This window comes from Nocardia amamiensis NBRC 102102 (assembly GCF_001612745.1).
GTDB lineage: Bacteria > Actinomycetota > Actinomycetes > Mycobacteriales > Mycobacteriaceae > Nocardia > Nocardia amamiensis.
Window position 1 is genome coordinate 1 of the sequence record NZ_BDBA01000031.1, and the last position, 56,404, is coordinate 56,404.

Sequence of the window (56,404 nt, forward strand, 5' to 3'; positions counted from 1 at the left end):
CGGCGGCATGGGCCGCAGCGGGTGCCGCCGTGCGGATGCTGCACGACGGGCCGCTGCCGCCGTGGCCCGGTCGCAGCCTCGACGAGATCGCGGTGGAGCTCGACGGCGAATGCGCGTGGCTCGTCACGAACGACGTTCTTCCCACCGACGTGGTCACGCGCAACCGCCGGGTTGCCGAGGCAGCGCTCCGGCAGTGGACACCGGTGTTCACGCACGGCGACCTGCAGGTCGCCCACGTGTTCGTCTCTGGTGAGGAGATCACCGGCGTGGTCGACTGGTCCGAGGCAGGCCAAGGCGATGCCCTGTTCGACCTCGCCACCTTGACGCTCGGACACGACGAGCACCTCGGCGACGTCGTGGCCGGATACGGCACCGACGTCGACCTCGACGTGATCCGCGCATGGTGGTCGTTGCGAAGCCTGCTGGGGGTCCGCTGGCTGGTCGAGCATGGTTTCGACCCGACCTCGCCAGGCTGCGAGGTCGATGTGCTGAGAACGCAGGCTATGCGCGACTAGTTGCCGCCGGAGTCTCGCTATCCCTTCGGGCGAGACAGCGCGCTAGCAATAGTCGAGCCACCACCAACCGCCCGCCAGCTCCATCGTGGGGCAGACAGGTTCGCCGAACCCGTCGTACGGTCCAGGCTCGCGTGTTCCGACGAAGTACCCGTAGCCGAGAGCATCGTCGGGGTCGGCGTTGCCGGGGTTGGCCAGGTAGGTGCTCACCCAGCTCGCCTGGTGGACCCGTCACCTCCGCGTCGCCGAGCCTTATCAGGATTGATGTAGAGCCGAACACCCTTATATACCACTGTGTTCGGCACATCGTCGTTGTCCGGGTCGCCGGAGTCCGCAGGATCCGGCAGTTCCGCGATCTCCTCGATGACGATCTGTGCTCGTGCCGCACCGGGATCAAACATCTCCTGAAACGGCCCGACGAATGACCCCCCGAGGCCGCGGTGCTTCGCCCGAATAGCCGCCCACCCGAACAGTGCCAACGGCCCGATGGTGGCGATCAGCAGTAACAAGTCCCCGCCCATGCCCACGAGCGTACCGATGAGATCCTTCGCTCGACTTAGGAGAGAGGGGGCCGGCTTTCCGTTAGTCACCGAACCACATGGCCTCCGTGATGAAAGATGCCGGTTTCCGAATCATCGTTTCGACATGGCACGAACCAGTTAGAGGTGCCCCCAGTACCCCAGGGGTATGTGTTCGCCGAGCGGAACGCTTGACCGTAGGAAGGCACTACTGCCCTATCGGGCCAGTTCCTGCAGGCATCCCGCGAACGCACTACTTTGCCGCTGGGCGGGCGTTCACCGGAGCCCATCGGACGCTGTCGTTGTTCGTGAACAACACCTGTCGCCGACTGACGGTGCCGTCGAGATTCGTGAACAACCACGAACCAAACCTCCAGCACCAACCAAGAACGTTGGGAACCAAGCCAACCAGCAACATGGTCACGCTGGCGTGCTGGCGAACAGTTCCGGCGCAGCCTTGCGCACCTTCCGCAGAACTTTTGCGGTGCGCTCAGAAGACACCGCCGAGAGGACAGGCAGCGCGGGCCGCCATAGGGACACTGCGTCCTCATGCCGTTTGAGCCGCCACCGGATCAGTCCCGTTTCAGCGGCGGACAATGCATGAATCCTAGTGTGCGTCTCAGGATTCCACATCGAATGCGACAGATACAGGTAACGTTCGGCTTCAGCGAATTCACCCAAGGCTGCGAACGCCTTCGACGTCTGCCTTGCCACGCTCGCTTTGTTCGGACAATACAGCGCCACCCACCGCGGCAACTCGGTGGTTACCTCCGGGACTATCCCTGCTTCAGCCGCCCGCAGGGTATTCCGCGCTGCGCGGTGCAGGCCTGTTTCGGCGTAACAGCGCGCCTGAGCGACCAGGAACAATGCCATGGTGTCCGGGCTCACCTTGCCGCGTGCCGTCATTACCGCGCGTTCAGCAAGTTCGGCGGCGTGCTGCGGTTGGCGAACGTCAGTGGCGTGTAAGCCGAGAATGCGGAGACAGAAGCCGTCTTGACCCGGCACTCCGGATTCCTCCGCGAGCCGCAACGCGGACAGGAAATACCGTTGCCCGATGCCGTCTTGCCCGGCGTCGTGCGCTTTGAAACCAGCCAGGTACGCCAGTTCGGCGGCAGCGCTGAACGCGGCGGCCCGGACAGTGGAATCGGTGAACCGCGACCGCAGCAGCGAGGCGACATCGGTACTCAGGAACTCGGCGACAGCGGTTCGACCGATACCGCCGCCCTTCACCTCGTCCAACCGCAGGAAAGCGTCTGTGATCCCCTGCACGGCTCGAACTTCCGCCATGCCGACCCGCGCGGAATCGTCGACTCGGATCAACCGGGCCACGTCCGACAGCGATGCCAGTGCTGTCGCGGACAGCGCCGCACTGTAGACCGACGTGCGTAGGAACGACCGCCGGTCGACATCTGCTCTGCCCAACACGCTCACCAGTGTGACAGGATCGCATGTCACTTCGCCGCAGGCGCGCGTGTAAGCGGCGACCGCCTCGGCCGAGGCGGGGCGCGTACCGGTCTCGATATGGCCGAGGTAGCTGCGCGAAAACGGTATCCGCGCCGCCAACTCGGCTAGCGAGAGCCCTGCCGCCTGCCTGGTGGCTCGCAAACGTTCCCCGATGTCCGGCGGCAAGCCGCCGTCAGTCCCCATGCGTGGATGGTAGGCGGATCTGTAGACCCGCAGTAGCCGATTCTCCGGTCCCGGACGGAAATTTGCGAGCGACTCTTGGAGCCAGCACCCACCCGGCGGGTGCGTCCGCCGTTGCCTGTCGAATCGGACGCACCGCCAGCCGTGAGCGGTCCGCGGTGACCATCACCCCGCCGGGTGGCGTGCACCCAACGACAAGCGACGTAGCAGGGGTGAAATGTGATGGCGTTCAACTGGTGGAGGGAAGACGAGCCGGACGAAACATCGGCGCAAGCAATCATCGAGCGCGTCCAGGCCGAGTGGCGCGCTGGACGCCGACACGATGAGCAGCCCGATGCCGGACTGTGGCCAGCCGGGTGGCCGCACGAAGCACCCGACCATCCACTGAGTGTTTCCGAAGCGCACCAGATTATGCAGCGCCACAGGGGATGCCGCGCTGATCAGTGCCCACGCAAGGCGGCGGCTCGCCAAACGTTGATCGACGCCGGTCGAATGCGGCCGGATACCTCGCGAGAGCCGTACTGAGGTGGCCCCGGGCCGCTACCGCCGAACAGCCCGTAATCCGGTGCCCCACAGGGTTTTCGGCACGACGATCGACAAGAAATTTTGACATCGTCTGACGCGACACCGAGTGCTCAGGCGGGCCGGATCGGCGGCCACAGAGATCGAACTGTGGCCTCCGATTCCCGCGTTGCCGGACGGCTCAGCGCAGCTCCTGGATACGGACCAGGTTGCCCGCGGGATCGCGGAAGGCGCAGTCGCGTACTCCGTACGGCTGCTCGGTCGGCTCCTGGACCACCTCGGCGCTGGCGGAGGCCTGCACCCGCTCGAAGGCGCCGTCGAGGTCCTTGGTGGCCAGGAGGATGGCGGCGTAGGTGCCTTTGGCCATCATCTCGGTGATGGTGCGGCGCTCGTCGTCGGTGATGCCGGGGTCGGCGCCCGGCGGATGCAGGACGATGGACGTGCCGGGCTGGTCGACGGGGCCGACGGTGATCCATCGCAGCCCGCCGTAACCGACGTCTTTGCGGACCTCGAAGCCGAGGGTGTCGCGATAGAAGGCCAGCGCCGCGTCCGGGTCGTCCTGCGGGAGGAAGCTCGAGTGAATGGTGATGTCCATGGCAGTCACGCTAGACGGGGCTCGGAGACCTGCGCTTCTCGATTCCTGATCGGTCTGGTCACTTGTTTCGCCACGCATGACGGCATCCCCGCCGTCTCGTTCGCCGACTCACGCTGATAGACGCTGGGCGCCACGCCGACCAACTCGGTGAAGCGTGTACTGAACGTACCCAGTGACTGGCAGCCGACCGCGAAGCAGACCTCGGTGACGCTGAGGTCGCCGCGACGCAGCAGCGCCATCGCGCGCTCGATGCGCCGCGTCATCAGATAGGAATACGGCGACTCGCCGTAGGCGAGCCGAAACTGGCGGCTGAGGTGCCCGGCCGACATGTGGACGCCGCGGGCGAGCGCCTCGACGTCCAGCGGCTGCGCGTACTCGCGGTCGATCCGATCGCGAACGCGGCGCAGCAGCGCCAGGTCGCGCAGCCGCTGCGCCGGTTCGGCCTTCCGAGTCACATAGCGGATCCTACGTCGCTACGCCGTCGCCGAGGAACTCGTCTCGGTCTTCGCGAGGGCCTGGTCAGGCGCCGACGTAGGCCGCGAGGTGCTCGCCCGTGAGGGTGGAGCGGGCGCCGACGAGGTCGGCGGGTGTGCCTTCGAAGACGATCCGGCCGCCGTCGTGACCGGCGCCTGGGCCGAGGTCGATGATCCAGTCGGCGTGCGCCATCACGGCTTGGTGGTGCTCGATGACGATGACCGACTTGCCGGAGTCGACGAGCCGGTCGAGCAGGCCGAGCAACTGCTCGACGTCGGCGAGGTGCAGGCCTGCGGTCGGCTCGTCGAGGACGTAGACGCCGCCCTTCTCGGCCATGTGGGTGGCCAGCTTCAGTCGCTGCCGTTCGCCGCCGGACAGCGTCGTGAGCGGCTGGCCGAGGCTGAGGTAGCCGAGCCCCACGTCGGCGAGCCGATCGAGGATGGCGTGCGCGGCAGGCGTGCGCGCCTCGCCGGAGCCGAAGAATTCCTCGGCCTCGGTCACCGACATCGCGAGCACCTCGCTGATGTCGCGGCCGCCGAGGTGGTAGTCCAGCACCGATGCCTGGAATCGCTTGCCCTCGCACTCCTCACAGGTGGTCGTGACGCCGGCCATCATCGCCAGGTCGGTGTAGATGACACCGGCGCCGTTGCAGCTCGGACATGCACCCTCGGAATTGGCGCTGAACAGCGCCGGCTTCACGCCGTTGGCCTTGGCGAACGCTTTGCGGATCGGCTCGAGCAGACCGGTATAGGTGGCCGGGTTGCTCCGCCGCGAGCCGCGGATGGGCGACTGGTCGACCGACACCACGTCCGCCCAGGCCGGGACGGAGCCGTGGATCAGTGAACTCTTGCCCGAGCCAGCGACGCCGGTGACGACACAGAGCACCCCGAGCGGGATGTCGACGTCGACCTCCTGGAGGTTGTTGGTCGTCGCACCGCGGATCTCCAGCGTGCCGGTGGGCTCGCGCACCGCCTTCTTGACGGCGGCCCGGTCGTCGAAATGGTGGCCGGTGATGGTGCCGCTGGACCGGAGCCCATCGACGGTGCCCTCGAAGCACACGGTGCCGCCCGCCGCACCTGCGCCAGGGCCCAGGTCGACGACGTGGTCGGCGATCGCGATCGTCTCCGGCTTGTGCTCCACGACGAGCACCGTGTTGCCCTTGTCCCGCAGCCGCAGCAGCAGGTCGTTCATCCGCTGGATGTCATGGGGGTGCATGCCCGTGGTCGGCTCGTCGAAGACGTAGGTGACATCGGTGAGCGACGAGCCGAGGTGGCGGATCATCTTGACGCGCTGCGCTTCACCGCCCGACAGCGTGCCCGAGGATCGGTCGAGCGAGAGGTAGCCCAGCCCGATTTCCACGAACGAGTCGAGGGTATGCCGCAACGCGGAGAGCAGCGGCGCCACCGACGGCTCGTCGAGGCCGCCGACCCATTCGGCCAGGTCGCTGATCTGCATCGCGCAGGCGTCGGCGATGTTGATCCGCTTGATCTTCGATGACCTGGCCTCCGCGCTGAGCCGGGTGCCGTCGCACTCGGGGCAGGTCTGGAAGGTGACCGCCCGGTCGACGAACGCCCGGATGTGCGGCTGCATGGCCTCACGATCCTTGGCGAGGAACGACTTCTGGATCTTGGGGATCAGCCCCTCGTAGGTGAGGTTGATGCCCTCGACCTTGACCTTGGTCGGCTCACGGTAGAGGAAGTCGTGCATCTCCTTCTTGGTGTACTTGCGGATCGGCTTGTTCGGGTCGAGGAAGCCCGACTCGGCGTAGAGCCGCACCGTCCACCAGCTGTCGGATTTCCAGCCCGGGATGGTGAACGCGCCTTCCGCGATCGACTTGGAGTCGTCGTAGAGCTGGGTGAGGTCGATATCGGAGACCGTTCCGCGGCCCTCGCAGCGGGTGCACATGCCGCCGGTGCGGGTGAAGGTCGCTTTCTCGGCCTTGGTCTTACCACCGCGTTCGACCGTGATCGCACCGGCGGCTCGCACCGAGGGGACGTTGAAGGCGTAGGCGCTGGGCGGGCCGATGTGCGGCTTGCCCAGTCGGCTGAAGAGGATGCGCAGCATCGCGTTGGCGTCGGTGGCAGTGCCGACCGTGGAGCGCGGGTCGGCACCCATCCGCTGCTGGTCGACGATGATGGCGGTGGTCAGCCCGTCGAGGACGTCGACCTCCGGGCGCGCCAGCGTGGGCATGAAGCCCTGCACGAACGCGCTGTAGGTCTCGTTGATCAGTCGTTGCGACTCCGCCGCGATCGTGTCGAACACCAACGAACTCTTGCCCGAGCCGGAGACACCAGTGAACACGGTCAGCCTGCGCTTCGGAATCTCGATGCTGACGTCCTGGAGGTTGTTCACGCGCGCGCCGTGCACGCGGATCAAATCGTGGCTGTCGGCAAGGGGCAGTGCCGGGGACTGCGTGCCCGTCGTCGTGGCCGTGCTCATCGTGTCTCCATCCGTTGGGCGGGGTCGCCTTCGCTGTCTCGGTGGGCGGCGCCTGGCTCGATCTAACCAGCTTCGATCAGGACGTTCGGTTTCCTTCGTCGATGCGGCCGCGGCAAGTCCGCGGTCCAGCTGCTTCACCGTGCCCGCCCTGCGGGTGGACTGCTCCCACCGGGTTGGCGGCCACGACAGTCACGCTAGGTGCGGCTCCGGGCGGGCGCTTCTCGATTCCTGATCCGATCTCCGCAGGCTCTTCCCACATGGTGGACCATCAACTATCGTGTCGTTATCTAACGGCACGTTATACGACGGGAAAATGCCATGGAGAACGCAAAGAAGCGTCGCCCGGTACGTCGAGTGGTTGCCGCCACTCTCATCGGAGGCGCGTTGGTGACGCCCGCCCTCGTCTCGCCCGAACCGTTCGTTGCGGTCACCGCGGACAAGTACTCGCATGACCCCGGCGATCGGCGTGGCTCCGGCGTGGGAGAGCGCGCCAGGAGCAGCAATCACGGCGGGTACCGAGGGCGCAACGAACGGCCCTGCCAGTACACGCCCGAGGGGCACTGCACCGGGCGGCGCTGACTGCCGCGATCCCGCACCGGCGCGATCACCAACCCGAGCATGCAATGCCCGGAGACGCGATCCGATGGATAGTCGCCCCATGCCTTCGCCTACTCCGCGAGTCACGCGGTGTCGGCGGCAGATCGCCGATCGCCGATAGGAAGATCCGATCGCGCGCTCGATCTTGATCCGACCTTCGGGCGCGGGAGCGAGGTGCCTGCCATTGTGGCGATAAGCCTTATGCGCCAACTCTTTTAGTGGTCAATCGTCGCAGGGGTGGGATCCTTTGCAGACACGACCATTCGGGGTGACGATGAGCCGGTCCACAATGAATCCGGTTGCCGCCGCCCGCGACTTCGTGTCCGCCTGCCAGACGCTGACAAGCCTCATCGATCTCGCCGGACGCCCCGCGACGTCCCCACGGTTGCGGGTTGCGCTGGCCGAGCATTGCCGTGCTCATGGCACGTCCGACCCCGGATTGGCCGCAAGCCTGTCGTTCTGGAAGCGGCGCCGAGCTTCCTTGACCCCCGACGACCATGATGCGGTTCGCGCCATCCTCGACCGCGAGGGCGTAATCCTCGATGCGGTCCGCCGCTGACCCGTATTCGGGAGCACCTCTGATATCGACAGCGATCCAGCACCGCACCGGCGAAACTCGGTCTTCGACTGTGACGCAGAGACGCCGGGCGGCATTTACGATGTGGGGCAACCATTTCTATTGGCCGGACGGGCGAGACCTCATCCTCCGCAATGTGCCCGCGCCATCGGCGCAGTAGGGGCCCGGCCCGGCCGTCCTCGATGTGGAGCACAGTGTCCGGGCCGCCGTTGGCCGGTACCGCGTCGATCCACCGGCTCTGCGGCGTACCGCGGCCGGTGCCGGGACCGGAACTCCCGTGGGAGGTCGCGGTGCTGATCGACGGCAGCTCCCGCCTGGATATACCGAGGGTAACGATTACTTTGCTGATCTGGGGTTTTCGCGCTGGTTGGCATTGAAGCGCGCCTTCTTCTGACGATTCCCGCACGTGTTCATGTCACACCATTTGCGGGTGCGACTTTGGCTGGTGTCGAAGAAGGCGGCTCGGCAGGTTGGCGATACGCACAAGGCCAATTTTCCGTCTCGTTCGCCTGCGATGATGCTGATCGCGTCGGCGGCGATCACGCCTAGGGCATCTTCTACGCAGGAAGCCGAGCTGAGTCGCCATCGCCGATTGCCCTCGGGCGTCAGGATAGCCGCGGCCCGACCCCGAGTGCTGCAGTCATTGATGACTTGGACAGCAGACGCAGGGAGAGCGTCTTGGATCGCGGCCGCTGTCGCGGCGGCGTGAATCGATTCCCTCAGTTCCCGAGCGAGTTCCAGCTGGGCGGTGGTGCAGGACTCCACGGCGAGTCCATTCACTGCCAGCCAGTCGACGAGTCGCTGCGGTGTGGGAATGCGTTCCACAGCGTTGCCACGACGCTCCGTCAGAGTCGCCGTGAAGCTGGTCGCTAGCACGTTGCCCAGACGGAAGTCAGGGAACCGAGCACGCATGGAACCACCTTAGCAGGTTGCCTGTTGACATCGAGACATGCTAGAACCGTCTTAGCCGGTTCGCGACAGATACAAGCCGGTTCCGCGATGAACGGGAGGTCTCATGCCCACACATTGGTTCGTCACCGACGCTGCGGCCGGCATTGATCGTGACGTTGTCGCCACGGCAACTCACTTCGGCGACAACATCTCATGAACCGTCCAACCAGCGACGTGCAAGCATTCGAAGCCCACGCAACTGACGCTGACCTCGACGATCTGCGCGCGCGATTAGCCGCGGCGCGGCTGCCGGAAGCTGAGACGGTCTATCGCGCCGCGCCCGACCCTCGCCGATGGGACCAGGGCGTTCCTCTCGCCGACCTCGTCGATGTCGTGAACTACTGGCGCACCGGGTACGACTGGCGGTCGTTCGAAGCGCGCCTTGACCGGATCGGCCAGTTCCGCACGACCATTGATGATCTGGGAATCCACTTCCTGCACCGCCGATCCGCGCGCGCGGACGCCACTCCTCTGATCTTGACGCACGGCTGGCCGAGCAGCGTTGCTGAGTTCATCGATGTAGTAGACGAGCTGGCGGATCCGAAAGATGCAGACGCGCCGGCGTTCCACGTCGTGGCCCCGTCGCTACCAGGCTTTGGTTACAGCGACAAGCCGGCCACCACCGGGTGGGGAATCGGAAAGATCGCGGCCGCATGGGTGGAACTGATGGGAAGGCTCGGCTACAGCAAGTTCGCGGCCCACGGCGGCGACTGGGGAGGCGTGATCACCACGGTCCTCGGCGGCAGGTTCCCGGCGCACGTTCTCGGTATCCACACAGTGACCGCGCAGGCACCGCCCGGGTTGACAACGGACGGTCTGACGGCGGCCGAGCGCAAATGGACCGAGGAAGCCCACGATTTCTGGGGCGGCGCCCGCGCGGCGTACGCGAAGCAGCAGGCGACCCGACCGCAGACCATCGGCTACTCGCTCGTCGACTCACCGGTCGGGCTTCTCGCCTGGATCCTTGACAAGTTCGCTGAGTGGACAGATACCGAAGATGGCCCGTTCGAGACGATTTCCAGAGACAGAATTCTTGACGACGTCACCCTGTATTGGCTGACGCGGACCGGCGCATCGTCAGCCCGCATTTATTACGAAAGCCACGGCGGTGTCAACTCGCTCGACCCCGAACTTCGGGTCGACGTCCCGTCAGCAATCAGTGTGTATCCCCGCGACATCGAGAAGTGTCCGCGCCCCTGGGCACAGGAGCGGTACCGACAGATCGTCCGATGGAGGTCCTCTGAAACCGGGGGACATTTCCCGTCGCTGGAGGTTCCCGAGTACTTCGTCAAGGATCTGCAAGAAGGCCTCGCGGCAGTGCTGGCCGCTAGCCGGTGAACGCGGCTGGGTCCGAGTGCGACGATGCGCAGGCCGTCCGGTAACCGTCGTACAGGCCGACAGGGTGAACCGTCGAGAGGTGCTGTTAGCGACCTGCCTGTGTTCCAGGTGATTTCGGAATCCGCCCGATTTTCGGCGGATGCTACAGCGACCCCAACTGTCTATACGGAACCGTATACATGGGATAAGCTCCGATCTGTACGCTACCGTATATATTGTCTGGAGGGCTGCGATGGAGCAGCGGAGCGCGAGTCGGATGATCAAGTGGGCCGGTTGGCTCATCACGCTGTGCGGGACCGCGCACACAATCGGCGCTTTGACGGTGGAGAAAGCCGCGCGCCACGCGGGGACCTGGTTCAGCGGGGGCTTGTGGAGCGACGACCTCGCGGCGATGAGTCCGGCCAACAGCGCGTACTGGTTGAGTTTGGCCAGCTTCGGTGTGCCACTCGTCGTGGTCGGCCTGATGGTGCTGTGGCTGGAACGTCGCGGCATCGCGCCGCCGACGTTCGTCGCGTGGATACTCGGGGCCTGGACCGTGGTCGATGCTGCAGTCCTCATGTTCACGCCATGGCCGATCTTCCTGCTCGCCAGCGTCCTGCTGCTGATCGGATCACGCCGCGCCGCCGAGCGACCACCACTGGCCAGGTTTCGACGAGTGTGAACACAAGACGAGCGTGGAACACGGACCGCGCGATATCGCTCTGTTCTACGCACTGTCGAGGAGGCCGCTCACTTCCGTCGCCGCAGGGGCAGCCGGTTATGGCAGCGCAGGCCGCGCTGTGGTGCTGCCCCGCACCAGCTCGGCCACAGCGCCGACGGTTTCCTCGATCGGCACCTGCGATCGACTCGGTGCTGGTAGTAGCGGTCGATGTGGTCGACCCCGGGCCGGCGCAGCGAGACCTTCAGCTTTCTACATGAAGGTCAGCGGCGCGGACCTGGGGAAGACGACCGGCATCGACGTCATCGCCCGGTGGAACGGACCTGGACGCCAGACGAGCTGGTCCACCGGCACCGCGAGCTCCATCTCGGGGAGGGCGTCGAGCAGTTGATCGATGGCGTTCTGCACAGTGGGGTACGCAATCGATTTCGCCGGGCAAGCATGCGGCCCGGTGCTCCACGCCAGATGCGAGCGATTGCCGATACGGTTCCCGCCTGGCTCGTCGGTCCCGCGGATCTCGGGGTCGTTGTTGCACGCGGCGAGGCTGATGACGACCGGCTGGTCCGCCGACAGCCAGGCATCGTCGATCATGATGGGCTGCCGCGGGTAGGTGGTGCAGAAGTTTGCCATCGGCGGGTCGTTGAACAGCACCTCGTCGAGCGCGTGCTCGGTCGACAGGTTCCGTCCGAGAACATCGCTGCCGTACCGGAACCGGTCGTCGGTGATCATCAGCAGCAGAGTGTTGGTGATCAGATTGCGCTGGGCTTCGAAGCCAGCGCCGTAGAAGCTCATCAGCTGCGCGAAGATCTCCATTTCGTTGAGGTTGGCCGGGTGATGTGCCAGCCGCGAGGTTGCGTCGTCGCCGGGATGTTGCCGCTTGAGCTGAATCAGCTCCATCAGCGCCTCTTTGAGCATCTTCATGCCCTGGGCGGGATTGACCGTATCGAAGCGCGCGGCCATGCCGGTCGCGACGCGCTGCCCGATCTCGGCGGGGCAGCCGACCATCTGGTTGAGGATCTCGAGCACGAGGGGAAACGCGTACTGGGTCACCAAGTCGGCGGAACCGGCCTCGCAGAAGGTGTTGATCAGCGGGATGGCGATTCTCTCGACCGCGGGGCGCAGCCCATGCGTATCGATCCCGTCGATGCTCGCGACGGAGGCCTGCCGGTAGCGAGCATGCGTGGCTCCGGTGTTGTACCGCGCCGCCGGGTACCACTCCATCATCGGGCGGACGGGAGAATCCGCGGGAATGGTCTTTTGCCAGGTTCGTGGATCCGCCGGGAAGTGGTTGGGGTCGTTGAGGATTCGCACCGCCGTCCGGTAGCCGATCACCAAGGTGGCCGGCACGCCGGGTGCCAAATCGATGGGTACGAGCGAGCCGTACTGACGACGCATCTCACGGTAAGCGCGATGCGGGTCGGCGACGAACTCCGGAGTGTACAACGCAACTCGGCGGTCATCGGTATCGACAACCGGTCCGCGCTGGACGGGGCGCGTTCCGGTCGAAGCGGTGCGCGGCGCGGATGCTGGGGGCTGTGGTGTGGTCAAAGACGTGACTCCAGACGATGGGCAGGAATTCGACGAGAGTGATCAGAGAGCGCGGACACGTACTTCGATCACGTGTCGAGCGAGATCAGCGTGTGTCGGGTGCCAGGTCGAGCGCAGCGCCCCGCCGAACCGATCGACCACGACCGCCACGGCGCTCAGCAGTGTGATGGGTCAGAACCATGAAAACACCACGGCGGTCTCTTGATTCATCAGTCCTCTTGTCGTTGACGGGTTGAACCTACTACAGCCTTCCGCTACCTGCCGTCCGACAGCTGGCGCCTCGCACACGCTAGCAACATTGCGCCGGAGGTCAACTCTGGCGACCCGCAGCCGGTGGCACGAGCCGGAGTGCGGCGCTAGCCGTGCTGCCGGGTCTGGTCGGGTACTGATTCCGGCTCATCGGCCCACAGCAGATCGCCGGCGGCGGTGTAGGAGTGGTCCGGAGGAATGATATTGGGATTGAAGGATTCCCGGATATAGCAGAGCGGCCGATCGACAAGCACGATGACGTATGCTTTCGCCGCACAGAGGCGGCCATCCGGCCATCTCGTCAAGCCCGCCCGCAATATGTGACGACGCTGGGATACGCCCCGAGAAATCAAGCTGTAACCGATCGGCATCCGGACATCGTCGACTCCATACGCGGCCGCGGGGCCCGCGACGGTGACGACATGATTGACAGATATGGCCACGCTGTCGGAATTGATCAGGCAGGAGCGGCGGACGATAACGCGGTCGGCGCCGGACACCTGCAATGCATCGGTGACGGTGGTGGGTAGCCGGTCGGCCGCCATAACGTCCTGGCGGAGCACACGAACCTGGAGTTCCGTCCTGAGTATCGCCTCGAGTACCGGCATGGTGGAGCCGTCGCTGGCCAGCAGCATCCTGGTGAGTGGATGGCCGAACCGCCCGATTTCATCTCTGTTCATCCGGAAACCCGAACCACCGGCCGAGGCATCGCCCGGTGGTTCGGGGACGGATCGAGTGATCGTCACAATTGCAGGCTCCGCACAGTGATTTTCACTGGAAAGCCTGGGCTAAGCGGTGGTGACGTCCGCGCCCTTCGGTGGAATGTATGGTCGGACAATGGCCTCCATCTCCGCGGCGCTGCGGGGCTTACTGGTCAGGCCGAGTACCGGTTCGGTCGTAATTCGCACCTCGCCCATTGCGGAGTCCGCCCCGAGCGGATCGCGCCAGATATTCCACACCGGGGACATATCCAAGTGACCCATGTATTTGATGTTCACCTCGGCCGGCTCTTCGTTGAGGAGTTCGGCCTCGGTGACGATGGCGTCGGTATCGGTCCGCTCTTGTTCTCCCGACGATTCGTCCACATCGGTCAGTCCCGCGATGATCCTGGTGAACGACTCCTGCGGGGAGTCGCCCTCATGTGCCTCGGTGAGGCTGCTGGCATGCGTGAAATATTCCTCGGACCCGACGTACTGCTCGTACATTCGCGAAACCAGGATCAGGAATCGCCAGTACGCCCGCCGATAGGTGTAATCGAAAAAGCCCAGTGCCTCGGACTCGCTCATCTCGCCCCGCAAGGCGGTCGCAATGGCTGCCGATGCGGTGAGCGCCCCGTACGTCGCCAAATGCACGCCGGTGGACAACAACGGATCGAGGAAGCATGCGGCGTCACCGACAATGGCGTAGCCCGGACCGTAGAACCGATCGGCGACATAGGAGTAATCCTGCTCCGCCCGGACGCTGTCGACCTGCTGTGCTCCCTCGAGCAACTCGCTCAGATTGGCACTGCCGCGGATGACATCGAGGTAGTACGAGTCCAGCGATTCGTGCTCGCGACGCTTCTCGGCGAACTGGCGCTTGGAAATCACATAGCCGACGCTGAAGCGGCCGTCCGACAAGGGGATGTGCCAGATCCAGCCGCCTTCGGGGGTGGAAACGACGTTGATCGCGCCTTCCGGACTGTCCGGATGCAAGCGGGCGCCTGTCCAGTACGACCAGATCGCGGTGTTCCGGAAGGCCTTGTGCTGCCGCCGGATGTCGAAATGCCGCTTGGCCAACAAGCCCGCGCGTCCCGAAGCGTCGACGAGGAAATCGAACTCGGTGGTCCGGGTCTGGTCGTCATCGGGCCCGGTCCATTCGACGGCTGTCGGGCGATCGCCGTCGAACAGCACATTTGTCACGGTGGCCTGCTCGATTACCTCGGCACCCTGTTTGGCCGCGTTGCGGAGCAGGATATCGTCGAACGCCGCGCGGTCGACCTGCCATGACCAAGCGTCCGCGTCCACGAGCCTGGACCAGTCCAATAGCCAGGTATCCTTCTGCCACAGAAAAACCCCACCCCGTTTCACTTGGAAACCGTGCGCGGCAACCTCGTCATAGGCGCCGGACAGGCGTAGTGTCGACAAGCACGACGCCAGGAGGGACTCGCCGATGTGATATCGAGGAAATCTCTCCTTTTCCAGGAGGGTCACTCGAATGCCCGCTCGCGCGAGCAGAGCTGCCGTGGTCGAACCGGCTGGGCCGCCACCTATTACCAGAACATGCGGATTGTACCCCATAGCAAACTCCCTGGAACTGCTGATAACGGATAGTGCGCCCGCACCGGAAACCGGACCGACTCCGGGGGCCACGGCCGTAGGCAAACCCGGAGTGAGTGTTGCCGCTGGTTAGCTAGACCAGAACGGAACACGGTGCTCACTGTAGCAAAGGAAACCCTTCCATGCGGTATGTAACGTGAAATACGTTGCCTACCAGGCACATCACGCTGCATGGAGGTCGGAAACGGCGTTCGGGCAAGGCTACCGGGGTTTCGATGAGGTCCCCTGATCGCCCTGTTGGGTATCGGGGGCGCTATCTATCACGTTGCGCCGCAGTCTATTCCAGCAACACGAATGGTTGGGTAGTGTCGGTGTCGGCTATCGCGACGGTGGTCGCAGCGTTTTTCGAGATCAAGGGCGGTGATATGCCTGCGGCAGTTGCCGTCCGCGGTCGGCCAGCAGGCTGCGGAGCACATCGGGGCGGTTGGTGATGAGGCCGTCCACGCCCAGGTCGACAAGTGCTGTCATCGTGGCGCGGTCGTCTACCGTCCAGGGCACAACGCGCATCCCATAGCGGTGCGCAGCGCGTATGAGTTCGGCTGTGGTGAAAGGCCGATAGGCAGGGTCGGTGACGGTGCCGTTCTGGGGGGTGCCGTGCACCGGCGATACCGCCGCCGCGCCGATGGATGCCGCGGCCGCGACGAACCTTTCCTGCGGCGATCCCGGGAAATCGTCGATATCTATCCCGCCCAGCCATGGCGAGGCACCCGGCTCACCGGCCTGCAGATTCTGCTGGCCGCTGGTCAATGCGACGATCGGCAGGTCGGGCGCCACCTCCCGCATGCGCATGAGCGCACCCCAGTCGAAACTCTGTATGGTGACCTGCTGCCCCATTCCCGCCCGGTGCACCTCCGCCGCCACGATCTGCACGAACTGCTCCCGCGGCGCGGTCTGCTCCGGCGCGGCTGCCTCGACCTTGGTCTCGATGTTCAGCATCACCTGATCGGCCCGGTACACACGCACTAGATCGAACACCTCCGACAGCAACGGAATTCGCGCTCCGGGCGCGGTCCGCTGCTCGGGCTGATCGGCCAATCGCACAGAGCCGCAATCGATCGTCCGCACCTGCGCCAGCGTGAGATCCCGAATGTAGGTCGTCCCCGGCACATACGGAAACTTCGGATCGCCCGGAAAGACGGGTGCCGTATCCACGCACTTCGCCGGACTCGGATCCCGATCGTGGGTGACCACCGCATACCCGTCCGCGGTGATCTGCACGTCCAGCTCCAGCGTGCTCACACCGAGCTCCAGCGCATTCGCGAACGCGGGCAGGGTGTTCTCCACCACCAGCCCCAACCCTCCCCGATGCGCTTGGAGATCGAACCGTCCCGGACCATCCGCCGAGACCGGACCCGCTCCGGTCGTCAGAAGACCAGCCGACAGAAGCGTCACCACGGCACCCGCTGCCCATATCCGCTGCACTGTTCCATCCTGCCGCCCACCGACCGGACCCGGGTGAAGCATCGGTGAACATCGACGACGAGTGCACAACGCACGACCAGGCCGACGGCGGGACTTCGACGGGACGTGCGCACGCCTATAAGATCAGTTAGGTGGACCCGCTATCGGCGCAGCGGGAGTTCTCCGCATACGGGCCGTCACACTGGGTGGTGCTGGCGGTGTTCGCGGTCGGAGCGGCGTTGGTTGTTCGTGTTGGGCGAACACACCGTAGCCCCGATAGCGCACGCCGATTCGGGCGTGTCTCGGGCGCCGTGATATTCGCACTGTACCTGGCGATCTACCTCGCCACGATGGTGCCTCCAACGGTCGGCCGCTCGGTTCCGCTGCGACTGACCGATCTCGCGACATTGGCCGCCGCGTACGCGCTGTGGTCGCACCGGCACTGGGCGTATGCCCTGACCTACTACTGGTGCCTCACCTTGAGTACGCAGGCGCTCATATCACCCGCGCTGCACAGCCCGGACTTCCCGCACTACGAATTCCTGGCCTTCTGGGCGGTTCACCTGGTCGTGGTCTGGGCGGCGATCTACCTGACCTGGGGCATCGGCATGCACCCGGACTGGCGAAGCTACCGGATCGCCGTGACAGTCACCGTGGTGTGGACGGCGGTGACGTTTGTCTTCAACGCCATCGCCGACACCAACTACGGCTTCGTCAACGGGAAGCCCTCGACTCCCTCGCTGCTCGACGTGCTCGGCCCCTGGCCCTGGTACCTGGTTACCGTGGCCGTCCTCTTACTCGCCGTGTGGGCTTTGATGACCTGGCCTTGGAGGACTCGTCAGCCCCGCACGCTGCCGAGGTTGACCGGCACCGACAGCGGGCCGATCGTGAAGAAGGACGGCGAGTAGGGGATGTCCTTCGGCTCCATCGCGAGGGTGAGTTCCGGCAGCCGCCGGTACAGCGAGGCCAGCGCGAGCCTCCCCTCCAGGCGGGCCAGCCCGGCCCCGATGCAGTATCGCGGACCGTGGCCGAACCCGAGATGTCCGGCCCGCTGCTTGCGGGTGATGTCGAACTCGTTCGCGGTCTCGCCGTACTCGGCGGGGTCGATGCCACAGGCCTGGTAGGCCACGCCGACGGCGTTGCCCTTGGGGATGGTCACGCCCGCGACGGTGACGTCGGTCAGGGTGAACCGCCAACTGGTCATCATGACCGAATGGCGGTATCGCACGGTCTCTTCGACCACGTCGGCCCAGAGGTTGTCGGCCTTGGCCAGCGCGAGCTGATCGGGGTGCTGCGACAACGCCAGGATGGCGTAGCCGAGCAGGTGGACCGTGGTCTCATGGCCGGCGACGAGCATGATCCACAGGACGGCGACCAGCTCTTCGGAGGTGAGCTTGTCGTCCTGGTCGCGGGCCTGGACCAGACCTGTGGTGAGGTCGTCGCCGGGCTCGCGCTGCTTGCGTTCCGCCAGTTCGTACAAATACGCCATGAGCGCGTTCTGCGTCGCGAACGCCTCCTCGGGAGGAGTCGTGTGCGCCAGGAGCGTCGAGGTCCAACGCCGCAGCCGGTCCCGTTCCGGCTCCGGCACGCCGAACAGTTCGCAGATCACCGCCATCGGCAGCGCTTCGGTGAAGGTCGGTACCAGGTCGACACCGTCACCCGCGGCCACCACGTCGTCCAGCAATCGGTCGATGATCTGTTGAATCCGCGGCTCCAGCGCCTGCACCCGGCCAGGAGTGAACGCCTTGCTGATCAGGCCGCGGAGCCGCCGATGGTCGTCGCCGTCCTTGGTGGACAGGTGCTCGCCCTGGACGACGGCACGCAGGGGCCAGTCCTCCGGAATGGAACCGTCGTACAGGGCAGGCCAGTGCTTCGGTTCCCGGGCGAAGGTCTTGTTGTCCCCGGCGAGAATCTCGCGTACGGCGTCGTACGTCAAGGCGAGGTAGGCGGGCACGCCGCCGGGGAACTCCACTTCGACCACGGGCGCGATCTCCCGGAGCCGGATGCAGGTGTCGAGCAGGTCCTCGTTCGGGGCGGGGAATGCGGGCAGGCTCGTTGTCATGAGATTTCCCTTCTGCGCGTGACCCGCCAGGCCGTCGTGTGACGGGTCGTGCACGAGTATCACGGCGAGCCCGCCCAGGGGACGATCGCATCGACGAATCCTGCCGCCAACCAGAAGCCGAGCGTCACAAACCAAAAGGGCTCAACGGTGCCCAACGTTCGATCACGAATGCGCCGCCGTCGCGGTGCACCAGCGCGCCACCCGGGCCGAGCAGGTGAGCGGGCAGCCCGATCGGGGCTGGCCCACAGCATTGACCTACCCGCTGCTCGCCGCGGCGCTCAACCACATCCACACCGATCCGGCTCGGCGGTGGACAGTGCGCGACCTCGGTGCCGAGATCGGTTTGTCGAAACAGCTTTCGCGCACAAGTTCACCGCCGTGGTGGGACAGCCGCCCATGGCGTATCTGACATGGTGGCGGCTCAGCAGCGGGGCCCGGCTGCTGCGCGACACCGACGCGCCGCTCGCCGCCATTGCCACCCAGGTCGGCTACGCCTCGGAGTTCGGCTTCGCCAACGCCTTTCGTCGCGAATTCGGCGTAGCCCCGGCCGCTTCCGCCGCAACTCGCGTTCCGCCGGAAGCGAAGAACAGCAGGTTGCGGCGGTCAGTGTGGGATAAGCCGGTGAGCAGAGGAAACGAACGTGTTGCGCTGGTAGTGCATTCAGCGACATGCTGATTTCCACAATGTGGCAGGGTGTATCCAGTTACCCTGAGTCGATGCGATCCAGGTTCCATCGGTACGTCCTGGCCGCGCTCGCCGTCGCGGCGTCGACCCTACTGCTCTGCGCACATTCCCCGGCAATGCCACCGATACGGCCGGCCGCCACCCTGCCGCCGCTCGACGCGGGATTCCTCTGGGGTGTCGCGGCGTCCGGGTTCCAGTCCGAAGGCCATGCACCCGATAGCAATTGGACGCGTTACATCGCCGCGAACCCCGGGTACGACGAACTGCACGATTCGGTCGACTTCTACGACCGCTACGACTCGGACATCCGCCTGGCGGCCGACTTGGGCGTGCGGGTGTTCCGAATCGGGATCGAATGGGCCCGGCTGCAGCCCGCGCCCGGGGTCTGGGACGAGGGCGCGTTCCGTTTCTACGACGCGGTCATCGCCAGTATCGAGCGGGCCGGTATGCGGCCGATGATCACGCTGGACCATTGGGTCTACCCGGGCTGGGCCGTCGACCGCGGTGGCTGGCGCAATCCCGGCATGGTCGGCGACTGGTTGGCCAACATGCGTAGGGTCGTCGACCGCTACGCATCGCACGATCCACTGTGGGTCACCGTGAACGAGCCGGTCGCCTATATCGTGCACGAGATCCGCCGGGGTGCAGCCGATGCGGCCCAGATGGAGGAGCGGATCGCGCACGCGCACAACGCCATCTACGACTACATCCACCAGGCGCAGCCCGGCGCCCAGGTGACCAGCAACGTCGGCTATGTCGCGGGCTCGGAGGCCCAGATCAACGGCGCGGTCGTCGACCGCATCGCGGACCGTCTCGATTACGTGGGCGTCGACTACTACTTCGCCTACGATCCGGCGCAGGCGCTGCTCGATTCCATCGTGCGGGCCAGCGGGTCGGCGATGCCGAACCTGCCCGGGCCGCGCATTTGGGAGCTGCCGTTGCGAACAGAAGGCATCTACTATGCGCTGCAACACTATTCGCGCCGCTTTCCGAACAAGCCGATCTACATCGTCGAGAACGGAATGCCCACCGAGAACGGCCTTCCCCGCGCCGACGGCTACACCCGCAGCGATCATCTGCGCGATACCGTCTACTGGATCCAGCGCGCTGAGGCCGACGGCATCGACGTTATCGGCTACAACTATTGGAGTATCACCGACAACTACGAATGGGGCAGCTACACACCGCGGTTCGGCCTCTACACGGTCAACGTGCGCACTGACCCGTCGCTCACCCGGCATCCCACCGACGCGGTCGGCACCTACGCGCAGATCGTGGCCGCGGGCGGAGTCCCCGCTGACTACCGCCCCACCCGCTTCCCGGCTATCTGCTTCCTCGTCGATCCACCGGCCAGCTGCCTGAACCCTGTGGCGGGCCCGTAGCGTGTAGCCGTCCGGCCACTGATGAGCGTGCTCCGCGCCGCCGAGAGCGACTATCCGGGGTCAGTGTTCGCGCTTCACCCACACTCCACCATTGCCGGCGACGCCACCCGCGGATAATAGGCGAGACAGGCCGCCGACGCCCCGTCAGCGGCCAGGAAGATCACGGTGCGCGCAGTGTCGAGCTGGCCGGTATTCAGCGCGTTCAGGTAGGCGTGCACCGGGGCGGCGGTGTAGGGATCTCCGTTCGAGGAGTCGAAGCCGACGACCGACTGCGCCGGGATGGCGAGTGCATCCGCCAAGCGGGCACGGAACCCGAGGTCCGGTGCGGGGGCCAGCAGCACCGCGCTCCCCTCGCCGAAATCGCTGCCATCGATTCCTTCCTCGTCCAGACAGGGTTGTACGACCGCTGCGGCCAGATCGACCGGGTCGTCCGCGCCGGCACGGACGGAGATGACCGAACGCCCGTTGGCCCCGGCTTCGCCCAGCGCCACCCAGGCGATCGGCTCGTCCGAGCCGGCGGTGTGGCAGGTGTGAATCCGACCGAAACCGCCTGCGGTAGACGAGTTTCCGAGCAATAGCGCGGCACCGTCGGTGCCGTATGGGAAGTCATCGACGTGGCGCATGGTCGAAGGGTGGGCGTCGCCCGCGACGAGCAACGCGTATTCCACCGTGCCGGTGGCGAGGAAGGATTCGGCGGTCACGATGGCGTGCAGCAGGCCGGTGGCGCCCTGCATGAGGTCGAAAGAGAAAGTCGGCGCCCGCCCGGCCTCGTAGGCGAGGCCAAGGCCGATCCGCTTCTGAATGAGCGCCGCCACCGCGGGCTCGGAGATATTGCTGTCCCGGAAAACGCCCGCGTTGATGAGCATTCCGATTTCGTCGAGGCCGACGTTGGAGCGCTCCACGCAGGTGTGGGCAGCCCGGGCGGCCAGCTCGAAGTAGCTGCCGGTGTCGCGGTCGCAGTTCGTCGCGGCCGAGATGATCGTCGTTGGCATGCTCATGCCTCCAAACGGGAGATGGTCGCGGCGAGATATCCGGAGACGGTTCCCGACGCCGCCGGGATCATGAGAATCTTCGACCCGTTGGGGATTCTTTGCTGCCTCAGATGCTCGTGCAGCACCAGGAAATGCGAGGTCGAAGCGGTATTGCCGTAGTCGTGCAGCACGTTGAGAGCCTGCGGCATCGGCGTGCCGAAATGCCGTTCGGTCAGATCCGAGATGTATTCGATGGCGGGCGCGCTGAATTGATGATGGATCCAGTAGTCGTACTTCTCGCTCTCCCAGCTGCGCCCGTTCTCGGCGAGAAAATCGGCCATGCGGTCGATGGCCTGCTGGTAGCGGGCTTCGTTCTGCATGGCGCGGTTATCGGTGTACATCGCGATCCCGCTGCCACGGTCGCTGGGCATACCGATGCAGTGCTCGGCGCCCTCGGCCGCGGTCATGAGTTCGACGTAGTGGATCTCGTCGCAGTCGTCGCCGCGGTCGTCGAGCACGACCGCTACCGCGGCGTCCCCCACCGTCAACGATGCGAATTGCGGGTCGTAGGGCTGGCTGATCTCGCGCAGGGCCGTCTCGGCGATCGGCGAGATCTGCTCGCCGCTGACCACCATGCCGTTGCGCACCACACCGGCCTTGATCATGCGGTCCAGGACCATCACCCCGGTGATCATGCCAGCACAGGCGTTCGACACATCGAAATGCCGTGCCGCGTTCGCGCCGATCGCATTGCCCAGCAGCTGCGCGAAAGACGGTGCGTAACAGAAGATGTCCTTGCCGTGGGTACGCGTGATGGAGGCCGAGATGACGATGTCCAGTTCGTCGGCCGCGTAGTCGGAGTGCGCTAGACAGTCCTCGATCGCCCGCAACGCCAGCTCGAAGGACGACTCATACCCGTCCGGATCGCAGTTGTAGACCCGCCGATTCTTGATCCCGGTGATGCGCTCGATATCCAACGACCTCGGCACGGCCAGCGCGGCGATCAGATCCTCGGTGGAACGGACGGTACTCGGTGCGTACGAGCCGATCGACTCGAAACGAGTTCGAAGCATGGTCCCCTGCTTTCTGCTGCAGACGGCGACGAAGGTTGTGTGGTGCCCGGCGACAACGGTGTCGTGGACTGCGAGACTGCTGCCGCTACCCGGTCAGCCCGGCCAAGGCCGCGCTGACGTCGCACAGCTGCTGTCCGACCGCGGCATCCTGCGCCAGGCGCGACGGAGTCTTGACGCGGTTGTTCTGGAAGTAGTGGCCGCTCACCGCCGCGACTTCAGGATCGGCGGCCAGGTAGCTGAGTGCCCGGCCGCCCTCGGCGGCCGTGATCATGAACAAGCGCTTGGCGACCGCGACGAAGGGCTGCCCGAACCAAGGCATCGAGTCCCAGATTCCGGTCGCCACCGCACCCGGGTGGAACGCATTGACCGCCACCCCGGTGCCCTCCAGGCGCCGCGCCAGCGCGCGGGCGTAGAGCACATTCGCCAGCTTGGAGCGGCTGTAGGCCTTCTCTCCCGAATATCCCTGCCGGAAGCCGAGATCCGCGAAATCCATGGTGGCACCGAAATGCATGACCGACGCGGTGAACACAATGCGCGACGGGGCGCTGCGCACCATCAAATCGGTGAGCAGTTCGGTGAGCAGGAAACCCCCGAGATGATTGACCGCGAACGTGGCTTCGATGCCATCCTCGGTTTCGATTCGAGTCTTGTGGTAACCGCCGGCGTTGTTGGCCAGCACATCGAGCCGGTCATACGCGGCCAGAACCGCTTTCGCCAGCTGCCGGACCGACGACTGCGAGGCGAAATCGCACTCCAGCGTGTCGACGTCCGCTGCCCCCGCGGACCGGACCAGCTCCGCCGTATCGGCGAGTTTCTCCGGATTCCGTCCGACCAAGACAAGCCGGTTCCCGTCCGCGGCCAGTTGCTGAGCGGATTCGAGACCGATACCCGATGTTGCCCCCGTGATCAGGATTGTCTTCATAGGCGACCACCCTGCCATAGAAGTTTCCTGGCGGATTGCTGACACGAGTCGCTTGGACCAGAATTCCCGATCGCACCCGAACGCGAGGCATAGGAACATAATTGGACGGCCGCTCAGGTCGGCGAAATGCGGCGCGCATCCTCCGGGCCGGTTGCCGAGCCGCGCGGCGGCTGATTGCGCGGGCGGTTCAGCGGGCGGAGGCGCTTTTGCCTCCACGCCGGCCGCTACGAGATCCAGCCGTTCCCGATCCCACAATCCGATGACAGCGCGATGATGGAGTTGAACCGACTGACGAGCATCGGAAGGATCGACCATGGACGGTCCGAGGCGCTGTCTGGTCGCGGTCCTCGTCCTATTGGGTGCCGTCGCCGGATGCGGGAGCCCCGAAGATATGCCGCCGCAGGGCCGGGGCGAGCTTGTGTCGACCACTCCCCTGCTCGGTCTGCCCGCCGAACAGACCGCGGCGCTGTTGAGCGACGGAGGGATCAATACTCCCGTCCGTAACGGTGTCGACGCGTTTCGCGTCGAGTACGGAACGATCACCCCGCAAGGCGAACCGACCACTGCCAGCGGGTTGGTGGTGCTGCCCCGCAGCGATTCTCGTCGATTGCGGGTGGTCAGCTACGGGCACGGGACGATGGTGCTGAAGAGTGACGCACCGTCCGTCGATACCCGCAACCTGCCCGACCGGCTCCGTACGGTGATGTTCGCGGCCGCGGGCTACGCGGCGGTCGCACCGGATTACTTGGGACTGGGCATCGGCCCGGGACGGCATCCGTACACCCATGCGCCGTCCGAAGTCAGTGCCTCCGCCGACCTGTTGCACGCTGCTGCCGCACTGGCCGCGCGGCACGGTCGCGAGTTCGATCCGAACGTGCTGGTGACCGGCTTCTCCCAGGGCGGTCACGCCGCGATGGCGTTGGGCAAGGCACTCCAGGCAGGCGCGGTCCCGAGCTTCGGAGTCGCCGCATTGGCCCCGGTCAGCGGCCCATACGACCTGCGTCACGTGCAGACGCGCGCGGCGCTCGACGGGCAGGTCACCCCGGGCGCGGCGGTCCTGTTCCTGGCCTACTGGATCACATCGATGAATCGGATCCACCACCTCTACGGCAATCCCGCCGAGGTCTTCCAGCAGCCCTACGCCGACCGGGTCGATCAGCTCTTCGACGGCACCAAGAACGAGATCACCATCGTGACCTCGTTGGCGATCACCCCGCTGCGATTGCTGACCCCTCGCTTCCTGGAGTTGGCCGCAAACCCGACCGGCGCCGCCGCGAGCGCGCTCGAAGACAGCGATGGCACTTGTGACTGGACTCCGCACGTGCCCGTCCACCTCTACGCCGCCACCGGTGACCACGCCGTCCCCTACTCCAACGCCGAGCACTGCCTCCGTGCCCTGCGCAGCGACGACGTCACGCTGCACAACCTGGGCGACGTGGACCACTCCGGCACCGCCAGGGTCGCCATTCCAGAGATTCTCCGCTGGTTCCAACAGCAATTCGCGCCCAGCTGACCGGCGCCGCCGCCCCTGGGTGCGACTCGAGGTCTACAGCCCCGACTCAACCTGCGTGTGCCGGGGCCGCGCGGTGGCGTCGGTCGCCCCGCGTACCAGGCCGTGTCCGGGGCGATTCTTGATCCGACGAAGCGCACCGATGGCTTCTGTCGAGGGAATCGGGCTGCAAGAGATCCGGAGATTTGACCAACCGCAACTCGCGAGCGTCCGCCTCACTGGGACGCTCGCGAGCCGATGGATTCGGCGCGGGGGTTAACTCGATGGCCTCGAGGTGGCACTCGTGGTGGTCGGCGCCACCGGTTCGGTTGTCGTTGTAGTCGGCGCCGTGGTCGTAGTGGGCGGCGCGACCGAAGACGAAGCCGGTGAGGTTGTCACCGGAGCCACCGTCACGCTCGGCGTCTGGGACGACGGCACCGATGTCGTCGGGACCGCGCTGGTCGATGCGCCGCTGACCTCGGCCTTCGTAGGGGCAGCGCTGGTGGTCGGTGACGCGCTCGTGTTCTTGGTCGGTTGGCTCGTCGGCGCCGCCGAGGATGTCGGTGCCACCGAGGATGTCGGTGCCACCGAGGATGTCGCGACCGCCTTGTACGCCGCGGCGAGGTCGGCCGGTTCCGGCTCGGCTGTCGTGTCGACGGGCTCGCCCGCCTGCGCCCGCTGCGCCAGGTGGGTCAGCCAGGCCGCCGCGTACTCGGCGGAGGTGAGCGGCTTGCCGTTGGCGGGATCAGCGTCATGCCAGTAGTCGAAGTGGTGACCACTGTGGTTCGGGCCCAGCGTGAGCTTGTACGGGTCGCTCATGATCACGGGGATCGTGTTCTGGTTCGTCAGGATGAGGCCGATGATCTCGTTCAGCACCTTCTGCGGCAGGTAGGCCAGCGGCGACATCTCGTTGGTCGCGATCGACTCCGCCGTCGCCGGAGCCTTCGGCTGCTCGCCCGGCTTGTACGCCGGATCCGACACCCTCAGCAGGACTTGGAGAAACGTCTCGTCGCTCTGCATCCAGTTCGGCTGCGACTGAATGTCCGCGAACGCCGCGAGGGCGATACGGCTGAGAACAACAGCGACGTCCTGCCCGGTCGCCGGGGTGAGCCCGTCCTTTTCGAGTGCGTCGACATTCAACTGCCTGCCCACGTTGACCACCAACTGCAGCAGGGAAATGTTCTCCGGCGCCGAGCAGGTGAGATCGCCATCAGAGCAGAACGACGCGATCTTGCCGTTCAGCGCACCGAAGTCACCGCTGGTCCCCGGGAGCGCACCCTGACCGGGTACGGGCTTCGCGCCGTTCTGGTACTGCTGGTCGAAGCCGTCGGGATTGCCGAACGGGTCCTCTGCGCCGGGGAACGGCCCGTCCCCCGCCGATCGACCCGAGTCGGCGAGGATGACGACACCGACGACATCGGCCGGATCCACGATCCCGTATCCGCCGTCCTGGCCGGGCTCCTGATGTCCGATCTTCATCGCGACGCGCCGGACGACGTCGGCGCCCTCGCTGTATCCGACGATGGAGAATTTGGTGTCGGGGCATGCCTGCGCGATCTCGCGCATCACCTGTTCGGTATTCGCGACACCGGTGGTGACGGCGTCTTCGTAGCTGGCCATATTCGCCGGGTACGCGATGTAGACAGCAGCATACGAGCCAGGATCGACCGCGCCGGCCGGCGCGTTGACCACCGGATCGACCCACTCGCTGCTGTGGTCACCGGACAGCGCGGCGGGCAACGCGTTGCCGTTGGCGTCGACAAGCAGCTTCGTTGTCCCCGCGACCGGAGTGTCCCCGCGACCGGCCACCGAGATGGTCACCATGTCGTGGCACTCCGTGACGGATGCCTTGAGTTGCGTGTCCTCGGTGTGCGGCGTCGATGTCAGTGCCAACGAGGCGGCGACGACCGCTGCCACCCCCAACACGGCCGGCGCGACAACAGCCGAAGCGATGCGATGTCGCGCGAAGAATTCGCGGAAAGCCACGTCCTATCCCCATTCCATCATCAATCAGCAGACGGACAGGCCCCCCGACGAAGCCATGTGCCACCAAGGACGTCGTGGTTGGGCAGGCGGGCGTTACCAGGGCAGATTGTTGATCTCGACAGCACGAGCGAACAGACCTTTCTGTCCGAGGCTTGTAGTTCGCCCACCCATTGCTCGCGTACAAGTTGAATTCGAAGTCAAGTTCAAGTAACGTGCCGCGCACCGACCGTGACCAGCGTCACATCGGCTTCGTCCCGCCAACTTGGAGATTAAATATGACTCCGAACACGGATTCCGGCACACCGGATCAAAAGAAATTACGGCGCCTCATGGCCGCTGCCCTGGTGGGAAGTTCGATCGAATGGTACGACTTCTTCATCTACGGAACGGCTGCTGCCCTGGTGTTCGGCAAGCTGTTCTTTCCCAATGCGTCACCGCTGGTAGGCACGTTGCTGTCGTTCAGCACATTCTGGGCCGGCTTCATTGCCCGACCGCTGGGCGGCCTGCTGTTCGGGCACGTCGGCGACACGTACGGCCGCAAGCCGGCACTGGTCTCCTGCCTGATCCTGGTCGCGGCGGCCACCTGTGCGATCGGCATGCTGCCGACCGCGGGCTCGATCGGGGTGGCCGCGCCGATATTGCTCGTTGCCTTGCGGTTCCTTCAGGGCATCGCCGTGGGTGGCCAGTGGGGCGGGGTCACCCTGCTTCTGACCGAAACCACCAAGCCGAACCGAAGAGGCCAAGCGGGCACCTTCGGCCAGATGGGCGTGCCGTTCGGCCTGCTGCTCGGCACGGGCGCGTTCCTTCTGGTCGGCGCACTCGTCGAGAAGGCCGACTTCCTGGCCTGGGGTTGGCGCATCCCGTTCCTGGCCAGCGCCATCCTGTTCTTGGTGGTCTTGTTCATCCAACTCCGCATCGAGGACTCGCCTGAATTCCGCCGGCTCCAGAAGCGTGCCGACGATGCCTCGGACACGATCGCGCAGGCGCCGATTATCGAAGTGCTGAAGAAGCATTCGAAGAAGGTTCTGCTCGGCGCAGGCCTGCTGTTCGGAACGAACGCCGTCTTCTACATCAGCATCGCGGGTGTTCTCGACTACGGTGTCCGGGAACTCGGGCTGGGCCGAAACGGCTTGCTGGCGGTCTCCCTGTTCTCCTCCGCCGTCAGCGTGCCCGTCATCTATCTGTCCGGTTCGTGGTCCGACCGCGTGGGGCGCCGTCCCTTGATGCTCGCCGGCGCGGCGGTCATGGCACTCTGGGCATTCCCCTTCTTCTGGCTGGTGAACACCGGCTCACTCGCTGCGATTCTGATCGCGACCACGGTCGGTAGCGGCATCGGCTCCGGACTGGTGTACGGCCCGCTAGCGGCGTACCTCGGTGAACTATTCGAGCCCCGAATCCGCTATTCGGGCATAACGCTGGCCTACCAGCTGGCCGCGATCCTGGTCAGTGGTGGCACACCCTTCCTCATGGCCTCGCTGCTGGCGGCGACGGGATCGACCGCCTCGGTCTCCGCTTTCATGATGATCATGGCGCTGTGCACGCTCGGCAGCGCCTGGGTCCTACCGGAAACCGTTTCGCGCGAGCAGCCCGTGACGACCGGCGGGCATGCCTCCGCATCCGTCACATCCTGACCGATCTCGAACGAGCCGGCGATGTCCTGTGACATCGCCGGCTCCCTATGTTGTCGGTGTTCCGGCCAGATGCGCAGGCGCCGCGGCCACCGAACGCCACGCGCGCAGGTGAGAGACTATGCGAGTGACCGATGCCGAGGACCGCCCACGCGCGGACGAAACCCGTGCCCGACTACTCGAGGCCGCCGCGATCGCCTTCGCGCAACGAGGCTTCCACGGGTCGACGACGCGCGATATCACTTCGCTCGCAGGTTTGAGCACCGCGGCCATCTACGTGCACCACCGTTCCAAGGAAGAACTGCTCTATCAGATCTCGAAAACCGGTCATCAGGCCACGCTGGATCTCGTGCGTGCCGCCGTCGGCTCGGCCGACGACCCGATCGGTCAATTGATCGCGGTCATGTACGACTTCGCTGAACACCACGCCAAGGCCCATGTCATCGCCCGCGTCGTGAACTACGAGATCGCCGCCCTCGACGCGCCGCATCAGCAGGAGATCAAAGATCTGCGCCGCGACATCCACAGCGAGCTCCGTACCCTTATCGCACGTGGTACCGAGACCGGCGTCTTCGATACGGCGGATCCGCATATGGCCGCTACGGCCCTCTTGTCACTCGGCGTCGATATCGCTCGCTGGTATCACGAGGACGGCTCCTGGTCTCCCGAGAACATCGCGAACTTCTACGCAGACCTTGCCCTGCGCATCGTCGGCGCACGTCGACCGAGTGAGTCGACTTCCCCCTAGGAACGGGTCCTACCAAAACAACATCGCGGCGCAGAAGACGGGCTTGGCCCGCCATTCTGCACCGCGATGTCGTCAGTACGAACTCGCCCCACGGTCGGCCCGTGGGCGCCCTCGTCACAGAGCGAGTACGAGCTTTCCCGTGTTCGCTCCCGTGAACAGCATGTCGAGCGTCTCGGCGAACCGCGGGATCCCGCCCTCGACGATGTGCTCCATGCTCTTGATGCGGCCGTCGGCCAGCCACTCGGAAATCTCGCTGATCGCCTCACCGTATCGATCGGCATAGTCGAACACCACGAACCCTGTCATTGATGCCCGGAAGACCAGCAGCGACATGTACCGGGAAGGCCCTGGCGGCAGCTTGTCCGCGTTGTACGCCGATATCGCACCGCAGATCACCACCCGGGCGCCGCGCCGGAGATTGGCGAGCGCGGCATCGAGAATGTCCCCGCCGACATTGTCGAAGTACACGTCGATCCCCTCGGGGGCGACTTCGCGCAGCCGTCGCATGACGTCCTCGTTGCGGTAGTCGATCGCCGCGTCGAACCCGAGCTCTTCGGTCAGCACACGGCATTTCTCCGCGCCGCCCGCGATGCCGATCACCGTCGCACCCTTGGCCTTCGCGATCTGGCCCGCGACGCTGCCGACCGCACCGGCCGCCGCTGACACCACGACAGTGTCCCCGCTGCGCAGCTTGCCGACCTCGAGCAGGCCGAAATACGCGGTCATCCCAGGCATTCCGAGGGTGCTGAGCCAGGTCGGCCCCGCTGCGACGCCGAGATCCACCCGCTGCACATTCCGGCCGTCGCTGATCGCGTACTCGGTCACTCCGAACGTGCCGCTCACGGTGTCCCCGACCGCGAAGTCCGGATGCGCGGACTCGACAACGGTCGCGATGTCCAGTGATCGCATGACCTCTCCGATGCCCACCGGCGGCACATACGAACGCACATCGTTCAACCAGCCACGCATGGCCGGGTCGAGCGAGATGTAGTCGATCTTCACCAGAATCTGGCCGGCCGTGATGGCGGGCAGCTCCTCGGTCGTGAGACTCCAGGTGTCCGCGTCGATTTTCCCGGAGGGCCTTTTGGCGAGCCGCACCTGTTGGGTCTTTGTCACGTGTTTCCTCTCGTTGCCAGTGGTCACGCGCTCCGGCCCCAAGAGGGATCCCGGCGGCGCAATTCCATCTGTGCGATCGTGCGCTTGTGCACCTCGTCGGGGCCGTCGGCCAGACGCAAAGTCCGTTGGAGGGCATACATGTTCGCCAACGGGAAATCGTCGGAAACGCCACCGCCGCCGTGCACCTGTATCGCCCGGTCGATCACCTTCAGGGCGGCCTGAGGTGCCGCCACCTTGATCGCCGCAATCTCGATGCGCGCGTTGCGATTTCCCACCGTGTCCATGAGGTATGCCGCCTTCAGGGTCAGCAGGCGGGCCATTTCGATCTCGATGCGCGACTCGGCGATCCAGTCCTGGATATTGGCGCGGTTGGCCACCGGCTCGCCGAATGTCGTTCGCGCCTGCGCGCGATCGATCATCAGATCCAGCGCGCGTTCGGCCATTCCGATCGACCGCATGCAGTGGTGGATCCGGCCGGGTCCCAGCCGTGCCTGGCTGATCATGAACCCGTCACCCTCGCCGGCCAGCAGTGCCGTTCGCGGCACCCGGACATTCTCGAACAGGACCTCGGCGTGCCCTTCCCTGTCCTGGTAGCCGAATACCGGAAGGTTGCGCAGGACGGTGACCCCGGGCGTGTCGATCGGGACGACCATCATGCTCTGCTGGCGATGCGGTGGCGCCGCGGGATCGGTTTTGCCCATCACGATCAGCACCTTGCAGTTCTTGTGCAGGGCGTTGGAAGTCCACCATTTCCTGCCGTTGAGGACGTACTCGTCCCCGTCTCGCTCCATCCGCAACTGGATATTGGTGGCGTCGGAACTGGCGACGTCCGGCTCGGTCATCCCGAACGCCGACGCGATCGTGCCGTCCAGCAGCGGCTGGAGCCACGTCTCCTTGTGTTCGGCAGTGCCGAAAAGGGTGAGCACTTCCATGTTGCCGGTATCCGGGGCATTGCAGTTGGTGGCTTCGGGAGCCAGGTGCACGCTGCGGCCCATGATTTCGGCCAGCGGCGCGTATTCCAGGTTGGTCAGGCCCGGCCCCCACTCCGGATGTGGGTGAAACAGATTCCACAGACCGCGCTTCCTCGCCTCGGTCTTGAGCTCCTCCAGAATCGGCGGGTGGAAATGCGGATCACCGGATTCCTGCATCTGCGCTTCGTAGACCGGCTCGGCGGGGTAGACGTGCTCGTCCATGAAGGCGAGCAGGTCTTCCTGGTATTTGCGGCCTTTATCGGAAAGCTCGAACATCGGGCTCCTTCGCTCAATGATGGGTTGCGCACTGATGCGGCGGTGGCATTGCGGATGACCTCATTGCGATGCCTCCTCGCCGCAGGACTCGCCGGACAGGCTGATCACGGCTGCCTCGATGAGGTCGGGGTACCCGTACAGCACGTCGTCGGACAGGCGACGCCGATCATCCGAGCCCTCCCTCTTGGTCTAGCCGGTACTCGCACCATAATTGAAACTGGCGTCAACTTCAATTCTGGGACTTGTCCCCACTCATCGAAGCGGATCGGGCGTCACATCGTCGCGGACCGCGTGGTCGCTTGTCAGCGATAGTCCTCCGACAGATACGCGATTCCGGCCTGTAGGAGCGGTTCGACGGCATCTCCCAGGTGCTCGAAGCCAGGCCCCACGGTCTTGCCGTGGATGTGGCGGTAATGGATGCCCTCACTGATCACGGCGAGCTTGAACGCGGCAAGTCCGAGGTAGAACCCGATCCGGCTCAAGTCGCGGTGGCTTCGCTGCGCGTACCGCTCCAGCAACTCGGATTCACCAAGGAATCCCGGTGCCGACGCGACATCGGTGACCACGGGAATGCCCAGCTCGCCGGAACGCAAGTAGACCATGAGCAACGCGACATCGGTCAGCGGATCGCCGATGGTCGCCATCTCCCAGTCGATGACAGCGGCCACTCGGTCGCGTGAGTCGACGAGAATATTGTCGAGCCGGTAATCGCCGTGCACGATCCCGGTGGGCGATTGCTCCGGTTGGTTCCGGGCAAGCAGATCATGCAGTTTCGCCGCCGAGGGAAGGTCTCGGCTTCGTGACGCGTCCAACTGATTCTTCCAACGCCGGACCTGCCGTTCGAGGAAGCCCTCCGGGCGGCCGAAATCGCCGAGTCCGACGGCGGCGGGGTCGACCGCGTGGAGAGCGGCAAGGGTGTCGATCAGTCCGGTCGCGATCACCCGGGTCCGGTCCACGCCCAGGGCCGCCAGTTCGTCCGACGAGCGGTACGGCGTGCCGACGACGTGTTCCATGACGTAGAACGGCGCACCGATGACCTCTGCGTCCGCGCACAGGGCGTAGGTGATAGGGACCGGGACATCGGTGTCGGCCAGCGCGTTCATGACGCGGTATTCCCGCCCCATGTCGTGCGCGGTCGCCAGCACATGGCCGAGCGGCGGACGCCGCACGATCCAGTTCGATGTCCCGTCGGTGACCTCGTAGGTCAGATTCGATTTACCGCCTGCGATCAGTCGCCCGTCCAGCGGGCCCGCGACCAGGCCCGGGGAGGCGTCGGCGAGCCATGCTGCCAGGCGATGCAGGTCGAGACCGGGTAGGTCCGAAGAGTCCTGCTCCGTGGGCATCAGGGCACCAACACCGCGACGGAGTCGGCTACGCAGGCAGGCTTGTCCGAGCCTTCGATCTCGATCGTCACCCGGGAAACCGCCCGCCAGCCCGCAGCGCCCGCGGTCAACGAGAGCAACTCTACTCCGGCCCGGATCCGGGATCCGACCGGCACCGGTGCGGGGAAGCGCACCTTGTCGGTGCCGTAGTTGACGCCCATGGACATGCCTTGCACGGTGTAGACCTGGTGGGTCAGCATCGGCAGCAGCGACAGCGTGAGGAACCCGTGCGCGACGGTCGTGCCGAACGGTCCCGCGGCGGCCTTCTCCGGGTCCACGTGGATCCACTGGTGATCGCCTGTCGCTTCGGCGAACTGGTCGATCTGCTCTTGTGTGACCGTGTGCCAGCCGCTGAATCCGAGGTGGGTACCGACTGCGGCCTCCAGCTCGGTCAGGCCCTGGAATACTCGCATTGCTTCTGTTCCTTCCGTATCAGTTCCGCGGTCCGCCCGCGACGTAGATCACCTGGCCGGACACGAATCCCGCACCTTCGCTGACCAAGAACGAGACGGCGTGTGCGATGTCGTCAGGGGTGCCGGTCCGGGCGACCGGAGTCTGAGCCGCGATTGCCTTGGTGAACTCCTCGAAGGGGATTCCCATACGCTCCGCGGTCGCAACGGTCATCTCCGTTTCGATGAAACCGGGGGCAATGGCGTTCGCGGTGACCCCGTACTTGCCCAACTCGATCGCGAGGGTCTTGGTGAATCCCTGCAGCCCGGCCTTGGCCGCGGCGTAGTTCGCCTGACCGCGGTTGCCCAGCGCCGATGTGCTGGAGAGGTTGACGATACGTCCCCACTTCTGGCCGATCATGTGCGCTTGCGCGGCGCGGGCCAGCAGGAACGAACCGCGCAGGTGAACGTTCATGACCGCGTCCCAGTCCTCGACGCTCATCTTGAACAGCAGATTGTCGCGGGTGATCCCGGCGTTGTTGACCAGCACGGTGGGCGGGCCGAGTTCGGCGGCGACGCGCTCGACCGCCTGGGTCACCGCAGCTTCGTCGGCAACATCGACACCGACCGCGAGCGCGCGGCCATCCGCCGATTCGATCTGTTCGACGACTGTCTTGCAGGCGGTTTCGTCGAGATCGAGCACCGCCACTGCCATGCCGTCGCGCGCGAGGCGGCGGGCCACGGCGGCTCCGATACCTCGTGCCGCGCCGGTGACGATGGCGATCCGCTGAGTCTCATTGTTCATCGTGTGCTCCTCGAGGAGGGTGGTTCAGGTGGAAGCAGGCTTACGGGGTGTAGACGACGCGCCCGACGGTCTTGCCGTCGGCGAGTCGCTGGACTCCGTCGGCGATCTGGTCCAGTGGCAGTCGTTCGCTCACCAAGGGCCGGATCAGCCCCTCGGCGGCGAGCGTGGTCAGTGCCTGATGACATTCGGACACCGAAGCCGGGTCGTAGGTGTTGTACAGCCCCCAGTGCAGGCCGACGATCGAATAGTTCTTCACCAGCGCGTGGTTCAGTGCGGCGGTTTGAATGTCGCCGCCGGCGAATCCGACGACCACGATCCGGCCTTCGAAAGCGATGCATTTCGTGGAGCGCTGATACACCTCACCGCCGACCGGGTCGTAGATCACGTCGGCGCCGCGGCCGTTGGTGAGATCCTTCACGACCTCGACGAAATCGTCCCGGTGCCGGTCGATGACCACGTCGGCACCCAATTCTTCGGCATAGGAGGCCTTCTCAGCTCCACCGACGACACCGATCACGCGGGCACCCGCGGCCTTGCCCAGTTGAACGGCCGCGCTGCCGACGCCACCGGCGGCAGCATGTACCAGCAGGGTCTCTCCGGCCTTCAGTCCGGCGCGCCGATGCAAGCCGAACCACCCGGTCTGATAGCCGATGAACAGCGAAGCCGCCTCGGCATCGTCCAACGACAGCGGCGCCGGGAAGGTCTGGGCCGCATCCATGAGCGCGAATTCCGCGAAACCACCATGCGGCAGCACCGCACCCCCGAGTACGCGCTCACCGACGGCGATCTCGGCCACCTCGGCGCCGACCGCGACCACTTCGCCACACAATTCGACACCGGGCGTGAACGGCAGCGGTGGCTTCACCTGGTAGAGGCCACGACACATCAACACATCGGGAAAGTTCGCCGCCGCACCAACGACCCGCACGACAACCTGCCGCGGGCCGGGTTCCGGGCGCTGCACGTCTTCCAGCCGCAGCGCCGCGCTCGGCTCGCCCAGCTCATGTACCCGCCATGCCTTCATCGACGTCATGTCACACCCCACCGGTCAGGGTGATGCCACCATCGACGACCAGCAGCTGGCCGGTCAGCCAGCTCGCGTCCTCGGACAGCAGGAACGCGACCACACTGCCGATGTCCTCGGGCACGCCGAGCCGCTTCAGCGGATAGGCCGCGGCGATCTCGTCCTCCCTGCCTTCGTAGAGAGCGGTGGCGAACTTCGTCTTCACCACCGCCGGAGCCACGGCATTGACCCGCAGGTTCGGGCCGAGTTCGACCGCGAGTTCCTGGGTGATGTGCGTGAGCATCGCCTTGCTCGAACCGTAGAATCCGATACCCGGGGCGGGCTTGAGACCGGCGACCGACGATACGTTCACGACCGCGCCACCGTAGTCCTTCATCCACGCCCGGTAGGTCTGCTGCACCCACGACAGCGCGGCCAGGCAGTTGACCTCCACGATCTTGCGAGCGGCGTCGAGGTCCAGCTCGATCATCGGGCCGAAAGCCGGGTTGATACCGGTGTTGTTGACCAGGAGGTGGGCGCCGCCGAAGGTATCGATCGCACGCGCGACGGTCTCGGCCTGATGGGCGACGTCGTCCGCGCGGCCGGCCACCGCCAGCGCCCGCTCCGGGCCGCCGAGCGCCTCGACCGCTTCATCCAGGGCCTCCTGCTTGCGGGCGGTGATCACGACGTTCGCGCCTTCGTCGACCAGCCGCCGCGCGATGCCGAGACCTATGCCCCGGCTGGCGCCGGTGACAATCGCGGTCTTGCCTTCGAACCTCTTCATCGGTGAATCCTTTCGAGCGCCATGGCCATGCAATGGCTGCCACCTCCGCGCAACTTACTGAGCGCTTATTTAGCCACCGACACCATGCTGGATCGGCTACGTAGTGGTCAAGGCCACCACTGATTCGGTTCGTATGAGGTGAGTCACATCGCCGTGGAACGCCTACTTCGACGGCGCAGCCGTCATCGCGACAGCCGCCGCTGCCTATGCGCGGTGCAGGTAGGTCCGTGGTAGCAGCGGCCGCTCGGTACGCCGTCTCCGGCGAGTTCGGCACGGACAGTGCGGTCCCACCCGCAGGCTCAGGCGGCGGTCTCGTCGAGTTTCAGCGCATTCGCCCATAGCCGCGTGGCCGTTCGAACGAGCTCGTCGAGCGAGACTTCCTCTTCGAGGGCGAACGCGTAGTACGCCATCCGCCCGACCATGCCCGACAGTGCGCGTGCCGCGAAATACGGATCGAGCTCACGGTCGGCGAGGCCGCGTTCCTGCAGATCCCTGATCGAGCGAGCGTTGCGGTCGGCAAAGGCGCGCCCGCGCAGGCGGCGCATTTCGCGAAACTTCGGATCGATCGCGGCCACCTGATCAAGGATCAGCATCAACTTCGCGTTGCGCTTGTACGCCTCGAAGTAGGCGCGGTTGCTCGCCTCGATCACCGCCACCGGAGACGCCTCGTCGGCGTCCAGGCGCGGCATTCCCGGATGCAGCATGTCGTCCTGGGATGCTTCGAGCACCGCCTGGAGGATCTCTTCTTTGCTCGAGAAATACGTATAGAAGCTACCCGTGGAGCATTTCGCCTCGGCTGTGATATCCGACAGCCGCGCGTCGAGGTAGCCGTCGCGTTCGAATACCGCTCGGGCAGCCGCCACCAGCGCCGCCCGGGTTCGAAGACCGCGGGCAGTGAGCGGAGGTTCCCGGAGGACGGAGGTATCGACAAGCGAGGGGATCTCGCTCAATGTCGCTTCGTTGTCGACCGTCCTGGCCATCCATACCCTCCCTGTTTGCTCTGGATGCTCGGAGTGATCGTCGCACACGCGTCGTCGATCTGCATTCAGCTCCGAGACGCTGGCGACCACCGGGCCGAGACCACTTCCCGGCATGCTCGAACATGGGTTCGCAACCATATCGACGGTAGTCGAATATGACTCCAGCTTCAAATTTCGCGATCGCCCTGCCCGGCCGGAGTTGGAACCGGCCGGGCAGGACAATCGCCTCACCGAATCGACGACGTGCGACTCGGCATCACTTTGCCGGAGCCGGAGCCGGAGCCGGCATCGGCTGGTTGATCGTCGTGAAGTACTGGACAGCCGCCATGATCGCGACCGGAGCCGTGATGAGCAGCTGGCCCGCTACTGCCCCGAGCGGACCGACGGCCATGATGCCACCCAAGCATCCGATGGCGGCTGCCGGAATGAAGGCTCCGAACAAGCCGATGATCGCGGCGGAAGCGATGGTTGCCCCGGCGATGCCACCCAGCACGCAGCCGACCGCCGCGCCGCCGATGCCACCAACAGCGGTGCCGATCGTCGCGCCCATGAGGATCGTGGAGGACAAGCGCGCCCAGGCGGCTTGTTCCCGGTCGTACTGGGTCCTCCAGGGAGCCTGGTCCTCGTAGGGCAGCGCCACCGGCTTGTAGGCCGCGTGCTCGAGATCGAACTGCGGCGTCAAGGTAGCAGAGCGGCCCTGGACATCGGCGGCGATCGGGAAGACGAAATCGTCCACCCGGAAGGACAGTTCCGAACCGGCCAGGACCATTCCGCCGAGCGCTTTGATCTTCAATGCGCCATCTTCGACGGCGAGCGAGCCGGCCTCGAGATCGATCACCGTCGATCGCTCTCCGACAGATACCTTGTACCCCACGGCACCAGCCTGGTCCGGTGCGGCCGATGCCGTCCCGGCTGTCACGCCGAGCGCGGAGACGAGCAGCGTCGCTGCTGCAATCGATTTCCTCATCTCTTTCCTTCTTCTAGGTGCCTCGAACCTCACGTTCGAGAGATTTCGGATACGCGACCGAGGAACTTCACGAGCGCGTCGTTGACCACCTCGGGTCGCTCCTGCTGAATCCAATGCCCGGCGCCCGCCACCACGATGTGCCCTCGCAGGTCTGTGAGCAGCGATTCCAAGGCGTCAGTCGGCATGAATCGGCGAACCGGATCGTCGGAGCCGGTCACAAAGAGTGCGGGCTGGGTGATGACGTGGCCGTCGAACGGAGCCGTGAGGGCCCAATTCCGGTCGATATTCCGGTAGTAATTGAGTCCTCCGCTGAAGCCTGTTCGCTCGAACGCGTCGATGAACACCTGTAGTTCGTCCTCCGGCAACCACGGGCGGCTCGGTAGCTCTCCGCTGGGCCGCTGTGCCATGGACTCCGGCGAGAGCGCTTCGTCATTCAAGAGAGTCCATCGCACGTCCTGCGCAAGCACGGAGTCGGCGACACCTGGCTTCTGAAACCAGGACATGTAAAACGAATCTCCCAACCGAGAACGGAGAATGGTCAGTGGTGGTACCGGTGCGCGCGGTGCCGGCGGAACGCTCAGGCCGGCTACGGCCCGCACCCGGTCGGGATGTGCCAGTGCCATTTGCCAGACCACCGCGGCACCCCAGTCGTGTCCGACAAATACCGCATCGTCTACTTCGAGGGCGTTCAGCAATCCGACCAGATCGCCGCAGATGGTCAGCACGTCGTAGTCCTCGATCGCGGAAGGTCGCGAGCTACCTCCGTAACCGCGCATATCCGGGGCGACAACGCGATACCCCGCCTCTGCGAGCGCGAAAACCTGATGGCGCCAAGAGAAAGCCAGTTCGGGAAACCCGTGGCAGAGGACTACCACCGGTCCCTTCCCGTGCCTGACAACCCGCAGTTCGATCCCGTTGGTCGCGATTGAACGAGATTCGAGGGCTTCCCACGCTGCGATATCGACTTTCATCCGTATTTCCTTTGCCAAGTCTCGGCACATCGGTCACTGGGCTCGCGTGTGCCGTGCGACCAGCTCGGCCGGGAAACCCAGATCAGCGTTCACAACCGCCTTCGTCAGGGGCAGGGCCAGCTCGCGCAGACGCGAACAGCCCTCCTCGCCGAGTTCTTCGTATGGGTACACGGCGAGCTCGTCGGTCCGGAGTTCGATCGATTGCCTGCGCCGGCCCCCCTCCGCGCTGAGGGCGAGGCCGGGGCCATCGAGAAGCCAACCGCGAGAACGCAACCGCTCGACTCCCGCAGCCCACTCCTGTTCACTCCAGTACCGGCTCACGCGTAGGACTTCCGCGCCGATGATCCCGGTCGCGCTGTGTGTGATCAGCGCTTCCAGGCCGTCGAGACCTTCGGTGAGCAATAGCGCGACGTGGCCATCTCCGCGGAATTCACGCAGCAAAGTCTGCGCGTGCCACAGGACCATGTGTGGAGCGCTCGGCCAAGGCAGCTCCGCGTGTCCGGCGAAGAGCGGACGTCCTTGGGGCCGCTCGCATGCGCGTTCCGCGGCACGGCGCGCAAGATCGGCAGCCTCCCGAACCGCTCCGCTGTCGACGTCCTCACCCCATGCTCGGCGCAGCGAGCGGTCGACGGCCTCGTACCTCGCTTCGAGAACATCAGCCGGGCTAGCGATTTGCCAGGCCGCGGGCAGCGCCGAATGGACGGCCACAGGATTGAAGTTGAAGAACGTCGCGATCGTGACTTCCGCAGGGACCGGGCCCATCGGCGCCGAACGCGGCGCGAAGTATGTCATGCCACGCTGTTTCAAGCCGATTTCGGCATAGCACTCCGGCCCGTACGGGCTGAAATAGATCATCCCGTGAATCGGTTCGAGAGCGCGGAAGGTGTGCCGGGCGGTCTCCGACGAAACCCTGGGCATGGTCGCTCCTTCGAAATTCCACTCGGTGACAAGCGCCTGGTTCGTAGCCCCTGCCACGGCCGGAGGGAGGCCGCGCGCCGGATCGGTATTGATCGCGATCTGTGACGCCATGCGGCTCCCTCGAGTCGTGATGTCATGCTTCGGATTCGGGCTCTGACCGAGGTCGGGGGTATTCGGCGAGCCGTGATTGAAGCTGAACTCAACCTCAAATTGTGACGTACGTCAAGTCTTGATACCGAACTCGATTTCACTTACGGTTCCGTGGCCGCCGTCACATAGGCGATCGAGCGGACACAGGCAAGCCGGCGAGGTGAGGAGTGGATATGGCTGGCCGCCGATGCCGGCGGACCATGGCGATAGCGCGAGGTCACCTCCGGCGTCGACGGCCGAGACCCCGTCGACCAGCGCCGTGCTCGCGGCCGCAGGCGGTCCCGCCGTCGCGCACCCGCACTCACCACGCCGACGAGGCTGCCCGCAGCGTGGGTTGCGCGTACTCCAGTACGCAGCCCACCATCCAGCGTGGCAGCAGCGGCGACGCGGTCCGCCAGGCCCAATGCCTGCTCGGCGTCACAGTCGACGGCTCGTTCGGCCCCGAAACCGAATCCGCCGTGCTGAGCGTCCAGGCGGCCTTCGGCCTGGCGACGGACGGCATCGTCGGCCCACAGACCTGGGCGGCGTTGTACGCGCTCTGACTACCGCTCCACCCGCCCGGCTCGTCTCGGTATCACTGGCCGGGACGAGCCGAAGTCGGCCGCCACGCGGTGCGGCCGCACGGGGCACGCCCCGGCCGCTGCCCCAGAGCGGTCTACTGCTCGAGTAGCCGCAGTATCTTCGCTGTGCCTTCTGTAGGACGCATTGTGGCAAGCTCCCTGGGGGTCTTCCCGGCCCAGCGGTCTGCCTGCGGCCCCATCCGAACGTCGACCCGTGCTCCGGCCTGCAATAGGACTTGGACGCACTCGGGCGAGCCCCGGTACGCTGCCGCGCACAGCGGCGGCGACTCAGCCGGCAGATCCGGGTTCATGCCATGGTCGAGCAGTAGCCGCACCGTCTCGGCATGGCCCTTGTCCGCAGCCCTCGAAAGAGCTCTCGGCTCCGCTTCGATGCCCTGGGCCAGCAGGTAAGCGATAATCTCGGTTCTGCCCCACTCCGCGGCCCAACCGAAAAGAGTGCCTACCGGCGTAGTGACACTCGCCAGGTCGACACCAGCTTCGTGAGCACGTCGCACCTCGTCGGCATCGCGACGTATGCAAGCCAGGACGAGATCGAACTCTTCTGCACCGAGCACCACATCAGTATGCGCTCCCCCGCTTTCGATCAGCGCTTCGTCACCTTGGCCTGCAATTTCGACACCGGTGCCGCCACCCTGATTACCCTGCAAACCATTCTGGACACGGCACTAGCTCGAGCGGAATCCGCGCGGCCGGCCGTTGTCCCCGATTTCCCCGTGCTGGGGTGAGATGGGAGCTCGTCGAGCGGGCGGGTCGATGCTCAACGCTGTCGGGTGCTGCCGCAGTACCGATCAATGCAGGGCTCGATAATGAGCATCCCCACCCATTTCCTGCGCCGCATACTCGGTTAATCAAAAGTTGCTACAAAACATTCGATCCGCAGTCCCGTCGAATTCGACTTTTCTTGTTCAAGTCGCGTTCACGAGAGGTACAACCGCGGCGTACAGACTCCTGGCTTTCGTGTTTCCGAACAAGATGGAGTAATCGTGGAAATCCTCACCGTTCTCGCCGACCTCTTGACAACCGTGTTGCAAGCCGGAAGCGGCAGCGCGAGCTGACCGTATGGGGGGCCGGGGGCGCAACTTACCCGGCCCCATACTGCTGACACGTCCCGGACACTCTGCGGTGTCAACCGGCTCGGGCTCCACTCGTCTGGGTATCGTCCTCCTCGCCGCGCATCGCATAGTCGCGTTCGAGGAAGTCGCGGTGCGCCCGTAGCGTCGAGTCCAGCAATTCCCGCCAGGTGCGGCGATCGATGCGAGTGTCGCTGTCCAGCGACGACAACGAGGCAGGACGCAGTTTGTCGGTGTGGTCGACGATGAAGGTCAGCTTGCGGCGCGGGAATTGGGCGCCGATGCGCGGATTCTCGTTCAGGAAGGTGTCCAGGGCGTAGAGGTAGTTGATCGCGCGGTTGTACTCCTCGTCGGTGAGGTGGTAGTCCATGCGCTTGATCTCGACGATCCACAGCTCACCGGAATCGTGCAACAACACGAAATCCGGTTCGCGCCTCTCGCTGCCGATCGTCGTCGTCACCAGCCGCACACCGAATTGCTGCGCATACCACCGACATGGGCGGGATCTTCCAGTGCGGCTCGGTCCTTCTGCGCGACGAGGATACGTGCGTCGTCGATCACCGAATCACGGAACAACTTGTCCCCGGGTGCGATCGCCTCCACGGTCTCGTGGACGCGGGACTTCTCCACGAACTCCTCCCACACCCGCCGCCGAATCGACCGCTCGCCCATTCGGCCGATCTCCTTGATCAGATCGCGGCCCTACACGGCCAGCGCTTCACCTCGGGGCGAGCTCCACATGATGTCCTGGCGATCGGATCGGACCAGATCCTCTTCGTCGTCGAGCCAGTCGACATGGATGGCGCCGACCAGGTACGAGCGCAATTTGAATTCACCGGGCGCTTCTGCTCGCGTGACTAATCCGAGCCCATCCGCATCCGGCGGTCGGAACCGACCATCAGATAGTGCTCGTTCACCTCCGCTGCGGTCATACCGTGGCCGTTGTCGGTGACCGCGATCTCGTACTGCGGTTCCTCCGCGGCACGAACCGTGCCCGCCAACGTCACACCCCACGGAAGCGATACCTCCACCAGCGTGGCATCGGCGTCGTAGGAATTGGCGATCAATTCGGCGAGCACCGCCGAAACCCGGTCGTAGAGTTTTATTCCGAGCTTGTCGATGGCCAACCGGCTGATCCGCATCCGATACTTGTGATCGTCCGGATCGTGCCCCCGATCACCAACCTCATTGCGCGTGTCCATGGTCGGGCCCCAATCACCCCTCCGGCAGCCGCTTTTCAGCTACCCCATAACCCGATCAAACTCCGCGACGTTGACAACGGCCCGAACAGTCGAGGGCCAAGCTGTAACGGCATGGTCCCGAACCTGACACGCCGATGGCGGATGGCAACACGCCGGTCTCGATGCACGGGTGGATCGAGTTGCGGCCGAACGCGATCGGATCGACCCGCGCTATTTTGCGAGCCTTCCCCAATTCGGCTTCGCCATTGCGTACGATAGCCGTGCCCGGTGGACGTGGCGGCGTTCGCTCGGCAACGGGGAAGTGGCCCGCCCGGCACCACCGGGCGGGCCACACATTTCTCGGACCAGGCCGGGCGAAGGACCTCACACACCGAACCGCGGAGTATGCCTGGTGCCCGGAACAGTCGTTTCCCAGGTCAAGGACGACGAATGGGCATCGGCGCGTTGGCGGCCCAGGTCTGGCGTGCCGCCCAGTCCCGCAGCGTGGTGGCGCCGGTCGTCACCACCGAGGGGTCCGGTTGCGGAGGCGGGGGCGTTCCCGGGGGCGGTGGCGTGTATGCCGCGGCGATCCCCTCGGCAGCCTCGGCTCCCAGGTGTGTGGCCAGCATCTCCTGGTAGCCAGCGGGCGTTATGGCGTTCCACCGCACGGGGTGCCCCAGGGCCGCAGTGAGCTCGGCGGCTACCTGGTCTCCGGTCAGGGCCTGCGGACCGGTCACGATCTGGAAGGGCGGAGGAGCAGTCGCGGTGATCAGGGCGGCGACGGCGGCCCCTAGGTCATCCAGCGCGACCCACGGGACGGGCAGATCGCTCGGAAGCGGGTAGGCGACCTCCCCGGCACCGACCAGTGCGGCGGACCAGGGCGCGGCGAGGTTCTCCATATACGTCTGGGCGGGCCCGACCACGGTGGCGACCTCGACGCTGTGGGGCAGCTCGGCCGACATCAGCACGCGGGCATCAACGAAGGGCACCCCGACTGGCGCGGGCGGCAGCATCGTGCCCGGATTGAAGACCGCTCGCCGCACACCCGCCTCCCGGAGCCCGGCCAGCACCGCCTCGGCCTGCTGGACAGCCAAGTCGGCGGCGAAGACCAGCGGCAACTGGACGATCACGGCGTCGGCGCCGGAGTACGCCGCGGCGAGCGATCCAGGGTCGAGTAGCTCCGCTCGGACCGGCTCGGCGTCGGGGTGCAGCCGGGAGTCGGGGACACGGCGGACGATGCCCCGCACGCGGTGTCCCGCGCTCAGGAGGCCACGGACGATAGCGGCTCCTTGTTCGCCCGTCGCGCCATGGACTATCACGGTTTGTTTCTTCATGCCTGCGACGTTAGTTTTCAATGTGAACTAATACCCAGAATGTAATATAGTGTCCGAATGGAAACTATTGCGAATGTGCAGGTCGAGCGGCTGCTCGATTGCTCACCGCACGCGTGCGGCGTCGAGCGCACACTGAAGGTCCTCGACGGGAAGTGGACGACGCTGATCGTCCGAGAGCTGCTCTCCGGTCCGAAACGCTTCGGCGACCTGCGTACCGGCCTGGGCTCCCCCAGCGCCAAGACCCTCACCGATCGTCTCCGAGCCCTGGAACACCAGCGGATACTTACCCGCACCGTGCATGCCGAAGTGCCGCCCCGCGTCGTCTACCAGCTCACCGAGGAGGGCGAGAGCCTCAGCGACGTCCTGTACGCGATGCTCAAATGGGGCGAGGACCACCCTCTGATCGACGATTGACCTGGTCGGCCGTCCGGCCTGGAGCGCAGCATGAGCGACCGTGTGAGCGTGGTATGTCCCAAGTGGCGCAGCACGGTTCAGTTCCGCTGCCCGATCAGATCGAAAATCCTTGCGGCACAAGGAATTCCAGTTCGATAGCTCCCGTGTGGCGGGGGTACAACCTATGCCCAGAGCCGCGGTAGAACGGTTCGGGAGAAGGTCTGTTGCGGTGTCACGGTGATCAGGTCGCAGACCTCCACCAATTCCTCGGGTACCGCCCCGTCGAAGTGGTGCAGGCCCGGTGAAATGACCGCATCGACTTCGCAGGCTCGCACGACGTCGATCAATCGGCCCACCGGCTCGTCGGTGGCGGCGCCGAAGGTCACGGTTTTGGCCAGTTCGTAGCCGAGCCGTTTCGCCAAGCTCTGTAGCTGCGCCTCATCCCAGATCTGGGACACGCCTGACACATCCTTGCGGAGGTATCCCAGCGCGGGTGGTTTCGCCCTCACCCCTACTCCCTTGCCACGGTTGCTTATTCGGTTCAAGCGCCGGCCTGCCCACAGCTCTTTGCGGTGTGGTCTGCATCGAATTGATGAGGCCGGGCAAGTTCTGACATCGTATGTTGTCAACAGCAGGCGATGTCAACATTCGCAATATTGCATCTCTCAGAGACTTGATCGATTCCAGAAAACGAGGCACACTACGACCTGTGCCCACGAATTCGGACTACGAGCGCATGCTGCGCGGGGCGGCCCTGCGGGTGACGGCACCACGGCTGGCGGTGCTGACCGCGGTGCACGACCATCCTCACTCCGACACGGACTCGATCCTCGCTCGCGTGCGCGAGACTCTCGGTGCCGTGTCCCACCAGGCCGTGTACGACGTCCTGCGCGCATTGACCGCCGCCGGACTGGTCCGGCGCATCCAGCCGATGGGCTCCGTGGCGCGCTATGAGACGCGCGTCGGGGACAACCACCACCACGTCGTGTGCCGGTCGTGCGGCGTTATCGCCGACGTCGACTGCGCGGTGGGCGAGGTGCCCTGCCTGAACGCGTCGGACCACAACGGTTTCGTCCTCGAAGAGGCCGAAGTCATCTACTGGGGCCTCTGCCCCGACTGCTCGACATCGGAGACCTCCCGATCACCCCGGTGATCACAGCCTGATTCATTCCACTCCCGAAAGGAAACGCCCGTGCCGCAGGAACATCCGCCCATTGCAGAGGCGCAAACGGAATCCGGTCAATCCGGATGTCCCGTCGCGTCCGGTCGCCTGAAGTACCCGACCGAGGGCGGCGGCAACCGTGACTGGTGGCCGAACCAGCTCAACTTGAAGATCCTCCAGAAGAACCCCGCTGTCGCGAATCCCATGGACGACGGCTTCGACTACGCCGCAGAATTCCAGACCGTCGATCTGGCTGCGGTGAAGCGGGACATCGAAGAGGTGATGGCGACCTCACAGGAGTGGTGGCCCGCCGACTACGGCCACTACGGGCCGTTCTTCATCCGGATGGCCTGGCATGCCGCGGGCACCTACCGCATCAATGACGGCCGGGGCGGCGCCGGTGCCGGTATGCAGCGGTTCGCGCCGCTCAACAGCTGGCCCGACAACGCAAGTCTCGACAAGGCCCGCCGCCTGCTGTGGCCGGTCAAGAAGAAGTACGGCAAGAAACTCTCGTGGGCCGACCTGATCGTCTACGCGGGCAATGTCGCGCTGGAGTCCATGGGCTTCAAGACCTTCGGCTTCGGCGGCGGCCGCGTCGACCAGTGGGAGCCGGAGGAGGACATCTACTGGGGTCCGGAGCAGACGTGGCTCGGTGACGACCGGTACACCGGCGAACGGGACCTCGAAAGGCCGCTGGCCGCGGTTCAGATGGGCCTGATCTACGTGAACCCGGAGGGACCCAACGGCAATCCGGACCCGCTCGCCGCCGCGGTGGATATTCGGGAAACGTTCCGCCGCATGGCGATGAACGATGTCGAGACAGCCGCGCTCATCGTGGGCGGCCACACCTTCGGTAAGACGCACGGCGCCGGACCGGCCGACCACGTCGGTCCCGAGCCCGAGGCGGCCTCACTGGAGGAGCAGGGCCTCGGCTGGAAGAGCTCGTTCGGCACCGGCGTCGGCAAGGACGCGATCACCAGCGGCTTGGAGGGCGCGTGGACGCCCACGCCGACGACGTGGGACAACAGCTTCCTCGAGACGCTCTACGGCTACGAGTGGGAGAAGACCAAGAGCCCCGCCGGTGCGTGGCAGTGGGTTCCCAAGGACGGCGCCGGGGCGGGCGCGGTGCCCGACGCCCACGACGCGTCGAAGACCCATACCCCGGTGATGCTGACGACGGACCTCTCGCTGCGGTTCGACCCGGTCTATGAGCAGATCACCCGTCGCTGGCTGGACAACCCCGATGAACTCGCCGACGAGTTCGCCAAGGCGTGGTACAAGCTGACCCACCGCGACATGGGGCCCATCGTCCGTTACCTCGGGCCGCTGGTTCCGGAGCAGACGCTGCTGTGGCAGGACCCGGTGCCCCCGGTGACGCACGACCTCATCGGCTCGGTCGATATCGCCGCTCTCAAGGGCCGGATCCTCGGGTCGGGTCTGACTGTGGCACAGCTCGTTTCCACCGCGTGGGCGGCCGCGTCGTCGTTCCGCGGCAGCGACAAGCGCGGCGGTGCCAACGGTGGGCGGATTCGCCTCGAGCCGCAGAGCGCCTGGGAGGTCAACAACCCGGACGAGCTGGCGAAGGTGGTGCGCACCCTGGAAGAGATCCAGGAGGCATTCAATTCCGCCCAGACCGGCAACACGAGGGTGTCGTTCGCCGATCTTGTCGTGCTCGGCGGATGCGCGGCGGTCGAACAGGCTGCGAAGAACGCCGGATTCGACGTCGAGGTGCCGTTCACGCCGGGACGCACGGACGCCACACAAGAGCAGACCGATGTGGAGTCCTTCTCCGCGCTCGAGCCGAACGCCGACGGCTTCCGCAATTATCTGGCGAAGGGCAACCGACTTCCGGCCGAGTACCTGCTGATCGATAGGGCGAATCTGCTGACGCTGAGCGGTCCGGAGATGACGGTGCTCGTCGGGGGTCTGCGCGTGTTGGGTGCCAACTACAAGCAGTCGCCGCTGGGCGCGTTCACCTCGGCCGCGGAGTCGTTGACCAACGACTTCTTCGTGAACCTGCTCGACATGGGCACGAAGTGGGAGCCGTCGCCGGCTGACGACGGGACCTACGTGGGCAACGACCGCACTACCGGTGAACTCCGGTGGACCGGCAGCCGCGTGGACCTGGTCTTCGGATCGAACTCCCAGCTGCGCGCTCTGGCAGAGGTTTACGCGGCCGACGACGCGAAGCAGAAGTTCGTCGAGGACTTCGTCGCCGCGTGGGACAAGGTGATGAACCTGGACCGGTTCGAACTGGCCTGATCATGACGGGTGTCCGGCTCGCGGGCCGGACATCCGTACCTCATGCGACACCCCGCGAGCTGTGTCGGCTCGCGGGGTGCGCCGGTATCCTCAGCAGTGCGACCGCAGGTTGATTCGGTCGAGGTCATCGAACCACGCTGCGTTGTATGTACCCCAGACATCCCACCAGTACCGTTGGTCCGAGTCCGGCAGGTTGATCACGAATCGAGTGATGTCGTCGACGCCCGGCTGCTGCGCAACGATGTTGCCCTTGTAACCCTCGCTCCTGGTGAAGAGTTCGGCGTGCATCAGCCAGGCATCGTTGTCGTCCCCACTCGTCACCCACCCGGTGAAATGCGCCCAGCCGTCTCGTTGCAGCGTCCACTTGGCGCCCGCGAACATGGTGCAATCCCCCGCGTGGAGGTCCCGGTTCCAGACGAACGTGCGCTCCCACGAGTCGGCCTGCGCCTGGCTCGGCACAATGCCGAGCAGCGCTCCGGCGAGAAGTGCCGCCGAGGCGATGCGGGCAACGACTGTCCCTCGAGTTGATCTGATCATGGCTTCCTCCCGCTCGTTGTCGCCGCCGTATTCCAGGCGGCGCGTGCAGGATTCAGTGTGCAGGCCGACTCGTCGATGCTCACGAGTGTCGGCGTACTCGGGAGTGGCCGGAATCGCTACTCGGTTACTCCGTGCTGCGGGCGGTCAGGTCGTCGAGCAAGATCATGACTTCGCCTTCCCGCTTGACCACCTCGGTGCATCCGACCGGACATCTTCCGGCTCGCCTGAACCCTACAAGTCGCCGAATTCCCTTGCCGCTCACCCGGCTGTCGGGTCATCGTGCGGTCGGTGCCACGAGAAGCGTGGGGTCGCCAGTCCAGGCACTGGCCGTGGGCAGGGCGGTCCGGCCTACTGCGACTATCGGAAACCGTAGTAACGCTGTACCAGTCGCTCGTAGACGAAGGCCGGGACGAGTCTGCGGGTCCAGAAGGACAGCCGGACGTCCCGGCCGCACAGGTAGGCCTGCCGTGGCCGCTCGGCCGCGAGGATGGCCGCGACCTTCCTGGCGACCGTGACAGCGGGCTGTCCCGCCGCCAGGTAGCCGCGCACCAGGTTCAGTACGGCCGCGCGGTCGCGGTCGTATGCGGGGATCGGGGCGGCCACGTGCTCTGCCGTGTCGATGATCGGGGTGACCGTCCATCCGGGTATGAGCACCGACACGTGCACGCCGGACTCGGCAGCCTCCATCCGCGCGGCTTCGCCGATCCGCTCGACAGCCGCCTTCGTGGCCGAGTACCACCCGCCGTACGGCTCGGCGATGGCGCCCGCTCCCGAACTCACCACGACCACCCGGCCAGCGCCTTGGTCCCGCAGTAGTGGCAGCACGGCGCGCAGCACCCGATGGGTGCCGAGCACGTTGGTGTCGAACAGCGCCGCGGCTTCCTCGGGCGTGGTCTCCTCGACCGCCCCGACCACGCCGTAGGCCGCGAAGGTGACGACCGCGTCGACCTTGCCGTGCCGTGCGTGCGCGTCGCGCACCCAGCGGTCCACCGCTTCCGCGTCGCGCACGTCCACTCGGGCGACACCCGGCGCTGCCACACGGTCACATCCTTCGACCGTGTACCCCAGCGCCGCAAGGTGTTCCATGGTGGCCGCGCCCATTCCGTTCGCGGCTCCGGTAACGAGCACGACGGTCATGCGGCGCACACCTTCAGTACCCGCGGCAGAACTTCCAGTCGCGCCGATTCCACCATCGTGATCTCACCGTCCAGTTCCAGCGGCGCCGGACGGTCGGGCCGCAGCTCCAACGCCGCGTCCCGGTAGCACACCGCCAGCCGGGATCGCCGGAACCGCCCGGCGTACAGTCCGGCGATCAGGCCGAGGGTCCGCAGCTTTCCCGCCGCGGACCAGATGTTCACGTCGAACTGGCCGTCGTCGCGGGTGACCTCGGTGTCGTAATGCATGCCGCCTGCGAAGTGCACGCTCTTGAGTACGCCGATGTTCGTGATCGGGGCGGTGTGGTTCCAGGTACCGCCGCGCACCGCGACCGGCAGCGGCCGGTGGGTGGCGATGGTGGCCAGCGCCGTGGCGAGGATGGCGGCTTCGACACTGCGTGACTTGAGCCAGCCGACCACGCCGGTGGCGTGGTTGAACGAATGATTGCCCGCCGCGACCAGTCCCATGCTGGCGTTGAGCAAGAAGTAGCGGACGGCCCGCGTGCCGTCGGTCAACAGCACACTGGCTTTGCCGACGTCGACGAGGTCGGTGCGCGCGGCGTCGAGCCGCACCGGGATGGTGCCGACGCATGCGCTCGACGGCACCGGCTTGTGGAAGTCGTTGGAGCTACCCAGTCCTACCGCGCCGAGCGCCGACTCGGCTGCTCGGGGACGGTCGGTCGCGGGGTCCATCAAGGCGTTCAGCACCAGGTTCACCATGCCGTCGCCACCGGCGGCGACCAGCACCCGCGGAGGTTCCGGCCGGGCGACGGCCGTGCGCACGATCTCGGTGGCGTGCTGTGGGTCCGAGGGCAGTTCGACGGACAGGTCCGGATGCCGTGTGCGCAGCACCGATTCCACCGATTGCCAGCGCCGCATTGCGGTGCCCGCGTTCGACCGCGGGTTCAGGACGACGAGCACGAATCCTCCTCGATGCCGAGCCACCCGCGCAGCGCGCGGTGGTCTCCCGTGGTGACCAATCCGGAGCGGGCCACGGCGGGTGGTATGTCGGTGTTCCGCGCACCCAGCAGGAACACCGGAATCCCCAGGTGCGCGGCGGGTCCGTCGCTTGCGGGATCGTTGCCGACCATCACGCACTCCCCCGCCGCGGCACCGAGGTGGTCGAGCACTTCGCGATAGAAATCGAGCCGCGGCTTGGCGCGGCGCATGGTCTCACCGCTGGTGGTGAACGCGAACGACGCGAGATCGTGCCCGCCCCAACGGATCCTGGCCTCGACGGTGCTGCGTGGCCACAACGGGTTGGTCGCGACCACCTGACGCATACCGGCCGCGGTCAATCGGCGCACCGTCGCGACCGCGGCCGGGCTGGGCGGGAAACACGCCCGCAGCCGGACGAATTCGACCTCCGACAGCCGGGCCAGCCGCGATGCGGCCACGTCGCGGCTGGTACCGACGCGTTCGGCGAGCAGTCGCAGCATCAGCTCCGTATTGGTGTGGTCGGTGTCGTTGGCGCGTACATCCCGCAGCGTGCGGCGCAGCATCGGCAGGAAACGGTGCGGTGGCATGAGATCGCGGAATACCCAGGCGGCCCCGGCGGGCATCAGCGTCGCGAAGGTGCGTTGCCGCAGCCCGATCAGGGTGCCGTCCAGGTCCCACAGCACGGTGCGTCGTGCGCTCATTCCTGGCTGTCCAGTACAGCTTGCAGATCCGCCCTGGTCAGCCCGAGCCTGGCGGCGTATTCCTCGATGCCGGGCGGCGTGGGCCGCACACCGCCGAGCCCGGTGCGCGACCGGAGCTCTCCGGCGTATGCCGCACCGAGGTCGTAGACCGTCTTGGCAAGCGCGGCGGGAAACAGCCATCGGCCGAGGTCGCGCTGGAATACGCGGGTCAGCCGGTAGGGCGCGATCACCCGCGCACCGAGGGCCGCCAGCGGGCCCGGGTCGCGAAGCGAGCTCATCCGGGCCGCCTCCGTACCCGGTACCAGCAGGAGCCCGGACCACAGCCGACCGAACCCGTCCAGCTTCTCCCGTGCGTCGGCGGTCATGTTGAACTCGGTGTAGGCCTTCTCGATACGGGAGGTGTGCGTGGAGCGGCTGCGGAGCAGCGTGTGCACATCGGCGACCTTGCGCGCGGTGTCGGCGCGGGTGAACCGGTCCACACGCTGCGCGATCCGGTCCAGCAGCACGGCGAAGCTGGGGTCGGGCACCAGCCGGTGGGCAAGCGAAAGGGCGTGGTACATCAGCCTTTCGCTGCCCGCCGCCGCGATCTCGTCGGCGAGCAGGTCGTAGTCGAGATCCGCGTACCGGGCGAGGTTCCAGATGTCGCCCAATTCGCGGACGCCGGTCTTGTAGTAGGGCAGGTGAATACCCAGGTGGTGCAGATTGTCCTCGTGCGCCATCGCCCACGCCGGTACACCGTGGAAGGCGATGCGCCGCACGCGTTTCCAGATCGCGGCATAGTCGACCGTGTAGGGCGCCAGCGGTGTGATCAGCCCCCAGTGGGTGCCCACCACGAGCGAGCCGTCGCGGGAGACGAAAGACGGCAGGTGGTGCGAGCGCTCGGTCCGCACCTTGGGCTCCTTGCCCAGCAGCTCCGAGGTCGCGAACAGCCCCAGCTCACGATAGATCTCGATGACGGCGTCGACCTGCTCCGGTTCCACCAGGATGTCCAGGTCGTTCATCCGCTTGTAGCGCGGGTCGTGGTAGATCTCGGTGGCGAAGAGCATGCCCTTGAGCACCACGCAGCGCACACCGCGCTCATCGAACCGGCGCAGCAGGTCCACCGCACCGGCCAGACGACGGTCGTTCGCGGCCCCGATCCGCTCCGTGACCGCGTCGAACCGTACTCGAGTCAACGGCGGGACGAGCGAGAACACCCCGGCGGCGAGCAGCGAGTGCCGCACCAGCGGAACCGTCGCGTTCAGTTGCGCCAGCTCGAAGAAGGCCGTCCAGTCGGTGATCCGGTGCGCCAGCTCGGTCAGCTCGGCGCGCTCGGATTCCGTCGGCGCGGCCAGCGCGGCGTGCACCAGCAGACGCTCGGCGTCCGTCCCGCCCGCGGCGATCATGGTGTCGGTCATATCAGGCGATCCCTTCCTGTTCGGGATGGAAGCCGAAGCGGCGGGCGACGGTGTCGATCCGGTCCAGCGCGCGATCGAGGTGGTCGTGGGTGAGGGTGGCCATCATGCTGATCCGCAGGCGCTGCTGATCGCGGGGCACCGCAGGGAATTCGACGCCGTTCACGAACACGCCCTCGCGATGCAGAGCGGTGACCACGTCCGCGACGGCGAGGCGCTGCGGCACCAGGATCGGAATGATCGCGGTCTGCGGATCCACCGCGAAACCCATGGCGCGCAAGCCACGCACGAAATACGCCACGTTGTCGTGCAATTGCCGTACCCGCTCGGGATGCTCGGCCAGGAAGCCGATCCCGGCGAGCACCGCCGCGACGACCGGCGGCGCGAGCGCGGCGGAGAACATGTAGGACCGAGCGAAGAAGCGCAGCGTGTCCACCATGTCCCTGGAGCCGGTCACGAAACCGCCGGTGCCCGCGAAGACCTTCGAGAAGGTGCCCATGGACAGCTCCACGGCGCCTGGTCCGAGCCCGAAGTGCTCGGCGGTGCCGTGCCCGTGCGCGCCGAGCACCCCGGTGCCGTGCGCGTCGTCGACCGCCAGCCAGGCGCCGAACGCGTCGCACAATGCGCGGATCTCCGGCAGCGGGGCGATGTCGCCGTCCATCGAGTACACGCCCTCGACGGCCACCACGACGTTCGCGCCCGGATTACGCCACCGGATCTGCATCAGCCGGTGGCGCAAGTGCCGTAGATCGTTGTGCGCGAAGGCCATCGAACGCACCCGGCCGAGCTGAATGCCGTCGTAGAGGCTCGCGTGGCTCTGTTCGTCGTAGAGCAGCACGTCGCCCTTGCGCAGCAGACCGGTCACCCAGCCGACGTTGGCGGCGTATCCGGACGAGAACACCATGGCCGCCTCGCTGCCCTTCAGCTCGGCCAGCCGTTCCTCGAGCAGGCGGTGCAGCGTCGTGGTGCCATTGAGCAGCGGCGGGCCGCCGTGCCCCACACCGTATTCCCGGATCGCGGCGATGGCTGCCTCGGCGATCCGCGGTTCATTGCCGAGGCCGAGGTAATTGTTGGACCCGAGCATGATCAACTCGTCGGTCCCGCCGGTCGCCGGATCGCGCACCGGCACGACCGCGCCGGAGGGACCGGCCACCTCGCGCAGCACGAATCCGCTGCCGCGGGCGTGCTCCACATAGGGGCGGAACTCCGCGAATCGCTGTTCGAAGGTGTGTGCCGCAGGGTCGAGATAGTGTTCGAGGCTGAAATTCTCGCCATGGGCGAGATCGGGAGCGGTCATGCTCGCTGCTCCTGTCCGAGCGTTACGGTTCCGGCCCGGCCGTCCAGCACCAGTACGTCGCCGCTGGCGACCAGCTTGGTGACGCCGGGGACGCCGACGACCGTGGCAATGCCGAGTTCGCGTCCGATGATGGCGGTGTGCGAGAGCAGGCTGCCGCGCTCGCTCACCAGGCCGCCCGCGGCGACCATGAGGAACACCCAGCCCGGGTCGGTGGTGGCGGCCACCAGCACCTGACCATCGATCGCCACGTCCGGGTCGGGGGTGCGCAGCACCAGCGCTGGAGCTTCGACACGGCCTGGGGCGCAGCCGATTCCGCGCAGAACCCGGGCGCCGGCCACGGCAGCCTCGTCCGGTTCCTCCAACGTGGGGTCGACGATGCCCGCCGCCGCGATCCCCGTGGTGACGATGCGGGAGGGCAGTCGTTGCGCGCGCCAGCGATCGTGGTCGGCCTTGCGTAGGGCCACGGTACGGGCGGCGTCGGTGTCCACCGCGGTCCCGCGGGTGAGGGCGGTGATCTCCTCGTAGGTCAGCCAGAAGACATCACGCGGATCGTCCAGCAGCCCTGCGGTATGCAGTTGTCTGCCGTACTCGCGGAACACCCGCTTCACCAAGCCGAAAGAGCGGCTGCGGCCCAGCCGCATGTTCTCCCGCTGCTTCACGTGTTCACGCGCCAACCGGAGCGTGAGCCGGAAAGCTCTGCCCTGCAGTCCTTTACCCGCAAACAGTTTGGTTGCCGTTTGCTCCGCCGCGCGGCGGATGGCCTGCTCTCGCGCGATCATGTCGTCGGCGTTCTGCCCGCCGCGCAGATAGTTGCGCAGCATCGGCACCAGACGTTCTGGGTGCTCGCCCAGCGGATCGGTCTCCAGCTTGAGCTCGTCCACGGTGCGATCGCCGAACTCCGCGATGTGGCGCAGGCAGGCGGCGCGGAACTCCGCGAACCGGTCCTCCGACAGCGCCGCCCACACCTCGCGTGCGGTGGCGGGGCCGTCGAATAGCGCGCGCAGCGCCGGATCGGTGCGCACCCGGGCGGTGAGCGCGAGCGCCGAGCGCACCGGGTCGACACTGTCGACACCGTCCTCACCGCAGAACAACTCGTTGCGCAAGGTGAGCGCCGCGTCCTCGGCCAGGCCCGCGCGGCTCAGCTGCAGACCGACCACATGGAACATCTGCTGGGCGAGGAAGTCGTTGAAGATCTGCACCGAATACGCGGGCACGAGCTCGGCGAAGAAGCGTTCCAACCAGGCCAGCAACGCCTGTGCGTCGCGTTCGCGCTCCGGCGTGTCCGGGCTCAGGCGGCGATCGAGGTCGGCGGTGGCCGCCGCCAGTTCGGTGAAGAATGCGCGCAGCCGCCTGGGCAGCCGCAGCCAGCCGAGCGAGATGATCGCGAACACCCGTAGCCGCAAGGCGGTCGCGCGCACCCGGGCGATGCCACGGGCGGGCGCGTCCGGCCGCCGGTATCGGTTCTCGATGTTGAGTGCGGCCTCCCAGCCCTCGATGGCGAATTCCATGCCGGGGATCTCGAGGAAGAGCCGGTACCAGTTGCTGATGTTGTAGTAGATCCGGCCGCGCGCCGTCCCCACCAGGTAGGGATACAGATCGGCGGCGTTGCGCTGCACGATCCGCGCGGTGGCGCCGAAATCCCGGTGGCACGCGCGGAAGACCTGCTCGTAGGCCGCCCGCAAGACGGAGAAGGTGAGCGGGCTCGACAGTCCGGGATACGATTCGGCGACGTTGACGTTGTCGAAGATGGTCTCCCCCGCACCGGTCACGGTAACCGGCCTGGCCTGCAACAGATGCAGCCGCCCCTCGGGTGTGTAAGCGAATTCGATGTCCTGGGGTGAGCCGAAGTGGTCGGCGAGTTCGCCTGCTATCTCGGCCAGTTCGAGGACCTGCGCGTCCGACAGCGCGGCGGTGGACACCGGGTCGCCGAGATCTTCGACGGCGGTGCCCGTCCCGTCCTGCGACGGCGTCACGCGGCTGTGCTTGTCGACGACGACTCGCGATGTGATGGCGCGTGTGGTGCGATCGACGAAGTAGGTGTCGCAGTCGACCGTCCCCGCCACCACGCCCTCGCCCAACCCGAGTGCCGCGGCGACGACCGCCTCGGATGTATCGCCGGTCTGCGGATTGCAGCTGAACACCACACCGGACACGGCGCTGTCGAGCAGTACCTGCACCACGACGGCGCAGGCGATCGGCGTTCCGTCGAGACCACGGCGCGCCCGGTAGAACAGCGCACGCTCCGACCAAGCCGACGCCAGGACGGTGCCGATCGCGGCAGGTAGGCCGGCGGCGGCGACGTTGAGCACTGTGTCGAGCTGCCCGGCGAAGGAATCGGTGGCCGAATCCTCACCGCGGACCGACGAGCGGACGGCGAATCGCACGTCCGCCGTGGATGATC

General features: G+C 65.9%; 56 protein-coding genes and 1 pseudogene (1 of these 57 cut by a window edge). 15 read left to right on the forward strand and 42 right to left on the reverse strand.

Annotation, left to right across the window (positions count from 1 at the left end; all coding sequences use genetic code 11):
- A partial coding sequence (locus NA4_RS08760; RefSeq protein ID WP_067466822.1) for a phosphotransferase occupies positions 1-515 on the forward strand: 515 nt, incomplete at its 5' end.
- Between the two features lie 42 nt (positions 516-557).
- Here the strand turns inward: NA4_RS08760 and NA4_RS40200 are convergent.
- The 6 genes from NA4_RS40200 to NA4_RS08785 form a co-directional block, all read right to left on the reverse strand.
- Positions 558-722: a hypothetical protein gene (locus tag NA4_RS40200; protein WP_157128904.1), complete on the reverse strand. Its 165-nt coding sequence runs from the start codon at positions 720-722 to the stop codon at positions 558-560.
- Positions 719-1,033, reverse strand: coding sequence for a hypothetical protein (locus NA4_RS08765; RefSeq protein WP_067466824.1), 315 nt, complete (start codon positions 1,031-1,033; stop codon positions 719-721). The genes NA4_RS40200 and NA4_RS08765 overlap by 4 nt, the downstream gene beginning before the upstream one ends.
- 417 nt (positions 1,034-1,450) lie before the next feature.
- Positions 1,451-2,677, reverse strand: coding sequence for a helix-turn-helix domain-containing protein (locus tag NA4_RS08770; RefSeq protein WP_067466828.1), 1,227 nt, complete (start codon positions 2,675-2,677; stop codon positions 1,451-1,453).
- Between the two features lie 700 nt (positions 2,678-3,377).
- Positions 3,378-3,791 (reverse strand): VOC family protein, encoded by a 414-nt coding sequence (locus tag NA4_RS08775; RefSeq protein WP_067467034.1) that lies wholly within the window; start codon positions 3,789-3,791, stop codon positions 3,378-3,380.
- A 5-nt stretch (positions 3,792-3,796) separates the two neighbouring features.
- Entirely contained in the window at positions 3,797-4,246 is a 450-nt protein-coding gene (locus tag NA4_RS08780) for a helix-turn-helix transcriptional regulator (RefSeq protein ID WP_067466830.1), read from the reverse strand.
- 64 nt (positions 4,247-4,310) lie between these two features.
- On the reverse strand, positions 4,311-6,704 hold the full coding sequence (locus NA4_RS08785) for an ATP-binding cassette domain-containing protein (RefSeq protein WP_067466832.1): 2,394 nt from the start codon (positions 6,702-6,704) through the stop codon (positions 4,311-4,313).
- Positions 6,705-7,575: 871 nt separating this feature from the next.
- Here NA4_RS08785 and NA4_RS08790 point away from each other — a divergent pair.
- Positions 7,576-7,860, forward strand: coding sequence for a hypothetical protein (locus NA4_RS08790; protein ID WP_157128905.1), 285 nt, complete (start codon positions 7,576-7,578; stop codon positions 7,858-7,860).
- Positions 7,861-8,214: 354 nt separating this feature from the next.
- Here NA4_RS08790 and NA4_RS08795 read toward each other — a convergent pair whose 3' ends face one another.
- Positions 8,215-8,790 carry a CGNR zinc finger domain-containing protein gene (locus tag NA4_RS08795; RefSeq protein WP_067466839.1) on the reverse strand — a complete coding sequence of 192 codons (576 nt, stop codon included), beginning with the start codon at positions 8,788-8,790 and terminating at the stop codon, positions 8,215-8,217.
- Between the two features lie 192 nt (positions 8,791-8,982).
- Between NA4_RS08795 and NA4_RS08800 the strand changes: the two genes are divergently transcribed.
- Positions 8,983-10,167, forward strand: a complete 1,185-nt coding sequence (locus NA4_RS08800; RefSeq protein WP_067466842.1) for an epoxide hydrolase family protein — start codon at positions 8,983-8,985, stop codon at positions 10,165-10,167.
- 256 nt (positions 10,168-10,423) lie between these two features.
- On the forward strand, positions 10,424-10,828 hold the full coding sequence (locus NA4_RS08805) for a DUF6463 family protein (protein ID WP_067466845.1): 405 nt from the start codon (positions 10,424-10,426) through the stop codon (positions 10,826-10,828).
- A gap of 129 nt (positions 10,829-10,957) precedes the next feature.
- Here NA4_RS08805 and NA4_RS42085 read toward each other — a convergent pair.
- The 5 genes and pseudogenes from NA4_RS42085 to NA4_RS08825 all read right to left on the reverse strand — a co-directional run.
- Positions 10,958-11,064, reverse strand: a pseudogene (locus tag NA4_RS42085) (aldo/keto reductase); the annotation flags it as partial.
- Positions 11,065-11,077: 13 nt separating this feature from the next.
- A complete protein-coding gene (locus NA4_RS08810) occupies positions 11,078-12,373 on the reverse strand; it encodes a cytochrome P450 family protein (protein WP_067466849.1) in 1,296 nt (431 codons plus the stop codon).
- Positions 12,374-12,729: 356 nt separating this feature from the next.
- A complete protein-coding gene (locus tag NA4_RS08815) occupies positions 12,730-13,257 on the reverse strand; it encodes a hypothetical protein (protein ID WP_067466852.1) in 528 nt (175 codons plus the stop codon).
- A 153-nt stretch (positions 13,258-13,410) separates the two neighbouring features.
- Positions 13,411-14,901: a flavin-dependent monooxygenase QhpG gene (gene qhpG, locus NA4_RS08820; RefSeq protein ID WP_067466855.1), complete on the reverse strand. Its 1,491-nt coding sequence runs from the start codon at positions 14,899-14,901 to the stop codon at positions 13,411-13,413.
- A gap of 390 nt (positions 14,902-15,291) precedes the next feature.
- Positions 15,292-16,404: a glycerophosphodiester phosphodiesterase family protein gene (locus tag NA4_RS08825; protein WP_084496918.1), complete on the reverse strand. Its 1,113-nt coding sequence runs from the start codon at positions 16,402-16,404 to the stop codon at positions 15,292-15,294.
- Between the two features lie 89 nt (positions 16,405-16,493).
- Here NA4_RS08825 and NA4_RS08830 point away from each other — a divergent pair, with 89 nt between their 5' ends.
- The gene (locus NA4_RS08830; RefSeq protein WP_067466858.1) at positions 16,494-17,249 is read left to right on the forward strand and encodes a YwaF family protein; all 756 of its coding nucleotides are present in this window, start codon (positions 16,494-16,496) and stop codon (positions 17,247-17,249) included.
- On the opposite strand, the gene NA4_RS08835 is transcribed toward NA4_RS08830, so the two are convergent.
- On the reverse strand, positions 17,180-18,403 hold the full coding sequence (locus NA4_RS08835; protein WP_157128906.1) for a cytochrome P450 family protein: 1,224 nt from the start codon (positions 18,401-18,403) through the stop codon (positions 17,180-17,182). The two genes, NA4_RS08830 and NA4_RS08835, sit on opposite strands and share 70 nt — an antisense overlap.
- Before the next feature lie 184 nt (positions 18,404-18,587).
- Here NA4_RS08835 and NA4_RS42090 point away from each other — a divergent pair, with 184 nt between their 5' ends.
- Genes NA4_RS42090 through NA4_RS08850 form a run of 3 tightly spaced genes read left to right on the forward strand, consistent with a single transcriptional unit; the run spans position 18,588 to position 20,469 of the window.
- Positions 18,588-18,812 (forward strand): hypothetical protein, encoded by a 225-nt coding sequence (locus NA4_RS42090; RefSeq protein WP_067466861.1) that lies wholly within the window; start codon positions 18,588-18,590, stop codon positions 18,810-18,812.
- Positions 18,800-19,078 (forward strand): helix-turn-helix domain-containing protein, encoded by a 279-nt coding sequence (locus NA4_RS42095; protein WP_067466864.1) that lies wholly within the window; start codon positions 18,800-18,802, stop codon positions 19,076-19,078. Before NA4_RS42090 ends, NA4_RS42095 begins: the two co-directional genes overlap by 13 nt.
- 41 nt (positions 19,079-19,119) lie before the next feature.
- Positions 19,120-20,469 (forward strand): family 1 glycosylhydrolase, encoded by a 1,350-nt coding sequence (locus NA4_RS08850; protein ID WP_067467042.1) that lies wholly within the window; start codon positions 19,120-19,122, stop codon positions 20,467-20,469.
- A 74-nt stretch (positions 20,470-20,543) separates the two neighbouring features.
- Here NA4_RS08850 and NA4_RS08855 read toward each other — a convergent pair whose 3' ends face one another.
- From NA4_RS08855 to NA4_RS08865, 3 genes are all read right to left on the reverse strand, one after another.
- Entirely contained in the window at positions 20,544-21,467 is a 924-nt protein-coding gene (locus NA4_RS08855) for a beta-ketoacyl-[acyl-carrier-protein] synthase family protein (RefSeq protein WP_084496920.1), read from the reverse strand.
- Positions 21,464-22,513 (reverse strand): 3-oxoacyl-ACP synthase III family protein, encoded by a 1,050-nt coding sequence (locus tag NA4_RS08860; RefSeq protein WP_067466867.1) that lies wholly within the window; start codon positions 22,511-22,513, stop codon positions 21,464-21,466. Before NA4_RS08860 ends, NA4_RS08855 begins: the two co-directional genes overlap by 4 nt.
- Before the next feature lie 85 nt (positions 22,514-22,598).
- A complete protein-coding gene (locus tag NA4_RS08865; RefSeq protein WP_067466870.1) occupies positions 22,599-23,435 on the reverse strand; it encodes an SDR family oxidoreductase in 837 nt (278 codons plus the stop codon).
- 313 nt (positions 23,436-23,748) lie between these two features.
- Here NA4_RS08865 and NA4_RS08870 point away from each other — a divergent pair, with 313 nt between their 5' ends.
- The gene (locus NA4_RS08870; RefSeq protein WP_067466873.1) at positions 23,749-24,948 is read left to right on the forward strand and encodes a lipase family protein; all 1,200 of its coding nucleotides are present in this window, start codon (positions 23,749-23,751) and stop codon (positions 24,946-24,948) included.
- Positions 24,949-25,200: 252 nt separating this feature from the next.
- Here the strand turns inward: NA4_RS08870 and NA4_RS08875 are convergent, their stop codons facing one another.
- Entirely contained in the window at positions 25,201-26,910 is a 1,710-nt protein-coding gene (locus NA4_RS08875; RefSeq protein ID WP_067466876.1) for a cutinase family protein, read from the reverse strand.
- 275 nt (positions 26,911-27,185) lie between these two features.
- On the opposite strand from NA4_RS08875, the gene NA4_RS08880 reads away from it, so the two are divergent.
- The gene (locus NA4_RS08880; RefSeq protein WP_067466879.1) at positions 27,186-28,541 is read left to right on the forward strand and encodes an MFS transporter; all 1,356 of its coding nucleotides are present in this window, start codon (positions 27,186-27,188) and stop codon (positions 28,539-28,541) included.
- 118 nt (positions 28,542-28,659) lie between these two features.
- The gene (locus tag NA4_RS08885; RefSeq protein ID WP_218022272.1) at positions 28,660-29,286 is read left to right on the forward strand and encodes a TetR/AcrR family transcriptional regulator; all 627 of its coding nucleotides are present in this window, start codon (positions 28,660-28,662) and stop codon (positions 29,284-29,286) included.
- Between the two features lie 114 nt (positions 29,287-29,400).
- Here NA4_RS08885 and NA4_RS08890 read toward each other — a convergent pair whose 3' ends face one another.
- The 11 genes from NA4_RS08890 to NA4_RS08940 form a co-directional block, all read right to left on the reverse strand.
- Positions 29,401-30,402, reverse strand: coding sequence for an NADP-dependent oxidoreductase (locus tag NA4_RS08890; protein ID WP_067467048.1), 1,002 nt, complete (start codon positions 30,400-30,402; stop codon positions 29,401-29,403).
- 23 nt (positions 30,403-30,425) lie between these two features.
- The gene (locus NA4_RS08895; RefSeq protein ID WP_067466884.1) at positions 30,426-31,649 is read right to left on the reverse strand and encodes an acyl-CoA dehydrogenase family protein; all 1,224 of its coding nucleotides are present in this window, start codon (positions 31,647-31,649) and stop codon (positions 30,426-30,428) included.
- A 302-nt stretch (positions 31,650-31,951) separates the two neighbouring features.
- The gene (locus tag NA4_RS08900; protein WP_067466887.1) at positions 31,952-32,992 is read right to left on the reverse strand and encodes a phosphotransferase family protein; all 1,041 of its coding nucleotides are present in this window, start codon (positions 32,990-32,992) and stop codon (positions 31,952-31,954) included.
- Positions 32,992-33,444: a MaoC family dehydratase gene (locus NA4_RS08905; protein ID WP_067466890.1), complete on the reverse strand. Its 453-nt coding sequence runs from the start codon at positions 33,442-33,444 to the stop codon at positions 32,992-32,994. The genes NA4_RS08900 and NA4_RS08905 overlap by 1 nt, the downstream gene beginning before the upstream one ends.
- 19 nt (positions 33,445-33,463) lie before the next feature.
- On the reverse strand, positions 33,464-34,225 hold the full coding sequence (gene fabG, locus NA4_RS08910; RefSeq protein WP_067466893.1) for a 3-oxoacyl-ACP reductase FabG: 762 nt from the start codon (positions 34,223-34,225) through the stop codon (positions 33,464-33,466).
- A gap of 40 nt (positions 34,226-34,265) precedes the next feature.
- Positions 34,266-35,249 (reverse strand): NADPH:quinone oxidoreductase family protein, encoded by a 984-nt coding sequence (locus tag NA4_RS08915; RefSeq protein ID WP_067467051.1) that lies wholly within the window; start codon positions 35,247-35,249, stop codon positions 34,266-34,268.
- A 10-nt stretch (positions 35,250-35,259) separates the two neighbouring features.
- Positions 35,260-36,012, reverse strand: coding sequence for an SDR family oxidoreductase (locus tag NA4_RS08920; RefSeq protein ID WP_067466896.1), 753 nt, complete (start codon positions 36,010-36,012; stop codon positions 35,260-35,262).
- Positions 36,013-36,311: 299 nt separating this feature from the next.
- A complete protein-coding gene (locus NA4_RS08925; RefSeq protein ID WP_067466899.1) occupies positions 36,312-36,992 on the reverse strand; it encodes a TetR/AcrR family transcriptional regulator in 681 nt (226 codons plus the stop codon).
- Between the two features lie 256 nt (positions 36,993-37,248).
- Positions 37,249-37,959 (reverse strand): DUF8020 domain-containing protein, encoded by a 711-nt coding sequence (locus tag NA4_RS08930; RefSeq protein WP_067466902.1) that lies wholly within the window; start codon positions 37,957-37,959, stop codon positions 37,249-37,251.
- A gap of 29 nt (positions 37,960-37,988) precedes the next feature.
- Complete coding sequence (locus tag NA4_RS08935) at positions 37,989-38,930, reverse strand: alpha/beta fold hydrolase (protein WP_067466905.1); 942 nt, start codon at positions 38,928-38,930, stop codon at positions 37,989-37,991.
- Positions 38,931-38,963: 33 nt separating this feature from the next.
- Positions 38,964-39,848 carry an SCO6745 family protein gene (locus tag NA4_RS08940; RefSeq protein WP_067467054.1) on the reverse strand — a complete coding sequence of 295 codons (885 nt, stop codon included), beginning with the start codon at positions 39,846-39,848 and terminating at the stop codon, positions 38,964-38,966.
- A 479-nt stretch (positions 39,849-40,327) separates the two neighbouring features.
- Between NA4_RS08940 and NA4_RS42485 the strand changes: the two genes are divergently transcribed.
- Positions 40,328-40,540 carry a peptidoglycan-binding domain-containing protein gene (locus NA4_RS42485; RefSeq protein ID WP_067466908.1) on the forward strand — a complete coding sequence of 71 codons (213 nt, stop codon included), beginning with the start codon at positions 40,328-40,330 and terminating at the stop codon, positions 40,538-40,540.
- Between the two features lie 113 nt (positions 40,541-40,653).
- Here NA4_RS42485 and NA4_RS43625 read toward each other — a convergent pair whose 3' ends face one another.
- The 6 genes from NA4_RS43625 to NA4_RS08975 form a co-directional block, all read right to left on the reverse strand.
- Positions 40,654-41,136: an ankyrin repeat domain-containing protein gene (locus tag NA4_RS43625; RefSeq protein ID WP_507763395.1), complete on the reverse strand. Its 483-nt coding sequence runs from the start codon at positions 41,134-41,136 to the stop codon at positions 40,654-40,656.
- 568 nt (positions 41,137-41,704) lie between these two features.
- Positions 41,705-42,109, reverse strand: a complete 405-nt coding sequence (locus NA4_RS42100) for a hypothetical protein (protein WP_218022273.1) — start codon at positions 42,107-42,109, stop codon at positions 41,705-41,707.
- Positions 42,106-42,321 carry a hypothetical protein gene (locus tag NA4_RS42105; protein ID WP_067466919.1) on the reverse strand — a complete coding sequence of 72 codons (216 nt, stop codon included), beginning with the start codon at positions 42,319-42,321 and terminating at the stop codon, positions 42,106-42,108. Before NA4_RS42105 ends, NA4_RS42100 begins: the two co-directional genes overlap by 4 nt.
- A 30-nt stretch (positions 42,322-42,351) precedes the next feature.
- Positions 42,352-42,474, reverse strand: coding sequence for a hypothetical protein (locus tag NA4_RS43215; protein ID WP_281179989.1), 123 nt, complete (start codon positions 42,472-42,474; stop codon positions 42,352-42,354).
- Between the two features lie 32 nt (positions 42,475-42,506).
- On the reverse strand, positions 42,507-42,851 hold the full coding sequence (locus NA4_RS42110; RefSeq protein ID WP_067466922.1) for an ATP-binding protein: 345 nt from the start codon (positions 42,849-42,851) through the stop codon (positions 42,507-42,509).
- Between the two features lie 416 nt (positions 42,852-43,267).
- Positions 43,268-44,164: an NmrA family NAD(P)-binding protein gene (locus tag NA4_RS08975; protein WP_084496922.1), complete on the reverse strand. Its 897-nt coding sequence runs from the start codon at positions 44,162-44,164 to the stop codon at positions 43,268-43,270.
- Between the two features lie 57 nt (positions 44,165-44,221).
- Here NA4_RS08975 and NA4_RS08980 point away from each other — a divergent pair, with 57 nt between their 5' ends.
- Positions 44,222-44,578 (forward strand): winged helix-turn-helix transcriptional regulator, encoded by a 357-nt coding sequence (locus NA4_RS08980; RefSeq protein ID WP_067466928.1) that lies wholly within the window; start codon positions 44,222-44,224, stop codon positions 44,576-44,578.
- Positions 44,579-44,739: 161 nt separating this feature from the next.
- Here the strand turns inward: NA4_RS08980 and NA4_RS08985 are convergent, their stop codons facing one another.
- Positions 44,740-45,066 (reverse strand): hypothetical protein, encoded by a 327-nt coding sequence (locus NA4_RS08985; protein WP_067466931.1) that lies wholly within the window; start codon positions 45,064-45,066, stop codon positions 44,740-44,742.
- 227 nt (positions 45,067-45,293) lie between these two features.
- Here NA4_RS08985 and NA4_RS08990 point away from each other — a divergent pair, with 227 nt between their 5' ends.
- Together NA4_RS08990 and katG are read left to right on the forward strand one after the other, a co-directional pair.
- Entirely contained in the window at positions 45,294-45,710 is a 417-nt protein-coding gene (locus NA4_RS08990) for a Fur family transcriptional regulator (protein WP_218022274.1), read from the forward strand.
- A gap of 39 nt (positions 45,711-45,749) precedes the next feature.
- Complete coding sequence (gene katG / locus NA4_RS08995) at positions 45,750-47,981, forward strand: catalase/peroxidase HPI (RefSeq protein WP_067466937.1); 2,232 nt, start codon at positions 45,750-45,752, stop codon at positions 47,979-47,981.
- 90 nt (positions 47,982-48,071) lie between these two features.
- Here katG and NA4_RS09000 read toward each other — a convergent pair whose 3' ends face one another.
- From NA4_RS09000 to NA4_RS09030, 7 genes are all read right to left on the reverse strand, one after another.
- Positions 48,072-48,518, reverse strand: a complete 447-nt coding sequence (locus NA4_RS09000) for a DUF6294 family protein (RefSeq protein WP_157128907.1) — start codon at positions 48,516-48,518, stop codon at positions 48,072-48,074.
- 357 nt (positions 48,519-48,875) lie between these two features.
- The gene (locus tag NA4_RS09005) at positions 48,876-49,655 is read right to left on the reverse strand and encodes an SDR family NAD(P)-dependent oxidoreductase (protein WP_157128908.1); all 780 of its coding nucleotides are present in this window, start codon (positions 49,653-49,655) and stop codon (positions 48,876-48,878) included.
- Positions 49,652-50,593, reverse strand: coding sequence for a diacylglycerol/lipid kinase family protein (locus NA4_RS09010; RefSeq protein WP_067466944.1), 942 nt, complete (start codon positions 50,591-50,593; stop codon positions 49,652-49,654). Before NA4_RS09010 ends, NA4_RS09005 begins: the two co-directional genes overlap by 4 nt.
- Positions 50,578-51,312, reverse strand: a complete 735-nt coding sequence (locus NA4_RS09015) for an HAD family hydrolase (protein WP_067466946.1) — start codon at positions 51,310-51,312, stop codon at positions 50,578-50,580. The genes NA4_RS09010 and NA4_RS09015 overlap by 16 nt, the downstream gene beginning before the upstream one ends.
- Complete coding sequence (locus NA4_RS09020) at positions 51,309-52,709, reverse strand: nucleotidyltransferase family protein (RefSeq protein WP_067466949.1); 1,401 nt, start codon at positions 52,707-52,709, stop codon at positions 51,309-51,311. The genes NA4_RS09015 and NA4_RS09020 overlap by 4 nt, the downstream gene beginning before the upstream one ends.
- Before the next feature lies 1 nt (position 52,710).
- Positions 52,711-54,003: an aminotransferase class I/II-fold pyridoxal phosphate-dependent enzyme gene (locus NA4_RS09025; protein ID WP_067466952.1), complete on the reverse strand. Its 1,293-nt coding sequence runs from the start codon at positions 54,001-54,003 to the stop codon at positions 52,711-52,713.
- Positions 54,000-56,404 carry the 3' portion of a PEP/pyruvate-binding domain-containing protein gene (locus tag NA4_RS09030; RefSeq protein WP_067466955.1) on the reverse strand. 340 nt of this gene lie beyond the right edge of the window, so 2,405 of the gene's 2,745 nt are visible here — the last part of the coding sequence; its start codon lies beyond the right edge, outside the window; the stop codon is at positions 54,000-54,002. The genes NA4_RS09025 and NA4_RS09030 overlap by 4 nt, the downstream gene beginning before the upstream one ends.

What these genes read in the sequence shown, in the direction of transcription:
- NA4_RS08935 (WP_067466905.1), bottom strand. Translation starts at nt 38,930, where the DNA reads ATGAAAGTCGATATCGCAGCGTGGGAAGCCCTCGAATCTCGTTCAATC.
- NA4_RS08850 (WP_067467042.1), top strand. Translation starts at nt 19,120, where the DNA reads ATGCGATCCAGGTTCCATCGGTACGTCCTGGCCGCGCTCGCCGTCGCG.
- NA4_RS08895 (WP_067466884.1), bottom strand. Translation starts at nt 31,649, where the DNA reads ATGTTCGAGCTTTCCGATAAAGGCCGCAAATACCAGGAAGACCTGCTC.
- NA4_RS08870 (WP_067466873.1), top strand. Translation starts at nt 23,749, where the DNA reads ATGGACGGTCCGAGGCGCTGTCTGGTCGCGGTCCTCGTCCTATTGGGT.
- NA4_RS09025 (WP_067466952.1), bottom strand. Translation starts at nt 54,003, where the DNA reads ATGACCGCTCCCGATCTCGCCCATGGCGAGAATTTCAGCCTCGAACAC.
- NA4_RS08900 (WP_067466887.1), bottom strand. Translation starts at nt 32,992, where the DNA reads ATGCCCACGGAGCAGGACTCTTCGGACCTACCCGGTCTCGACCTGCAT.
- NA4_RS08940 (WP_067467054.1), bottom strand. Translation starts at nt 39,848, where the DNA reads ATGCCCAGGGTTTCGTCGGAGACCGCCCGGCACACCTTCCGCGCTCTC.
- NA4_RS08885 (WP_218022272.1), top strand. Translation starts at nt 28,660, where the DNA reads ATGCGAGTGACCGATGCCGAGGACCGCCCACGCGCGGACGAAACCCGT.
- NA4_RS08765 (WP_067466824.1), bottom strand. Translation starts at nt 1,033, where the DNA reads ATGGGCGGGGACTTGTTACTGCTGATCGCCACCATCGGGCCGTTGGCA.
- NA4_RS08880 (WP_067466879.1), top strand. Translation starts at nt 27,186, where the DNA reads ATGACTCCGAACACGGATTCCGGCACACCGGATCAAAAGAAATTACGG.
- fabG (WP_067466893.1), bottom strand. Translation starts at nt 34,225, where the DNA reads ATGAACAATGAGACTCAGCGGATCGCCATCGTCACCGGCGCGGCACGA.
- NA4_RS08930 (WP_067466902.1), bottom strand. Translation starts at nt 37,959, where the DNA reads ATGAGGAAATCGATTGCAGCAGCGACGCTGCTCGTCTCCGCGCTCGGC.
- NA4_RS08865 (WP_067466870.1), bottom strand. Translation starts at nt 23,435, where the DNA reads ATGAAGACAATCCTGATCACGGGGGCAACATCGGGTATCGGTCTCGAA.
- NA4_RS42105 (WP_067466919.1), bottom strand. Translation starts at nt 42,321, where the DNA reads ATGGGCGAGCGGTCGATTCGGCGGCGGGTGTGGGAGGAGTTCGTGGAG.
- NA4_RS08785 (WP_067466832.1), bottom strand. Translation starts at nt 6,704, where the DNA reads ATGAGCACGGCCACGACGACGGGCACGCAGTCCCCGGCACTGCCCCTT.
- NA4_RS08915 (WP_067467051.1), bottom strand. Translation starts at nt 35,249, where the DNA reads ATGAAGGCATGGCGGGTACATGAGCTGGGCGAGCCGAGCGCGGCGCTG.
- NA4_RS42110 (WP_067466922.1), bottom strand. Translation starts at nt 42,851, where the DNA reads ATGGACACGCGCAATGAGGTTGGTGATCGGGGGCACGATCCGGACGAT.
- NA4_RS08925 (WP_067466899.1), bottom strand. Translation starts at nt 36,992, where the DNA reads ATGGCCAGGACGGTCGACAACGAAGCGACATTGAGCGAGATCCCCTCG.
- NA4_RS09015 (WP_067466946.1), bottom strand. Translation starts at nt 51,312, where the DNA reads ATGAGCGCACGACGCACCGTGCTGTGGGACCTGGACGGCACCCTGATC.
- NA4_RS08855 (WP_084496920.1), bottom strand. Translation starts at nt 21,467, where the DNA reads ATGAGCATGCCAACGACGATCATCTCGGCCGCGACGAACTGCGACCGC.
- NA4_RS08975 (WP_084496922.1), bottom strand. Translation starts at nt 44,164, where the DNA reads ATGAAGAAACAAACCGTGATAGTCCATGGCGCGACGGGCGAACAAGGA.
- NA4_RS09020 (WP_067466949.1), bottom strand. Translation starts at nt 52,709, where the DNA reads ATGACCGACACCATGATCGCCGCGGGCGGGACGGACGCCGAGCGTCTG.
- NA4_RS08815 (WP_067466852.1), bottom strand. Translation starts at nt 13,257, where the DNA reads ATGCTGCTGGCCAGCGACGGCTCCACCATGCCGGTACTCGAGGCGATA.
- NA4_RS08795 (WP_067466839.1), bottom strand. Translation starts at nt 8,790, where the DNA reads ATGCGTGCTCGGTTCCCTGACTTCCGTCTGGGCAACGTGCTAGCGACC.
- NA4_RS08920 (WP_067466896.1), bottom strand. Translation starts at nt 36,012, where the DNA reads ATGAAGAGGTTCGAAGGCAAGACCGCGATTGTCACCGGCGCCAGCCGG.
- NA4_RS08790 (WP_157128905.1), top strand. Translation starts at nt 7,576, where the DNA reads ATGAGCCGGTCCACAATGAATCCGGTTGCCGCCGCCCGCGACTTCGTG.
- NA4_RS08860 (WP_067466867.1), bottom strand. Translation starts at nt 22,513, where the DNA reads ATGCTTCGAACTCGTTTCGAGTCGATCGGCTCGTACGCACCGAGTACC.
- NA4_RS09000 (WP_157128907.1), bottom strand. Translation starts at nt 48,518, where the DNA reads ATGATCAGATCAACTCGAGGGACAGTCGTTGCCCGCATCGCCTCGGCG.
- NA4_RS08775 (WP_067467034.1), bottom strand. Translation starts at nt 3,791, where the DNA reads ATGGACATCACCATTCACTCGAGCTTCCTCCCGCAGGACGACCCGGAC.
- NA4_RS08990 (WP_218022274.1), top strand. Translation starts at nt 45,294, where the DNA reads ATGCTGCGCGGGGCGGCCCTGCGGGTGACGGCACCACGGCTGGCGGTG.
- NA4_RS08825 (WP_084496918.1), bottom strand. Translation starts at nt 16,404, where the DNA reads ATGCTTCACCCGGGTCCGGTCGGTGGGCGGCAGGATGGAACAGTGCAG.
- NA4_RS42095 (WP_067466864.1), top strand. Translation starts at nt 18,800, where the DNA reads ATGGCGTATCTGACATGGTGGCGGCTCAGCAGCGGGGCCCGGCTGCTG.
- NA4_RS08805 (WP_067466845.1), top strand. Translation starts at nt 10,424, where the DNA reads ATGATCAAGTGGGCCGGTTGGCTCATCACGCTGTGCGGGACCGCGCAC.
- NA4_RS08980 (WP_067466928.1), top strand. Translation starts at nt 44,222, where the DNA reads ATGGAAACTATTGCGAATGTGCAGGTCGAGCGGCTGCTCGATTGCTCA.
- qhpG (WP_067466855.1), bottom strand. Translation starts at nt 14,901, where the DNA reads ATGGGGTACAATCCGCATGTTCTGGTAATAGGTGGCGGCCCAGCCGGT.
- NA4_RS09005 (WP_157128908.1), bottom strand. Translation starts at nt 49,655, where the DNA reads ATGACCGTCGTGCTCGTTACCGGAGCCGCGAACGGAATGGGCGCGGCC.
- NA4_RS08905 (WP_067466890.1), bottom strand. Translation starts at nt 33,444, where the DNA reads ATGCGAGTATTCCAGGGCCTGACCGAGCTGGAGGCCGCAGTCGGTACC.
- NA4_RS08770 (WP_067466828.1), bottom strand. Translation starts at nt 2,677, where the DNA reads ATGGGGACTGACGGCGGCTTGCCGCCGGACATCGGGGAACGTTTGCGA.
- NA4_RS08800 (WP_067466842.1), top strand. Translation starts at nt 8,983, where the DNA reads ATGAACCGTCCAACCAGCGACGTGCAAGCATTCGAAGCCCACGCAACT.
- NA4_RS08835 (WP_157128906.1), bottom strand. Translation starts at nt 18,403, where the DNA reads ATGACAACGAGCCTGCCCGCATTCCCCGCCCCGAACGAGGACCTGCTC.